The 57671-nt window shown below is 40.3% G+C and carries 62 protein-coding genes, 1 tRNA gene, 1 pseudogene and 1 other annotated feature (2 of these 65 cut by a window edge); of the genes and pseudogenes, 18 read left to right on the top strand and 46 right to left on the bottom strand.

Features of this window, described 5'->3' with window-relative positions:
* The 5 genes from AU377_RS11960 to AU377_RS11940 all read right to left on the bottom strand — a co-directional run.
* On the bottom strand, window positions 1-354 hold the 5' portion of the coding sequence (locus AU377_RS11960) for a hypothetical protein (protein WP_067407996.1). Its footprint begins 2049 nt before the window's first position; 354 of the gene's 2403 nt are visible here — the first part of the coding sequence; the start codon lies at window positions 352-354; its stop codon lies beyond the left edge, outside the window.
* A 66-nt stretch (window positions 355-420) separates the two neighbouring features.
* Window positions 421-1314: a LysR family transcriptional regulator gene (locus tag AU377_RS11955; protein WP_067407995.1), complete on the bottom strand. Its 894-nt coding sequence runs from the start codon at window positions 1312-1314 to the stop codon at window positions 421-423.
* The gene (locus tag AU377_RS11950) at window positions 1301-2740 is read right to left on the bottom strand and encodes an MDR family MFS transporter (RefSeq protein ID WP_082732053.1); all 1440 of its coding nucleotides are present in this window, start codon (window positions 2738-2740) and stop codon (window positions 1301-1303) included. Before AU377_RS11950 ends, AU377_RS11955 begins: the two co-directional genes overlap by 14 nt.
* Window positions 2741-2901: 161 nt before the next feature.
* Entirely contained in the window at window positions 2902-3342 is a 441-nt protein-coding gene (gene cbpB / locus AU377_RS11945; RefSeq protein WP_067407993.1) for a cyclic-di-AMP-binding protein CbpB, read from the bottom strand.
* Between the two features lie 105 nt (window positions 3343-3447).
* Window positions 3448-3681, bottom strand: coding sequence for a hypothetical protein (locus AU377_RS11940; protein ID WP_067407992.1), 234 nt, complete (start codon window positions 3679-3681; stop codon window positions 3448-3450).
* A gap of 147 nt (window positions 3682-3828) precedes the next feature.
* Here AU377_RS11940 and AU377_RS11935 point away from each other — a divergent pair, with 147 nt between their 5' ends.
* Entirely contained in the window at window positions 3829-4302 is a 474-nt protein-coding gene (locus AU377_RS11935; protein ID WP_082732036.1) for a YkyB family protein, read from the top strand.
* A gap of 53 nt (window positions 4303-4355) precedes the next feature.
* Here the strand turns inward: AU377_RS11935 and AU377_RS11930 are convergent, their stop codons facing one another.
* From AU377_RS11930 to AU377_RS15920, 3 genes are all read right to left on the bottom strand, one after another.
* Window positions 4356-4814: a chemotaxis protein CheW gene (locus AU377_RS11930; RefSeq protein ID WP_067407991.1), complete on the bottom strand. Its 459-nt coding sequence runs from the start codon at window positions 4812-4814 to the stop codon at window positions 4356-4358.
* A gap of 45 nt (window positions 4815-4859) precedes the next feature.
* The gene (locus tag AU377_RS11925) at window positions 4860-5735 is read right to left on the bottom strand and encodes an NAD(P)-dependent oxidoreductase (RefSeq protein WP_082732034.1); all 876 of its coding nucleotides are present in this window, start codon (window positions 5733-5735) and stop codon (window positions 4860-4862) included.
* A gap of 189 nt (window positions 5736-5924) precedes the next feature.
* Window positions 5925-6152 (bottom strand): aspartyl-phosphate phosphatase Spo0E family protein, encoded by a 228-nt coding sequence (locus AU377_RS15920; RefSeq protein WP_067407990.1) that lies wholly within the window; start codon window positions 6150-6152, stop codon window positions 5925-5927.
* Window positions 6153-6435: 283 nt separating this feature from the next.
* Between AU377_RS15920 and AU377_RS11915 the strand changes: the two are divergent.
* Window positions 6436-6609: pseudogene (locus AU377_RS11915) on the top strand (YkvS family protein); the annotation flags it as partial.
* A 78-nt stretch (window positions 6610-6687) separates the two neighbouring features.
* On the top strand, window positions 6688-7326 hold the full coding sequence (locus AU377_RS11910; protein WP_067407988.1) for a hypothetical protein: 639 nt from the start codon (window positions 6688-6690) through the stop codon (window positions 7324-7326).
* Window positions 7327-7480: 154 nt separating this feature from the next.
* On the opposite strand, the gene AU377_RS11905 is transcribed toward AU377_RS11910, so the two are convergent.
* Window positions 7481-7924 (bottom strand): MarR family winged helix-turn-helix transcriptional regulator, encoded by a 444-nt coding sequence (locus AU377_RS11905; RefSeq protein ID WP_305809687.1) that lies wholly within the window; start codon window positions 7922-7924, stop codon window positions 7481-7483.
* Window positions 7925-8025: 101 nt separating this feature from the next.
* Window positions 8026-9441 (bottom strand): ATP-binding protein, encoded by a 1416-nt coding sequence (locus tag AU377_RS11900; protein WP_067407986.1) that lies wholly within the window; start codon window positions 9439-9441, stop codon window positions 8026-8028.
* A 178-nt stretch (window positions 9442-9619) separates the two neighbouring features.
* On the opposite strand from AU377_RS11900, the gene AU377_RS11895 reads away from it, so the two are divergent.
* On the top strand, window positions 9620-11371 hold the full coding sequence (locus AU377_RS11895) for a B12-binding domain-containing radical SAM protein (protein ID WP_067407985.1): 1752 nt from the start codon (window positions 9620-9622) through the stop codon (window positions 11369-11371).
* 33 nt (window positions 11372-11404) lie between these two features.
* Here AU377_RS11895 and AU377_RS11890 read toward each other — a convergent pair whose 3' ends face one another.
* The 6 genes from AU377_RS11890 to AU377_RS15850 form a co-directional block, all read right to left on the bottom strand.
* Window positions 11405-12772: a TrkH family potassium uptake protein gene (locus tag AU377_RS11890; protein ID WP_305809686.1), complete on the bottom strand. Its 1368-nt coding sequence runs from the start codon at window positions 12770-12772 to the stop codon at window positions 11405-11407.
* 142 nt (window positions 12773-12914) lie between these two features.
* Window positions 12915-13670 carry a TerC family protein gene (locus tag AU377_RS11885; RefSeq protein WP_067407984.1) on the bottom strand — a complete coding sequence of 252 codons (756 nt, stop codon included), beginning with the start codon at window positions 13668-13670 and terminating at the stop codon, window positions 12915-12917.
* Between the two features lie 342 nt (window positions 13671-14012).
* Window positions 14013-15587, bottom strand: coding sequence for a peptide chain release factor 3 (locus AU377_RS11880; protein WP_067407983.1), 1575 nt, complete (start codon window positions 15585-15587; stop codon window positions 14013-14015).
* A gap of 345 nt (window positions 15588-15932) precedes the next feature.
* Window positions 15933-16589 carry a DinB family protein gene (locus tag AU377_RS11875; RefSeq protein ID WP_082732033.1) on the bottom strand — a complete coding sequence of 219 codons (657 nt, stop codon included), beginning with the start codon at window positions 16587-16589 and terminating at the stop codon, window positions 15933-15935.
* A 399-nt stretch (window positions 16590-16988) separates the two neighbouring features.
* Window positions 16989-17061, bottom strand: a tRNA-Val gene (locus AU377_RS11870).
* A 243-nt stretch (window positions 17062-17304) separates the two neighbouring features.
* On the bottom strand, window positions 17305-17439 hold the full coding sequence (locus AU377_RS15850) for a hypothetical protein (RefSeq protein WP_256381699.1): 135 nt from the start codon (window positions 17437-17439) through the stop codon (window positions 17305-17307).
* Window positions 17440-17557: 118 nt separating this feature from the next.
* Here AU377_RS15850 and AU377_RS11865 point away from each other — a divergent pair, with 118 nt between their 5' ends.
* The 3 genes from AU377_RS11865 to AU377_RS11855 are packed head-to-tail and all read left to right on the top strand — an operon-like array spanning window position 17558 to window position 21083.
* Window positions 17558-18499 carry a Gfo/Idh/MocA family protein gene (locus AU377_RS11865; RefSeq protein ID WP_067407982.1) on the top strand — a complete coding sequence of 314 codons (942 nt, stop codon included), beginning with the start codon at window positions 17558-17560 and terminating at the stop codon, window positions 18497-18499.
* Window positions 18500-18514: 15 nt separating this feature from the next.
* Complete coding sequence (locus AU377_RS11860) at window positions 18515-19567, top strand: M42 family metallopeptidase (RefSeq protein ID WP_067407981.1); 1053 nt, start codon at window positions 18515-18517, stop codon at window positions 19565-19567.
* Between the two features lie 13 nt (window positions 19568-19580).
* Window positions 19581-21083, top strand: a complete 1503-nt coding sequence (locus AU377_RS11855) for a UDP-N-acetylmuramoyl-L-alanyl-D-glutamate--2,6-diaminopimelate ligase (RefSeq protein WP_067407980.1) — start codon at window positions 19581-19583, stop codon at window positions 21081-21083.
* A 125-nt stretch (window positions 21084-21208) separates the two neighbouring features.
* Here the strand turns inward: AU377_RS11855 and AU377_RS11850 are convergent, their stop codons facing one another.
* The 4 genes from AU377_RS11850 to AU377_RS11835 all read right to left on the bottom strand — a co-directional run bounded on the left by AU377_RS11850 (window position 21209) and on the right by AU377_RS11835 (window position 25712).
* The gene (locus AU377_RS11850; protein ID WP_067407979.1) at window positions 21209-23248 is read right to left on the bottom strand and encodes a TRAP transporter permease; all 2040 of its coding nucleotides are present in this window, start codon (window positions 23246-23248) and stop codon (window positions 21209-21211) included.
* Window positions 23241-23756, bottom strand: coding sequence for a DUF1850 domain-containing protein (locus AU377_RS11845; protein ID WP_067407978.1), 516 nt, complete (start codon window positions 23754-23756; stop codon window positions 23241-23243). The genes AU377_RS11850 and AU377_RS11845 overlap by 8 nt, the downstream gene beginning before the upstream one ends.
* A gap of 114 nt (window positions 23757-23870) precedes the next feature.
* Window positions 23871-24881, bottom strand: coding sequence for a TAXI family TRAP transporter solute-binding subunit (locus AU377_RS11840; protein WP_067407977.1), 1011 nt, complete (start codon window positions 24879-24881; stop codon window positions 23871-23873).
* A gap of 246 nt (window positions 24882-25127) precedes the next feature.
* Window positions 25128-25712: a phosphatidylglycerophosphatase A gene (locus AU377_RS11835; RefSeq protein ID WP_067407976.1), complete on the bottom strand. Its 585-nt coding sequence runs from the start codon at window positions 25710-25712 to the stop codon at window positions 25128-25130.
* A 106-nt stretch (window positions 25713-25818) separates the two neighbouring features.
* Between AU377_RS11835 and AU377_RS11830 the strand changes: the two genes are divergently transcribed.
* The 3 genes from AU377_RS11830 (at window position 25819) to AU377_RS11820 (ending at window position 27583) form a co-directional block, all read left to right on the top strand.
* Window positions 25819-26541: an esterase family protein gene (locus AU377_RS11830; protein ID WP_067407975.1), complete on the top strand. Its 723-nt coding sequence runs from the start codon at window positions 25819-25821 to the stop codon at window positions 26539-26541.
* Between the two features lie 85 nt (window positions 26542-26626).
* Window positions 26627-27142, top strand: a complete 516-nt coding sequence (locus AU377_RS11825; protein WP_067407974.1) for a YjcG family protein — start codon at window positions 26627-26629, stop codon at window positions 27140-27142.
* Window positions 27143-27145: 3 nt separating this feature from the next.
* The gene (locus AU377_RS11820; protein WP_067407973.1) at window positions 27146-27583 is read left to right on the top strand and encodes a GNAT family N-acetyltransferase; all 438 of its coding nucleotides are present in this window, start codon (window positions 27146-27148) and stop codon (window positions 27581-27583) included.
* 78 nt (window positions 27584-27661) lie between these two features.
* On the opposite strand, the gene AU377_RS11815 is transcribed toward AU377_RS11820, so the two are convergent.
* The 7 genes from AU377_RS11815 to AU377_RS11790 all read right to left on the bottom strand — a co-directional run bounded on the left by AU377_RS11815 (window position 27662) and on the right by AU377_RS11790 (window position 30757).
* The gene (locus AU377_RS11815) at window positions 27662-27931 is read right to left on the bottom strand and encodes a hypothetical protein (protein ID WP_067407972.1); all 270 of its coding nucleotides are present in this window, start codon (window positions 27929-27931) and stop codon (window positions 27662-27664) included.
* Window positions 27932-28017: 86 nt separating this feature from the next.
* The gene (locus tag AU377_RS11810) at window positions 28018-28263 is read right to left on the bottom strand and encodes a stage VI sporulation protein F (protein ID WP_067407971.1); all 246 of its coding nucleotides are present in this window, start codon (window positions 28261-28263) and stop codon (window positions 28018-28020) included.
* A gap of 20 nt (window positions 28264-28283) precedes the next feature.
* A complete protein-coding gene (locus AU377_RS15360; protein ID WP_082732032.1) occupies window positions 28284-28421 on the bottom strand; it encodes a YjcZ family sporulation protein in 138 nt (45 codons plus the stop codon).
* A gap of 123 nt (window positions 28422-28544) precedes the next feature.
* Window positions 28545-28904: a stage V sporulation protein AE gene (gene spoVAE, locus AU377_RS11805; protein WP_067407970.1), complete on the bottom strand. Its 360-nt coding sequence runs from the start codon at window positions 28902-28904 to the stop codon at window positions 28545-28547.
* Window positions 28905-28914: 10 nt separating this feature from the next.
* Entirely contained in the window at window positions 28915-29916 is a 1002-nt protein-coding gene (locus tag AU377_RS11800; protein WP_067407969.1) for a stage V sporulation protein AD, read from the bottom strand.
* Complete coding sequence (gene spoVAC / locus AU377_RS11795; protein ID WP_067407968.1) at window positions 29910-30365, bottom strand: stage V sporulation protein AC; 456 nt, start codon at window positions 30363-30365, stop codon at window positions 29910-29912. Before spoVAC ends, AU377_RS11800 begins: the two co-directional genes overlap by 7 nt.
* On the bottom strand, window positions 30365-30757 hold the full coding sequence (locus tag AU377_RS11790; protein ID WP_067407967.1) for a YhcN/YlaJ family sporulation lipoprotein: 393 nt from the start codon (window positions 30755-30757) through the stop codon (window positions 30365-30367). Before AU377_RS11790 ends, spoVAC begins: the two co-directional genes overlap by 1 nt.
* 123 nt (window positions 30758-30880) lie before the next feature.
* Here AU377_RS11790 and AU377_RS11785 point away from each other — a divergent pair, with 123 nt between their 5' ends.
* The gene (locus AU377_RS11785; RefSeq protein ID WP_067407966.1) at window positions 30881-31390 is read left to right on the top strand and encodes a CotY/CotZ family spore coat protein; all 510 of its coding nucleotides are present in this window, start codon (window positions 30881-30883) and stop codon (window positions 31388-31390) included.
* Between the two features lie 134 nt (window positions 31391-31524).
* Here the strand turns inward: AU377_RS11785 and AU377_RS11780 are convergent, their stop codons facing one another.
* Together AU377_RS11780 and mgtE are read right to left on the bottom strand one after the other, a co-directional pair.
* Window positions 31525-31986 (bottom strand): hypothetical protein, encoded by a 462-nt coding sequence (locus AU377_RS11780; protein WP_067407965.1) that lies wholly within the window; start codon window positions 31984-31986, stop codon window positions 31525-31527.
* Between the two features lie 58 nt (window positions 31987-32044).
* On the bottom strand, window positions 32045-33418 hold the full coding sequence (mgtE, locus tag AU377_RS11775) for a magnesium transporter (protein ID WP_067407964.1): 1374 nt from the start codon (window positions 33416-33418) through the stop codon (window positions 32045-32047).
* Window positions 33419-33507: 89 nt separating this feature from the next.
* Here mgtE and prpE point away from each other — a divergent pair, with 89 nt between their 5' ends.
* The gene (prpE, locus tag AU377_RS11770) at window positions 33508-34248 is read left to right on the top strand and encodes a bis(5'-nucleosyl)-tetraphosphatase PrpE (protein WP_067407963.1); all 741 of its coding nucleotides are present in this window, start codon (window positions 33508-33510) and stop codon (window positions 34246-34248) included.
* On the opposite strand, the gene AU377_RS11765 is transcribed toward prpE, so the two are convergent.
* Genes AU377_RS11765 through AU377_RS11750 form a run of 4 tightly spaced genes read right to left on the bottom strand, consistent with a single transcriptional unit; the run spans window position 34232 to window position 37021 of the window.
* The gene (locus AU377_RS11765; protein WP_082732031.1) at window positions 34232-35176 is read right to left on the bottom strand and encodes an RluA family pseudouridine synthase; all 945 of its coding nucleotides are present in this window, start codon (window positions 35174-35176) and stop codon (window positions 34232-34234) included. The two genes, prpE and AU377_RS11765, sit on opposite strands and share 17 nt — an antisense overlap.
* Window positions 35148-35948 (bottom strand): NAD kinase, encoded by an 801-nt coding sequence (locus AU377_RS11760; protein WP_067407962.1) that lies wholly within the window; start codon window positions 35946-35948, stop codon window positions 35148-35150. The genes AU377_RS11765 and AU377_RS11760 overlap by 29 nt, the downstream gene beginning before the upstream one ends.
* A complete protein-coding gene (locus tag AU377_RS11755) occupies window positions 35945-36613 on the bottom strand; it encodes a GTP pyrophosphokinase family protein (protein ID WP_067407961.1) in 669 nt (222 codons plus the stop codon). Before AU377_RS11755 ends, AU377_RS11760 begins: the two co-directional genes overlap by 4 nt.
* 18 nt (window positions 36614-36631) lie before the next feature.
* Window positions 36632-37021, bottom strand: a complete 390-nt coding sequence (locus AU377_RS11750; protein ID WP_253724478.1) for a hypothetical protein — start codon at window positions 37019-37021, stop codon at window positions 36632-36634.
* Window positions 37022-37126: 105 nt separating this feature from the next.
* Between AU377_RS11750 and AU377_RS15880 the strand changes: the two genes are divergently transcribed.
* The 3 genes from AU377_RS15880 to AU377_RS11735 all read left to right on the top strand — a co-directional run bounded on the left by AU377_RS15880 (window position 37127) and on the right by AU377_RS11735 (window position 39272).
* The gene (locus AU377_RS15880; RefSeq protein ID WP_067407959.1) at window positions 37127-37852 is read left to right on the top strand and encodes a lytic transglycosylase domain-containing protein; all 726 of its coding nucleotides are present in this window, start codon (window positions 37127-37129) and stop codon (window positions 37850-37852) included.
* Window positions 37853-38085: 233 nt separating this feature from the next.
* A complete protein-coding gene (locus AU377_RS11740; RefSeq protein ID WP_067407958.1) occupies window positions 38086-38475 on the top strand; it encodes a globin in 390 nt (129 codons plus the stop codon).
* On the top strand, window positions 38472-39272 hold the full coding sequence (locus tag AU377_RS11735) for a DsbA family protein (protein ID WP_067407957.1): 801 nt from the start codon (window positions 38472-38474) through the stop codon (window positions 39270-39272). Before AU377_RS11740 ends, AU377_RS11735 begins: the two co-directional genes overlap by 4 nt.
* A 443-nt stretch (window positions 39273-39715) precedes the next feature.
* Here the strand turns inward: AU377_RS11735 and pepF are convergent, their stop codons facing one another.
* From pepF to AU377_RS11690, 9 genes are all read right to left on the bottom strand, one after another.
* Window positions 39716-41536, bottom strand: coding sequence for an oligoendopeptidase F (gene pepF, locus AU377_RS11730; protein ID WP_067407956.1), 1821 nt, complete (start codon window positions 41534-41536; stop codon window positions 39716-39718).
* A 51-nt stretch (window positions 41537-41587) separates the two neighbouring features.
* Window positions 41588-42880, bottom strand: a complete 1293-nt coding sequence (locus tag AU377_RS11725) for a competence protein CoiA (protein ID WP_368664431.1) — start codon at window positions 42878-42880, stop codon at window positions 41588-41590.
* Entirely contained in the window at window positions 42849-43484 is a 636-nt protein-coding gene (gene mecA, locus AU377_RS11720; RefSeq protein WP_067407954.1) for an adaptor protein MecA, read from the bottom strand. The genes AU377_RS11725 and mecA overlap by 32 nt, the downstream gene beginning before the upstream one ends.
* A gap of 249 nt (window positions 43485-43733) precedes the next feature.
* Window positions 43734-44129, bottom strand: a complete 396-nt coding sequence (spxA, locus tag AU377_RS11715; protein ID WP_172794066.1) for a transcriptional regulator SpxA — start codon at window positions 44127-44129, stop codon at window positions 43734-43736.
* 473 nt (window positions 44130-44602) lie between these two features.
* Window positions 44603-45541, bottom strand: coding sequence for an ABC transporter ATP-binding protein (locus tag AU377_RS11710; RefSeq protein ID WP_067407952.1), 939 nt, complete (start codon window positions 45539-45541; stop codon window positions 44603-44605).
* Window positions 45541-46605: an ABC transporter ATP-binding protein gene (locus AU377_RS11705; protein WP_067407951.1), complete on the bottom strand. Its 1065-nt coding sequence runs from the start codon at window positions 46603-46605 to the stop codon at window positions 45541-45543. The genes AU377_RS11710 and AU377_RS11705 overlap by 1 nt, the downstream gene beginning before the upstream one ends.
* A gap of 14 nt (window positions 46606-46619) precedes the next feature.
* Window positions 46620-47639 carry an oligopeptide ABC transporter permease gene (opp3C, locus tag AU377_RS11700; protein WP_067407950.1) on the bottom strand — a complete coding sequence of 340 codons (1020 nt, stop codon included), beginning with the start codon at window positions 47637-47639 and terminating at the stop codon, window positions 46620-46622.
* On the bottom strand, window positions 47639-48568 hold the full coding sequence (gene opp3b, locus AU377_RS11695; protein ID WP_067407949.1) for an oligopeptide ABC transporter permease: 930 nt from the start codon (window positions 48566-48568) through the stop codon (window positions 47639-47641). Before opp3b ends, opp3C begins: the two co-directional genes overlap by 1 nt.
* A gap of 162 nt (window positions 48569-48730) precedes the next feature.
* Window positions 48731-50425 (bottom strand): peptide ABC transporter substrate-binding protein, encoded by a 1695-nt coding sequence (locus AU377_RS11690; RefSeq protein WP_067407948.1) that lies wholly within the window; start codon window positions 50423-50425, stop codon window positions 48731-48733.
* A 241-nt stretch (window positions 50426-50666) separates the two neighbouring features.
* On the opposite strand from AU377_RS11690, the gene AU377_RS11685 reads away from it, so the two are divergent.
* Together AU377_RS11685 and trpS are read left to right on the top strand one after the other, a co-directional pair.
* Window positions 50667-51011 (top strand): DUF3899 domain-containing protein, encoded by a 345-nt coding sequence (locus AU377_RS11685; RefSeq protein ID WP_067407947.1) that lies wholly within the window; start codon window positions 50667-50669, stop codon window positions 51009-51011.
* A gap of 47 nt (window positions 51012-51058) precedes the next feature.
* Window positions 51059-51267, top strand: a binding site (T-box leader).
* 51 nt (window positions 51268-51318) lie between these two features.
* The gene (trpS, locus tag AU377_RS11680) at window positions 51319-52305 is read left to right on the top strand and encodes a tryptophan--tRNA ligase (RefSeq protein WP_067407946.1); all 987 of its coding nucleotides are present in this window, start codon (window positions 51319-51321) and stop codon (window positions 52303-52305) included.
* Between the two features lie 303 nt (window positions 52306-52608).
* Here the strand turns inward: trpS and fabF are convergent, their stop codons facing one another.
* Together fabF and AU377_RS11670 are read right to left on the bottom strand one after the other, a co-directional pair.
* Window positions 52609-53844, bottom strand: a complete 1236-nt coding sequence (fabF, locus tag AU377_RS11675) for a beta-ketoacyl-ACP synthase II (RefSeq protein WP_067407945.1) — start codon at window positions 53842-53844, stop codon at window positions 52609-52611.
* Window positions 53845-53923: 79 nt separating this feature from the next.
* A complete protein-coding gene (locus AU377_RS11670; protein ID WP_067407944.1) occupies window positions 53924-54859 on the bottom strand; it encodes a beta-ketoacyl-ACP synthase III in 936 nt (311 codons plus the stop codon).
* Between the two features lie 199 nt (window positions 54860-55058).
* Here AU377_RS11670 and AU377_RS11665 point away from each other — a divergent pair, with 199 nt between their 5' ends.
* On the top strand, window positions 55059-55229 hold the full coding sequence (locus AU377_RS11665; protein ID WP_368664429.1) for a DUF2929 family protein: 171 nt from the start codon (window positions 55059-55061) through the stop codon (window positions 55227-55229).
* 49 nt (window positions 55230-55278) lie between these two features.
* Here AU377_RS11665 and AU377_RS11660 read toward each other — a convergent pair whose 3' ends face one another.
* Window positions 55279-57417: an ATP-dependent Clp protease ATP-binding subunit gene (locus AU377_RS11660; RefSeq protein ID WP_082732051.1), complete on the bottom strand. Its 2139-nt coding sequence runs from the start codon at window positions 57415-57417 to the stop codon at window positions 55279-55281.
* Window positions 57418-57554: 137 nt separating this feature from the next.
* Window positions 57555-57671, bottom strand: the 3' end of a protein-coding gene (gene rraA, locus AU377_RS11655) for a ribonuclease E activity regulator RraA (protein ID WP_067407942.1). The gene runs 366 nt beyond the window's last position; 117 of the gene's 483 nt are visible here — the last part of the coding sequence; the start codon falls outside the window, past its right edge — the gene reads right to left on this strand; the stop codon is at window positions 57555-57557.

Below are 57671 nucleotides of genomic sequence, written 5' to 3'. Positions count from 1 at the left end.
GCCCTCATAGAAATAAATCGATTTGGACTGCATGCCGTAGTGGTGATCGCTAATGGATGGTACGATCACTGACAGCGTTTTCGTTTCCCCGCTATCAATCGTTAAAGGTATTGCTTCTCCATTTCCAACACGATAAGATGATGAAATGTCCAATACAAGATCCCCATTGAACGACGCCCCATTATTTTCAATCGTCAGAATAAGGTGTGCCCCTTTACCGTATTTTACTTTTCCATCTAAGCCCGTTGTAATCTTCACCTTCAAATCCGGGCCCGCCGCTTGCGCCGTTTGGAATGGCAGTAAAGCTAATAAGGTAAAAATCACTGTACACAATAAGGCGATTTTTTTCCGCATGTCCTTCCCTCCTATTGCCCACTCTTCTAATTAGTACGCATGAGAACAAACAAAGTTCCTTCTTCTTTAAAGCTTCAGACCATCTTGTAATTTTCCCGCATGTTTCTGAGCGATTTGAGTAAATGCCTCTACTTGTTTGAGCTCAAACGATGATTCATACCCAATGAGCCATGTATCTCGCGTGAGTTCAAACTCTTCCTCGTTGTTTAACAAAGGGACTTTGTTTACAATTTCATCGCCTGTCAATGTAATAGATGGTAAAATCGCATACCCAATACCGTTCAGTGCAAGCTGCTTACACGTCTCAATTTGATCGACAGTAATTTGTCTGCCTGGTTTTTTCAAAAAATGGCGTTGCCACCACTGTTGAATTTCCATGTAATAATTCGAATCACTTTTAAATTGAATAAAAGGCCGGTTTGTATCTTTCAATTCCTCGATTGTTTGGATTTCTTGATCCACTAAGTAAAGTGAATCCCTAAACAAATGCGTTTTCCTGCTTTTCCAATCAATTTGTCCCCGCACAATTCCGACGTGTGCCTCTCCATCATACAGCGCTTTTACAATTTCAGAACTCCATCCTGTCATGAGTGAAATTTTAGCATCGGGATGTTGTTCAACATAATCTTTTAGCACTTTTGGCAGCCAATTTTGTCCTACAATGGACGCGCACGCAATTTTTAATGTTCCGTGCACTTTATCCGCCATTGAAGCAATCATCTCAAATGTCTCCTCTTTTTTAGTGATTGCTTCGTTTGCATATGCAATGACCAATTCCCCTGCCGGTGTTGGCTCTAATCCTTTTTGGGAACGATTAAAAAGCAGTGTCCCCCAATCTTTTTCAATAGACTGTAATCTTTGAGAAAGCGCCGGCTGAGAAAGGAAAAGTCGTTCTGCAGCCTTTCGCATATTTCCTTCTTCAGCCAGCGCTTTAATAATTTCAAATTCAGTTGTTGTCATTATGTAAGTCCTTTCCACGTGGAATTCGTAAAATAAGTAACAAGCTTAAAACCGCGAAAAATGCGACTGTAATATAGACCCATTGCAAAGAAATCGTTAATGCTTGTTGCAGTTGATGGATTTGATTGATTGGAACAGATTGTCTAACTGACTCGGTTAACAGTAAATTGATATCATCTAAATTGTATTGCCAATTTTCTTTATGAAAAACATGTAGTAAAGAACTATTTAATACTGCACCAAAAATGGCAGCACCAATCGTGTTTCCAAAATTACGCATGAACATATTTGATGCCGTTGCTGAACCACGCCTTTCCCTTGTGACAGCACCTTGGATTGTGACAATGAACGAGGTGCTTGTTAAACCCATACCAACCCCAACGAAAAAGCTAGACATCGCTGCCCACACCGGACCTGAATTTGCACTCATCATGACGAACATTGCAGCTCCCAAAACTAAGGATATACCGCCAATGAATGAAACTGTGAATGTACCATAACGAATTAATAAATGACCCGCAACCGAAGATGCAATAGGCCAACCGATAGACATTGCCGTTAAGGTGAAGCCCGCCACAATTGCCGGCTGTTCCATAACCCCTGTTACAAAAGTTGGCAAGTACGAAGAGATGCCAATCAAAATAACACCTGTCGTTAAGGATACAAGGTTTGCATATAAGATGACCGGATTTTTCCATATAGAAAATGGCATCATCGGATCTTTAGCCTTTCTTTCTTGTAAGATAAACAATGCGAACAATACAATTCCAGCGATGATCAAGATTGCACTAGTCGCTGATAACCGCCCAAATGACTGGCCGCCTTCAAGAAGCCAATATAAAATAGTCGAGAGAGATAATGTTAACAACACTGCGCCTTGATAGTCGATCGATACAGACTGCGCGCGTTTCGGTTCGTGTAGAAAGAAGAAGAGAACAGCCATAGCCAAAATCCCTAGCGGAACATTCACCCAAAAGACGTATTTCCAGTGCCAATATTGAACAATTAACCCGCCAATGACTGGCCCAGTAACCGCAGATATCCCCCAAACACTAGACAAATACCCTTGAATTTTTGCTCGTTCCTCCGTTGTGTAAATATCCCCAACGATCGTCGTAGCAATTGGCATTACTGCGCCTGCACCAAAACCTTGAAGAAACCGAAACAAAATCAATTGTTCCATCGAGGTAGAAAAACCACAAAGGATAGAGCCTATTAAAAAGACAGTTAAACCAAAAAACAGCACAGGTTTACGGCCAAATAAGTCTGCCAATTTCCCGTAAATCAATACCGTAACAGTACTCATTAATAAATAAGATGAAAAAATCCAGCTATATCGCGCAAAACCGCCGAGATCAGAAGCTATTGCCGGCATTGCAGTGGTCACAATCGTTGCTTCTACCGCACCAATAAACATCGCAAGCATGACGGCTGCGAGCACAAGTGGCCGTCTTGTCTTTTCAGTATATTCCACGTTGAACACTTCCCCTTCCCCCAACGACAAATTGTTATATTACCAATATAACCCACCTTTAAATGCATGAATAAGAAAAGGCTCCCTTCTATTGGAGCCCAGTTGATCGCTTATTAAAAAGAAGTGTAAATATACTTCTTAAATTCTTTTAAAACTTCTCTTCTTGTCATGATTCCGGCAAACTTTCCATCTTCTTCAATTACACATAGAAATGTATGATTAATTAAAAGATCTAATGCTTTTTGAAATCGATCCGTCGTTTTAATAGTAGGAAGATCAGTTTGCATGATCGTATTGACTTTTAAGTCAGCCAGTTGCTCATATTCAATCCGCTCTAATCCTAATATAGAATCAGTAATCATACCAATACCGATCAGACCCTTTAAATGATACTTGGCGTCAAGAACCGGGATTGCCGAATAGCCCGTTTTAGTCAGCACAAGAAGTGCATGCTCGGCGTTGTTTCCAATCTGAACATGTGCCACTTTTTCTGCGGGAATTGTATAGTCCATCACCGGGGTAAATAAAAAATCCCTGTTGTTTACAAAAACCATCCAAAATCGGCTCCTTCCGTAGTCATGCACATTGACATCATGCTACTACTCTATCATATCACAATTAGAGCCTTTTAGCCTTCATTCGAATTGGAAAACCTCTTTCTAAAAAGAAGAGGCCCAATAATAAAATATGACGATAAAAGCAAACATAGTCGCTACTAACATCACCCAAATAATTGGATTTAATGTAAATGGATGGTCCTCGATTGGTTCCGGAATTTCTCCATCCCGTCCTTTTGCAAGCAACTTTGCTTTATGTCCTTTACGAACAGATAAGACACTAATCAATGTAATGATCAAAATCACAATAATAAGCGGTATTGTCCAGATGTCCATTGCACATTTCTCCTTTTAGAATAGAATGTGCAATTTAATAAAAATCAATCCAATTATTTTTATCACAATGCAACAGTTGAAAATGTACAAATCGGCTATTTCTTGTTACATTTGATATAGAACTACATACGATTAAGGAGGCTTAAATTGGAAGGCAATCACAATATACGGCAATTAGCAATTGCAATTTATACCGTCAATCGACATGCCAAAACTGCACTTGACAATCGCAGCTTATATTCACTTAAAAAAATGGCCCTCGACAAACTCATTCAAATGGGGCACGCTGAAAAAATCGGATTACATTTTGTAGACAATCCAAAATTCAGCAAACAACATTCAACCGTACTCGTCCGTTGCAGCGATTTCCTCTTTCACTCAATCCCGGATCGAAATGATTTTACAACGCTCCCCCACCTCGGAAAGCAAGATCATTCTATTCGCAATCCACATGAACGCATGAATTTAAAAATGGCCAGAGAATTACTAACTAATTTCATTCATCCAACAACCTCTATTATACCTAAGCAAAAAAGACGAATAGCTGCACCTAGAAAAGGTAAAGTACGATCCCTTCAACACACACAAAGATTCAGCTCATCTTATTTAGATGGCAAATGAATATCCTTTATATAACAAAAGACGATCAATCGCAATCGTCTTTTGTTAATCCTTTATTTCTCCACCGTTAATTGTTCTTTGATCATTTGTTCAAAGTTTACAAGCATGACCATACGATCTTCTTTCTTCACAATTCCCGAGATAGGTAAGCGTTCATTCATATACAAATCTGACGCAGCTTCAATACTCGAAGAACTGATACGTCTAATTTGCGAGACCGCTGTTACATGAAACACAACAGTTTCATGTACAAAATCAGCCACTATGTATTTCGACTCCCCTTGTTCTTCCTCTCCGCATTCAATTACACGCTTCATATCAATGACTGGTAGCACATCGCCGCGTAATTGGATAATCCCTTCAATGAATGGATGAGCGTGCGGAATGGACGTTACAGGAACGGGTTGAATAATTTCACGCACTTGGTCGATGGAAATACCAAAAGTATTTTGTCCAACTTGAAATTCGACAAATTCATAATCATCCGTATGATGGTTTGTAATTAGCGTCAAACCTTTTCCCTCCATAATAAGCTATTCATACAATCTATCGGCTTATTATGGCATTTCTTCATAGTGATGGACTAATATTTGCGTTCCTTTTTCTCCATACCCATTTGCAGCGAGTTCTGCATACATTTCCCGTGCTAGTTCAAGGCCTGGCAGCGGCAGTTCCATTGCTTCGGCTTCCGCCAACGCGATATCCATATCTTTTAAGAAATGCTTCACAAAAAAGCCAGGTTCAAAATCCCCTTTAATCATCCGAGGAACTAAATTTGATAATGACCATGACCCGGCTGCCCCTGTCGATATAGATGATAAAACTGTATCCGGATCTAAGCCGGCCCGCATAGCATAAACGAGCGCCTCGCTTACCCCGATCATATTGGTAGCAATTGCAATTTGGTTGCACATTTTCGTATGCTGACCTGCACCTGCCGCTCCCTGGTAAACAATTTGACCTCCAAAGATGGATAAGACCGGCAAAATGTCTTCAAATACTTCCTTATTTCCGCCACACATAATTGACAAATTTCCATTTTTCGCCCCAATGTCCCCTCCGGAAACAGGCGCATCAATAGATGCCATTTGCAGCGACTTGGCATGTCTCGCAATTTTTTCAGCAAGCGCTGGGCTTGAAGTCGTCATATCGACAAATATTTGTTCCTTTTTTCCATTCGCAAAAATTCCATTCACACCAAAATATACTTCTTCAACATCGGCAGGGTAGCCAACCATTGTAAAAACTAGATCTACATTTGCAACTGCTTCTCCAATGGTTTCGGCCCACTTCGCACCTTCTTCGATCAGCGCTGCTGCTTTTGACTTTGTTCGTGTAAAGACTGTCACTTCGTAGTTTGCCTGTAATAAATGGCGAACGATGCTAGCACCCATAACCCCTGTTCCGATAAAGGCAATTCTTCTCTTTCCCACTTTGTTCTCCCCCTGTCCTTTCCTTCATTATTCATGTTACCAGAATATATGGACTATTTCACCGCAAAAAAAGGAGGACAGACCCTGAACGGGGTGCTGTCCTCAAAAGGGGGAAATGAGAATGTTGCTGTGTTCAATTATAATGTCCCCACTTTTTTTCATCTTTAAACCTTTTTCCGTTATTTTTATTTATTTTATTCTTTTCGTATGGCATTCTATTTTTTCGATATCTTTCGAAGGTATTCTATTTACAATCAGATCGTTATTGGAGAACTTAAAACTATAATAACGATCAATAAGTTCATCTAATTCCCTGCTCATTAACAGTGTTGCTTCCGAAGACAGTCCTTCCTTTTTCGCAATGTCAATCATTTCTTTGCGAAGATGCTCAATTTGTCGTTCTAAACTGTACTTCACATTCAATCCCCCCAAAAGATTGATGTTAAAAAATTCAATTTATTATACACCGAAAACATTTGCAAAGCCAACAAAATTCATTACGGACATTTCACTCTCTGTTCTGAAAAAAGTTCGTTTTTTATATAATGAAACAATTAAAAATAATTGCCAATAGTGAGGCAAACAATTTTATATAAAATGAAAAAATTGAATGGTAGAAAAGACTTTACGTTCTAGTGTTTTTAAGGCAAACTAATAGGGTATTATGAATAAGGAGTTGTTAGTGATGGTAATAGCAGAAGTTGGTAATATTATCGAATTCAAGGATGGTTTGCAAGGAATTGTCGAAAAGGTGAATGAAAACTCAGTCATTGTCGACCTCACATACATGGAAAACTTTGAAAAGCTAGGGCTTGAGGAAAAAACGGTGATTAACCATAAACGCTATAAAATTATTCACGGTAGCGACAAGTAAGACTGTTTACCCATTCTCCCTATATAATGAAACTTCCTTTATAATCGTTCGTCTGATTAAAGAAAGGAGGGTAATTGCATGAAATTTAAATGGAAATTAGCTTGCATAGCATCTATCATCGCAATCTTTTTAGCGGCATGCGGAACAGATTCGGCGACTAACGATCAACCGACTGGTCAAGCGAATGATCCCGAACAATCTGTTGAGGAAAAGGAGCAACAACAGGATTCTGAATTAGAAGCTCCAGAACAACCTGAACACGAAAAACAAGATGATCAAGAAACCGCAAAAGACATGGGTGTCAAAACAAAAAGTGACACACAAAATTACACAATGTCTGTACTGCCAGGATTTACATTGACTGGAGAAGAACCTGGAAAAGATATTGTCTATTCTAACGAAAATGACATGGCATTTATGCGGATTGAAGTGATTGACAATAACGAAAGCGCGTACGATTATGCAGTAGAAAATAGTGCCGCTACACTTGAAGCAGCCAGCAACGGAAAATCTCCCGATGCTTTAACATCTGTTGATCTTCCTGCCGGAGACGGTATAGAGAATGTAAAAGCTATAACGGTTGAGACAGAAACAGGACCTGTGTCTGGTATTGTTTTTAGAAGAGGTAACGCAGTTGTCAAACTGACCATTTTTGATACACTTGAACAAACCTATTTAGAAGACTTCGTTCGTATGGGTGAAACAATTGAACCATAATCAATTACGCCCTGGCGTAATTGCGTCCGGATTTTGAATCGTGCTTAAGGCCAATAGGATGTTGGTCATGCAGGCTGAGTTCCACTATCCGGCAGAAGCTGAATAAAGATACAAAAAGCCAAGCAAATGGTGTTCCATTTGCTTGGCTTTTCATTCATGAAAGGTCTTTTACAGATAACCCTAATTTCCGTAAAAGATCGATTGCATCGTTCTGTTCGTCTTCCGAAAGACCTGACATGAGTGAAACAATATTACTTTGATGCTCCGGAAAAATTGACGTAATGAGTTCCATTCCTTTATCAGTAATGGATACATACGTAACCCGCTTATCTCTTTCGCAAAAAATCCGCTTCAATAATTCCTTCTTTTCAAGCTTATCGACAACATAAGTCATTGAACCGCTTTGCATTAAAATCTTTTGACCAATCTTTTGGATCGGCTGCTCCCCTTTATGATAAAGAAGCTCTAAAACCGCAAATTCAGTCGGGTTTAAACTATGCTTTTCTATTAACTTGTTGGCTTCTTCTAAAATCACTTTGCTAGCACGTGAAAGAACGATAAAAAGCTTTAACGCGCGCTCAGTCTTTTCATCCATAATATTTCATCCACCTTTTGCTTCCCATTTAGGCATTAATAATTATAATCCTAATAGGGACATGATGTCAAAAGGTGTACTTGCCAAGCCTAAACGGTCGATCGTTAAGCAAACATTTTATTATATTCTTGCCCTATGATTTTAGGTGATAATTGGGGGAAAACGAGCGTGAAAACGGTTCCTTTTCCCTCCTCGCTTTCTACAGCAATTTTCCCACCATGTTCTTCTACTGTTTTTTTTACAAAGGGCAACCCTAAACCTGTTCCATCCACCTTTGAAGTGAAGAACGGTGTAAAGATTCGATCGATTTGTTTAGCGCTTATTCCGGCTCCTGTATCACCTATTGTCAATACAAGTTGCTCCTTTTCATTTTCCACAAGTTCTATTGTCAATGTTCCACCGGGCGACATCGCCTCGAGCGAGTTTTTAAACAGGTTTAATAAAACTTGTTTAATTCTATCGCCATTGCCATAAATAATGGACGAGTTTCCAGTAAATTCAACTTGGTCGATCGTTAACCTGTCCTTTATCGTTTGCGGATAAAGGATTTGTATAACATTTGTTAACAATTTTTGCAAAGAAATAGGAGTCTTTTCTTTTTCGGAAGGTTTGGAAAGAACAAGCATTTCACTTAAAATTATTTCCATACGTTCAATTTCACTGTCAATGACCGATAAATACTTTTGCGCTTCATCCCTCGCTGATATTTTTAGCAATTGGACGAATCCCTTTAACGTCGTCATTGGATTCCGAATTTCATGCGCAATGCTTGCCGCAAGCTGTCCGACTGTAGACAATGTACCTAAGTGCGCCAACTGTTGTTCCATATTAATCATTTCAGTACAATCGCATATCCTCACGTAATACATGGCTGTTTCTTTGTCATAATAGGTAAACATATGGTAATATCTTACTTCGCCGGGAGGTATTTCAATTCTGTGTATGCGTTCGTCATAGCCGTTTAAACTAATTTGAGTTTTATATGAATTATCATGTTGGTAAAATTCGGCCAGCACTTCATACGATTGACCAACAAAAAACTCTCTTGGTTTGTTAAAATATTGTAGGTGCTTATTATTGATGTCGCGAATAATTCCTTCTTCATCAACGATCATCACAAAAAAGTCAGCGAAATAAGTGACATTTTCATACGATTTAACGGGTACGTTTTTTAAATTACCGGGATTGTCGAATAAAATATTCACTTTTTGCTTTTCTTCGCTATAAAACAAAATCCCGTTCACACGTTTTTTTTCATGATGATGTAACGTTAAAGTAAATGATACTTCATCAAATGTGTTGCATTTCATGTCAATCGCTTTTTGTATAAAACTTTTTACTTTTTTGTATGATGCATCATCTAAAAGTTCTTCTACATTGTGTAACTGGTCGTTACCAAATGCTATGAGAAACGGGTTATTCGCACATGCTATTGTCCCGTCAAGTTCCAAAACTGCACCCGGACGAATGGTGTCATTCATGACATAAGAAAATTCTTCTTTAAACTTTTCGAACTTCACACGTAATCCTCCTGACCACTATTCAATATGGTACGAAACAATATCTCATGCGGAAAGGTCAAACTTATGCAAATATATGCCTTATTCAAATTATTTCACGTTGACTAGTTTATTTATATAGGTAATTAGCCTTATTTGATGCCAATTGTTTAATGAAAAGAAAAAAAGGAGTTATTCAATGAACATTTTACTAGCTACATTAAATGCGAAGTATATTCATACAAATCTTGCCATTCGCTATTTAAAAGCCTATGCACTGCCTGAATTCACGGCAGAAATTGCTGAATATACCATTAAAGATCCAACCATTAATATTGTCTCTGATATCTATCAAAAAAATCCCGATGTTGTTGGTTTTAGTGTCTATATTTGGAATATCGAAGAAACGATTAAAGTGATTAAAACATTAAAAAAAGTAAAACCAAATACAAAAATAATTGTTGGAGGCCCTGAAGTTACATATGACTACGATTATTGGCTTGACAGGGAACCTGGCATCGATATCGTTGCGATCGGTGAAGGCGAGCGAACGTTTAAACAAATACTTGAAGCGTATGCAGGAATGAGAGACTTTTCAACTATTCAAGGCATCGCCTATAGGGAGCAAGGTCAACTAAAAATAAATGCACCGGGACCGAAATTAGAATTAAAGAATTTGCCTTCTCCATTTCGTTTTGCGGAAGATTTACCCGAATTAGGCAAAAGAGTAACCTATATTGAAACAAGCCGCGGTTGCCCTTTCTCCTGTCAATTTTGTTTATCATCCATCGAAGTTGGCGTCCGTTACTTTAACCGTGAAGCGATTAAAGACGACATTCGTTATTTAATGTCAAATGGCGCTAAAACGCTAAAGTTCGTAGATCGAACATTCAATATTAGCCGAAGCTATGCGATGGAAATGTTTCAATTTTTAATCGACGAGCATCTTCCCGGCACCGTATTTCAATTCGAAATCACCGGGGACATTATGCGGCCTGAAGTCATTCAGTTCCTAAATGAAAATGCACCAGCAGGTCTATTCCGATTCGAAATCGGTGTCCAATCGACCAATGACCTGACGAATGAACTGATCAAACGACGACAAAACTTTGATAAGCTAAGCCGTACAATTACGATGGTCAAAGAAGGCGGAAAAATCGTTCAGCACTTAGACTTAATTGCTGGACTTCCCGAAGAAGATTACGACTCATTCAGAAAAACTTTTAATGATGTTTTTGCGATGCGACCCGAAGAATTGCAGCTCGGATTTTTGAAGTTATTACGGGGCACTGGTTTACGTATTCAGGCCGAACAGTATGGGTATGCCTATATCGACGAGGCGCCGTATGAAATCTTTTCTAATAACGTCCTTTCATTTGATGATTTACTCCGTATTAAACAAACAGAGGACGTATTGGAAAAGTATTGGAATGATAACCGCACGCCAAGAACGATAGAATACCTCGTGTCCGAAGTATTTGAAACACCATTTGATTTTTTCCAACAATTTGGGACGTACTGGGAAAGCCGCGGCTGGTCAAGAATTGGACATCAGCTTGAAGATTTATTCACCCGCCTCCTTGCGTTTTTAAGTGCTGAAAGTCAAGCGGATCTAGATCTCATTCAAAGTCTCATGAAAATTGACTTTTTGGCCCATCAAACATTTAGACCTCGAAAAATTTGGTGGAATGACGAAGTTCCAGTCGAGACATTAGGTGCATTAGAACAGCACTTACTCGACAATCCCAGTCTTTTCGATAGTACAACCTATGTCTTCAATTCACGAAATATACGTAAAAAAACAATCATTACGCCGATCTACGTGAATCCTGACAAATTGAATAAGGAGATTGTCGAAAGAGAAGAAGGTTACTTAGTGACGCTTTATGAACAAGGCCAACAACCGTACTTTTTATTTCTTGAACAAAATGTTCCGGCAACAAACAAGTGACAAAAAAGGGAGCTCCAAATGGAACTCCTTTTTTTATCCAATAATAACCCGTTCTTTCGGAAAATGATAATGTGGTTTATTTGTTTTCCCCCCCAAAGTAAAGAGGAAAGATATTAACCCGACACGCCCGATGAACATCAGGATCATAATAATAACCTTCCCGATTCCAGATAGTTCACTTGTCGCACCAAGGGACATACCACAAGTACCAAAAGCTGAAGTGATCTCAAATAACAAGGCCACAACGGGAATGGAGGGCTCTGTAATGATCATGATAAGTAAGGCGGTCATGACCATGATGCCAGCAAGCAGTATGACGGCGTATGAGCGGAACACATCAATTAGCTTTATTTCCCGATTGAATATTTGAATGACTTCTTTGCCACGTGCAAAGTTGATTAAAAACAAAATCGCAATCGCAAAGGTTGTTGTTCGAATCCCGCCGCCTACAGAACTAGGAGACGCCCCGATGAACATTAATGAACTAATAACAATATCCGTTGCCTCACTAAATTCTGTAACATCATACGTCGTTAACCCTGCCGAACGTGAAGATACAGAATGAAACAAAGCCGTAAAGATTTTTTCATGCCAAGCCATTCCTTTAAACGAATGCATAAATTCTAGTAAATAAATTAGAATGGTACCTAATAAGAGCAACGCACCAAAAGTAATCGTCGTGATTTTCGTGAAAAGTGAAAATCGAAAATGAGGCGTTTTTTTGGAGAAATAACTTTTCACTTCGATCAGCACTGGAAAACCAATTGCTCCAAGGATGATTAAAATCATCGTCACACTTTGAATAAAATAATCATTAAAATAAGGCTGTAAGGAAGCACCGGTAATGTCAAACCCAGCATTCGTCGTCGCCGATACCGCCATAAACATACCATTCAATAACGCTTCACTAAATGTCTCGTAAAAACGCATAATATAAAACGTCAAAAGTAAGCCGCCAAGCAGTTCAATTAAAAATATAAGTTGAACAATCTGTCGGATTAAGTGTACGAGCCCTGCCAGCGTATTTTGGTTGTGATCCACCATAATGAGCTGCCGTTCCCGCAAACCGATTCGTTTTTTAACGAGCAACCAGAAATATGTCCCAATCGACATAATGCCGATTCCGCCAATTTGTAAAACGATCATCAACATAATGAGACCAAAAACAGTATAGGTTTCTCCAAGATCAATTGGGGTTAAGCCCGTTACACTTACGGCACTCACCGCAGTGAATAGACTGTCGATAAATCGCACTTCGACACCCGATTGATACACCCCAGGCAAGTTTAATAATAAGAAGGAAAATGCAATCGCAAGAAAATAATAAAAGACAATAACTTGCGCGGGTGTAAAATTATAAATCTGTTCCCGTGTCAGTCGGAATCGTTTCATTCGTTTCATCTGGCCTCTATCCTTTCGCAATACGAAGGTGTAGTCCTATTGTAGAGAATTCGATCTGAAAATGAAAGAAATTACCGTATGGATGAAAAAAATTTGCGAATAACCCGGATTGACGTAAAAAATGAGCCGTGCTAAGCACGGCTCATTTTTTACGATTCTTTCTAGCACCTGTTAAGTATCCGTTCAACGCGATTGCAACAAGGACAACCCAGAAAGTCGTTTTCCATAATGTAGAATGCGGGAAATCCGGATTGATAATTTGTAAAGTTGGATGCGCCAAAGTTAAGACAAGAAGCTTCACACCAACCCAACCAACGATCAAGAAAGCAGCTGTTTCCAAACTAGGATATTTTTCTAAAAGGGTAACAAATTGGCGCGCTGCAAAACGCATAATAACGAGACCAATAATTCCCCCTAATAGCATGACCGTGAATTGTCCCCCGTTTATACCCCCAACGTGGAAATCTCCTAATTCTGGCAACGTAACAGCTAGCGCCACCGCTGCGAGCATGGAGTCGAGTGCAAAAGCAATATCCGCCAATTCAACTTTCAATACGGTCATCCAAAAACCTGATTGCTTCTTATTTTTCGCCTCATGAGAGTCTTCATGCCCTTGTTTCCGCTGATCCCAAATATTTTTTATAGAAATGAATAATAGATAAGCGGCACCAAGTGCTTGGATTTGCCAAATATTCACTAAAAAAGTAATCATAAACAAAGCGATAAAGCGGAATACAAACGCTCCAAATAATCCGTAAAAAAGTGCTTTCTTTTGCTGCGGTTTAGGCAAATGTTTGACCATAACAGCCATAACAACCGCATTATCTGCCGCTAGCAATCCTTCTAATACAATAAGTACAACAAGTACCCATGCATATTCCAACAAAATTGTTTCCAAAAAAAGATTCCTCCTCATATGTGCAAATTAAAAGACCCTCACCTAATAAAAGGCAAAGGTCTCGCTAAGTCGGAATTTTCATTGAAAAGTCCAGCTATCATAACCGATGGCAATGCCATGTATTGACGACTATGAAATAGGTTTCCCTATAGCTACTCCCCTTTGACAACTGTCAAAAGTTATTAAGTTTTGGGTACTTACGGTTTTTATTATAACACGCTGGGAGAGTTTGTAAAATAATTGACTTTTTTAACAACCCCAACGTAATCCAATACCCAAAAGTGATAGCGAAAGACGAGCCTACCACTACTATAAGCTTTATGTTGGACAATTATGCATGCATTATAAAAGACTATATAATTGGATTTCCGGATGCTTATCGTGAAACCAACGCATCGCAAAATCATTTTCAAACAAGAAAACAAAATTGTCATATCGATCTTTTACTAACATGGCGCGCTGGCCTGCCATTGACTCTTTCACATTTTGCTCATTTTCAATCCAACGAGCTACTTTAGAACCGATGTGCTCCATACGCACTTCTACGTTATATTCGTTTTTCATACGATGCTCAAAAACTTCAAATTGTAGCTGCCCTACCGCTCCAAGCAGAACTTCTTCTGTATGAAGTGTGCGGTAGTATTGAATAGCCCCTTCCTGCACGAGCTGCAAAATTCCTTTATGGAAATGCTTGGATTTCATCACGTTCTTTGCAGTAACACGAACGAAAAGTTCCGGCGTAAATTGCGGCAAAGCGTCAAATTGGAAAGAAGATTTCCCGCCAATGACAGTATCACCGATTTGGTAGTTCCCTGTATCATGTAATCCGATAATGTCACCAGCAACTGCCTCATTCACCGTTTCACGATCGTCTGCTAAAAACTGTGTCGTTTGCGTAAGCTTAAACGTTTTTGAAATTCGTGGAACAGTGACAGTCATTCCACGTTCAAAAGCACCGGACACGATCCGAACAAATGCAATTCTGTCCCGATGCATCGGATTCATATTCGCTTGGATTTTAAAGATAAAACCGGAAAATTCATCTGAATATGGGCTGACCGCCTCTTCCTCTTTCGTTGAACGCGGTTGCGGTGGCGGCGCGAATTGTAAGAAAGTTTCTAAAAAAGTTTGAACACCGAAGTTCGTTAATGCACTGCCAAAAAAGACGGGTGTTAATTCACCTTTGGCAACACGTTCCTCGTCAAATTCATTTCCTGCTTCGTTTAATAAAAGAACATCTTCTAACGCCTGCTCATAATAAGAGGTTTCGGTCATTGCATGCGGATGTTTTAATTCGCCTTCCTCATCCAACTCCAAAAATCGTTCTTCCGCGTCGTAGCGCGCTTGTTCAATTCGATGATTAAAGCGGTCATAGACACCTAGAAACTCTTTCCCCATACCAATCGGCCAGTTCATCGCATACGATTCGATGCCAAGCACTTCCTCTAGCTCTTCCATCAATTCCAAAGGTTCCTTCCCTTGGCGATCCATTTTGTTCATAAACGTGAAGATTGGAATCCCGCGCATACGACATACTTTAAATAATTTAATCGTTTGCGGTTCGATCCCTTTCCCGGAGTCGACCATCATCACAGCAGCGTCTACTGCCATTAACGTCCGATACGTGTCCTCACTAAAATCTTCGTGTCCAGGTGTATCTAAAATATTTACACGTTTGCCGTCATAATCAAATTGCATAACCGAAGAGGTAACTGAAATTCCGCGTTGCTTTTCGATTTCCATCCAGTCAGATGTCGCAAATTTTCCTGTTTTCTTCCCTTTAACAGTTCCAGCATCTCTAATCGCACCACCGAAATAAAGAAGCTTTTCTGTCATTGTTGTCTTTCCCGCGTCAGGGTGAGAAATAATTGCGAATGTTCGTCTTGAAGCGATTTCTTCCTGTATCGATTTATCCATATTCAAAATCTCCTTCTTTTAGCTTTTTTTATCATAGATAGAAGCGCGGATGATTTCAACATTTTTCATTGAAAAAGGCAAAAAAATAAACCTACTCGTCTGATTACTGTTAGGTTTGGTGCATAGAATTTGCCCTATACTTTATAAATTGAAAAAACACTAAAATTGCTTCGGCGAAATCGACATAAAGAAATCCCCCACCTAATCAGGTGAGGGAGTATCTAAATTCTAAATAGGTTTAAACATTGTTTAAAGGGAACTTCCACAAGCAGCTCGATTCGACAGTATTCTTTTCTAAATATACTGTTCCTCAATACCATCCTAATAACTACTGGATTGGCCAATTTAACTAACCTTTCCAAGTGCATCAATAACACCCGCATGGACACCTTCATGCCAAGCAATGAATTGAACGATATCATCTATGTTACCGATCGTCATGATATCGTCCCCAATAACTAATGGTTCTGCCGCATCTCCTACCATTTTACCCTCTAAAAAATTCGGGATTCTATTGAGTTGGTCACGAATTGCCGCTAGTAACACATCGCTTGTCGGCGCATCATCTCCCCAGTCCCCTGGGCTCGTTCCATCTATAAAGAACGGAATCCATTCAGGGTGTACAACTTCATACGATGGTAAAGCTTGTTGGATAAGAGTTTCCATCGTTACGTAAATATGGCCTACATGCCATCGAATATTATTATTAAATTCTCCAGGTAGAACATCCCACTTGGCATCTTCAATCCGTTTAACTCGCCCTATCGTATGCATACGTGCTAGTCTTAGTTGTTGTATAGTTGCGATTAGAATCCTCTCCTCTTGATTTAAGTACGCTATCCCTCGTGACACGAAATTACTCATTCGTAGCACGATGAGCCAAAAAAATATAAGTATAACGCCTGCTAAAACACAGTCCTCAGCAATAGACGTATCCAATGACCTATCATAGATTGTTTTAATCAGAATTGCAATAATTACACCGCACAATAATAATTTCAAAATAAGTCCTACTATTGAAAGTACTGAGGCGATTCGTTTGTCTTATTTTGTCTGATTGAATGGTCAGAAAATGCTACTCCACCTGCACAAATCGATCGTCATGATTGAAGTCTTGTAGAACATGGAACATGCATCGCTTAGGGCGAAGGAAATCCTTGTTATTAAATATGCGCAACTTGTTTAAAATAGAACACATTACATTTCACCCAAATTCCAACAAAGCAGAGATTTTCCACGATATAATTCAACGGCATCCGGGTAATAAGAACGAATAGATGCGGACAACTTAGTGACATTGGTTCGAAACACAAAAAAACAGTCCCTAGGCATCCGGCCTAATAGGACTGTTTTGGAGAAAAACCGTTGTTCCGACGGTCTTTCCAAGGGTTTGGCACCCAATGATTCCGACTGGGCTCGAACCAGCGACCTCCACCCTGTCAAGGTGGCGCTCTCCCAGCTGAGCTACGGAATCGGGAGAAATTTTAACGTTGCGCTCTCTTAAGCACAAATCTTATTATAGCTTGTTTAAAATAGAAGTCAATACATTTTCATATTTTTTTAGTTATGAAATAAGAAATGCTTTCACCCGTCACAAAATGGTCACTTTTTTAAGTGATGCCGTCCTTTACCCGTGGCATAGTATTGAATGAATTGATAAAAGAACAGCTAATTCACGATGCATTAGCTGTTCTTTTATCAAATACTATTTATTGTGTCACTCAAAACTTTCATCGTTATCATCAAAATAAAGGAAATGTTCTTCTTCAAGTTCCGTAAGTCGCTCTTTATTGATCCCGTGCGCTAAGTCCCCTTCAAAAATTGCTTCCCACCAAGTTTCTGTTGTTGTCATGTCCATTCCCTCCTTGGATTCTTTGTTGTATATGCTCTTACTTCCCCTTAGATGGTATAATATGAAACGTAAAAACGTGAAAAGGATTCATAAGACCTACCAGTAAAGGAGCTTGTGCATGAAAAAGATTTCTTTGGCAATTGTCGGAACCGGAATTATTGGCGAAAAAATCATTAACCAATTACAACACCATGAGCAGGTAGAGATTATTGCACTGTTCGATCAAAATAACGAACGACTGTTAGAAATTGCGAATACATATCAATTATTTGCGGCATCCTCCTATGAAGAAGTTTTACAGTTAAAACCAGACTGGGTTTACATTGGCACGCCACCGATTACACATGCTTCACTTAGCCTCCAAGCAATTGCCGAAGGACTAAATGTTTTATGTGAAAAACCATTAGCACATGATGTAGAAGATAGTGAACATATGGTAAAAGCGGCGACAAAGAGCGGAGCTTTAAATGCGATGCATTTTCCGCTTATGTACAGTCCAACTGTTCGACACTTCATGAAGCTCATCGAAAAAAAGACGATTGGTGAGCCGATTCGAATCGAACTTCAGGCATATTTTACAGATTGGCCCCGTGCCTGGCAGCAAAATTCATGGATCGCTTCCAGAGAGCAAGGTGGCTTTATCCGAGAAGTTTTCCCGCATTTTTTACAACTTATGTATAGAATGTTCGGGCGACTTACGATCCGGCAACATCAGACGATTTTTCCCGATGATGAAACCCTTGCAGAAACAAGTGTCATGGCACTTGGCGAAACAGTAACTAATATTCCTTTCCTTTTGAATGGTTTAGCTGGCATTGGACAGCAAGAAGATCTGTCTCTGATAGTATATGGAACCGAAGGCGTTCTAAAACTGTGTAATTGGTCGGAACTTAGCATGGCTCAAAAAAACAGTCCTTTTGAAATATTGACTTCTTTCGATCCAGTCCCTTCAATTATTGACGAATGTATCCTAGCGCTTTCTCATCAAGAGGCAATGCTCGTTCATTTTGAAGAAGGGTTGGAAGTACAAAGGTTAATTAACCAACTTTTACATAATTAGCGAGGCGGTATGAATATGAAAAAATTATTTGATGAAAAACGTACGATTGATTTAATGAAGAAACTTGTTGAGATCCCAAGTCCATCCGGATATACCGAAAAAGTGATGAAGTATATCGGCGATCTATTGGATGAATTCGGTGTTTCTTATAGAAATACAAACAAAGGTGCGATCATCGCAACGATTGCCGGCAACGATCAGACACGACATCGACTGCTCACGGCACATGTAGACACACTTGGCGCCATGGTGAAAGAAATTAAGCAAGATGGGCGATTGAAGCTGACGATGGTGGGAGGCTATAATTGGGATTCTGTTGAAGGTGAATATTGCACCATCCATACAGCATGTGGTAAAGAAGTCCGCGGAACGATTTTGATGCACCAAACTTCTGTCCATGTTTATAAAAATGCCGGAAAAGCAGAGCGTAATGAAAAAAATATTGAAGTCCGTCTAGATGCTAAAGTGAAAAGCGAAGCAGAAACGCGTAAATTCGGCATTGAGATTGGTGATTTCGTTTCCTTTGATCCGCGATTTGAAGTAACGGATACAGGATTTATCAAATCCCGACACTTAGATGATAAAGCAAGCACAGCTTTACTATTAGAACTCATCCGCTCTTTAACCGAAGGACAAACGGTTTTGCCATACACAACACATTTTTATATATCCAATAATGAGGAAATTGGCTTTGGCGGGAATTCCAATATCCCTGAAGAAACAGTAGAATATATTGCGGTTGATATGGGAGCACTTGGAGATGGACAGGCGTCGGATGAATATACAGTATCTATTTGCGCCAAAGATTCAAGTGGACCTTACCATTACAGGTTGACCCATCATTTAAAAAATCTTTGTGTAGAAGAAAACATCCCTTTTAAATTGGACATTTATCCGTATTACGGCTCCGATGCTTCCGCTGCAATCCGCGCCGGATTTGACGTTAAGCATGCATTATTCGGTCCCGGCATTGAGTCATCCCACGCTTTAGAGCGTACGCATCTTGATTCTTTACAAGCAACGTCCCATCTATTATGGGCTTATGTTACATCAGCCATGACAGATTAAATGGAGGAAACTTATGGAAACCAAACAACTATTGGCAGTATTGCCTGTAAAAAAAATATACGGTACACTCCCCACGGTGGTAACAGATATTGCTGTTGATTCACGAGCGGTAAACGCCGGTGGTGCTTTTGTCTGTATTGAAGGATACACGGTTGATGGACATCAATTTGTTGGAAAGGCAATTGAAAATGGTGCACGTGTCATTGTTGCCTCAAAGCCTGTTGACGTAGATGAAGAAAGAGTCGCTGTCATACTTGTTCCCGATACATCACGGGCAATTGGACAATTAGCGGCAAAATTTTATCAGTATCCAGCCAAAAAAATGACGATGATCGGTGTTACAGGTACAAATGGAAAAACGAGCGTCAGCGGGATCATCCATGCCATCTTGCGTCAATCTGGTGAGCGTTCCGCTTTAACCGGTACTATTGGCTTTGATTTGGATGGTACCTTCTATGAAACAGAGAATACAACAGCCGATGTATTAACGACTCAACAAATGATTGCAAGAGCAGTTAATGAAGATTGCACCACAATGACAATGGAAGTATCTTCTCATGGTTTAGTTGAAGGAAGACTTGCTGGTACAGAATTTGATATTGCCGTTTTCACCAATCTATCCCATGATCATCTTGACTTTCACGGAACAATGGAAAATTACGGACACGCGAAAGGACTTCTATTTGCCCAACTGGGACAAGATTTAAGTCAAAGTAAGTTTGCCGTTATGAATGCAGATGACAAATGGTGCGACCATTTCATGCACATGACAGCTTATCCGATCCTCACTTACGGTATTCATAGCGAGGCAATGTTTCAAGCATCGGAAATTGAGCTGAAACCAGACGGTACATCGTATACACTTGACTGTCCAGATGGAATCTTTTCAGTGTCAATGGATCTGATTGGAGAATTTAGTGTTTATAATTCACTTGCTGCGATTGCGGCACTCTATGCAAAGGGGATGAGTGTTGAAACGGCGATTGGTCACTTGGAAAAAATCCCCGCAATCAAAGGAAGAATGGAAAAAATACCTACCGTTTTACCGATTACATTGTATGTAGACTACGCACATTCTCCGGATGCGATCGAAAAAGCCATTGGTGCGGTGCTTCCATACAAAAAACCCGATCAAAAATTAATCTTTTTAATCGGAACAGGCGGCAATCGTGATCGGAAGAAACGCCCTATCATGGCAGAAAAAGCTTCGATCGCCGATTATGTCATCTTAACAACGGATGACCCAAGAGATGAGCCATATGAATCGATTCTTTCCGAGTTGGCTGCAGGCATGAAGCATAAAGCGTATGCCTGTATTGAGGATCGCGCCGAAGCCGTTCGACACGCTATTTCGATTGCGAGCGAAAACGATCTCATTATATTTGCCGGCAAAGGACATGAAGATTTTCAAATTATCGGCAATGTCAAATACCCGCATTCAGATGCTGCAATTGCATTAGAAGAAGCCGAAAAAAAATTTGGCAGTGGCCTTGTTGAAAAACCATTAAATAATTAAATACGAGCAGTTCTGTCATTTAGATCCGACAGAACTGCTTTTTTCGTTTTATCTTTGATAATTTCGTAAACCTAATATTCATAAAAAAATCCCTTCGCAATTAACGAAGGGATTGCGTCATGTTATTAGGAAATGACCGCTGATTTTTCATTGTTATTGTCTTTATTTCTTGCAAGCCATTGAATGGTGAAGAGTACTGCAAACGAAAGAAGACCGACAATATCCGTAATCGTTTCTGGAATAATTAACAACAGTCCCGTCGCAACGATAATTGGTCTTTCAAACCAATTACATTTACGGTACCAATAGCCGATCATCCCTGCGCCAATGGCTACCATCCCGATAACTGCTGTGATGACAACCCAAATGATCTCTAGAATGGATGCATCGATCATTAGCATCGCCGGATTGAAAATGAACATATATGGAATGATAAATGCCGCAATCGCAAGTTTGGAAGAAGTGACACCGGTTTTAATCGGATCTCCACCTGAAATCCCGGAAGCAGCAAACGCCGCAAGGGCAACGGGCGGTGTAATGTCCGCAATAATTCCAAAGTAGAACACGAATAAGTGTGCAGATATTGCAACTACGATCGGAACCGTTGCATCCGGCGGGCTATCCAACATTAACAGTGTAATAATTGCCGGAGCAGCAATTGTTGAGGTGATGACATAGTTTGCAGTTGTCGGTGAACCCATTCCAAGAACGAGTGCCGCCAACATCGTAAACATTAATGTCAGTAAAATATTGCCGCCAGCTGCTGTTACTAAACCCGTTGCAAGACTTAACCCTAAACCTGTCTTCACGACGACACCAACGATAATTCCTGCACATGCAGTAGCAGCCGCAACAGCAAGCGCTGTGCGCGCACCGTCAACAAGTGCTTCAATCATATCCTTAATACCAAGTCGTGTTGACTTATCAAACGAACTAACGATGATGGTTAAGACAATTCCATATAACGCGGCTCTCATTGTTGGGATACCAATTAGTAAAAAGATAATAATTCCTAAAATCGGAAGCAATAAATAAATTTTCTTCAATGTTGCCTTCCGATCCGGAATTTGATCTTCTGTCATCCCTTTTAGGCCAACACGTTTTGCTTCAAAGTGTGTCATAATCCAAATACCTGTAAAGTAAAGAATAGCTGGAATGGTAGCTGCTTTCGCAATCGTCCAGTAGTCAATTCCGCCGATAAATTCAACCATTAAAAATGCAGCAGCTCCCATAATTGGCGGCATAATTTGACCGCCCGTTGAAGCAGCCGCTTCAACGCCGCCAGCAAACTCTTTGCGATAACCAAGCTTTTTCATCATCGGAATCGTATACGAACCAGATCCAACAACGTTCGCCACCGAGCTGCCTGAAATAGTCCCCTGCAGTGCACTGGAGAAAATGGCTACTTTTGCAGGTCCGCCGACTAAACGTCCCGCTAAAACAACCGCAAGATCATTAAAGTATGAGCCGACACCTGTTTTCACAAGAAATGCACCAAAAAGCAAAAAGACAAAAATGAACGTTGCAGATACACTAATCGGTGTTCCCAAAATACCATCCGTCGTAAAAAACATGAGTTGAACGACACTTTTTAAATCTTGCCCGCGGTGCGCAAGAAATCCTGGGAAATATGGGCCGTAAAATGCATAAACTAAAAATGCACTTGAAATAATAACGATTGGAATTCCAACCGCACGTCTAGTCGCTTCCAATGTAAGCAAAATTGCAATAATACCTACCGTTAGATCAAGCGGCGTCATTCTGCCAACCCGCAAGACAAGCTGATCGATTAAGATCGGCCAATAAAGCCCGACACCTACTGCCAGCAGAGCCAAAATCATGTCATAGATTGGCACCTTGTCTCTTCTCTTCTTAATTCTTCTACTTGCCGGGAACAAAAGAAAAATAAGTGCCAACGCAAATCCTAAGTGAATTGATCTTTGAATATAGGCCGTAAATTGCGTGCCTATGGATGTGTATAATTGAAAAATTGAGAACGCAAGTAAACCAAAAAAGACAATTTTCTTAAAGATACCGCTTACATTTCTTGTGTTGGATTCGGGATCATACTTTTGAAGAATTTCTAGCTGCTCTTCCTCCGAAAGCATTCGAAATTCCTCATCATGAATCTGGGCATCCATTTTTTGCTTTTCATCCTTAGCCATTCAAGTTAACTCCCTTCAGCATTTGATAAAAAGAAAGTCTTTGAATATGAAACTTGTAAGATTTTCCCCTTATTAAATGTTGCTTTAAATCTATTTCATCCCCAAGATAACGGAAAGCCAATTCCGCATCGATATCCCCGATAAAAAGGACAAATGAATCGATCATATTTTCATCATATGTGAGCGTATAAAGACCATTTTCTATTGTAAGCGTCTCGCCCTCTTCTGCGTAACTTGGTAAACCGATTGCAACATCTTCATACTGCATCGATAACAGCCCAATTTGAAGATCTTCCATTACTTCGTATGTCTCAATAACATCCGTCAAATGGATCGAATGTACGTATCGAATTTGAAACGTCTGCTCCTTAGATATTGGAACAAAATAACGCATTGGATTTTCTGACCGTTGTTCCGTAAAAATAAATGCCTTTTTCCAAGGTATGTAAAAAGTTACTGCGAGAAAACTCACTAAAAGAATAAGCGGTATTATTTTTTTCCTTCTCATCCGCTTCTTCCTTTCCACACGAATTGAACAAAGGTTACATCAAAATGACTTATAGAATGAAAGAATGGGACGGCAAAAGCCTTTCGCTTTCCCGCCCCGACTTAACAATGTTACTTATTGAACTTCGTCAAAATATTTTTGTGCACCTGGGTGTACTGGAATTCCAACACCGTCTAGACCTGTCTCAGCTTTGATAAGTTTTCCTTTAGCATGTTGAATTTTGGAAGCATTGTCATAAATAGCTTTTGTAATTTCATATGCTAAATCTTCCGGAATGTCGTTTTGAATAACAAGCATTGCACCTACAGAAACAGCTGGTGTATCTTCAGCCAAGCCATACGTGCCTGCTGGAATCATTTCTTTTGCGTAGTAAGGATATTTCGCAATCAGTTCATCTGCTTTCTCATCCACAACAGGAACAACGAAAACTTTATGTGTTGCGTTAAGCCCTTCAACAGCACCAGTTGGCGTTCCAGCAGTAATGAAAGCGGCATCAATTTGCCCTGACTGCAAGCTTTCTTGAGATTCACCAAAGTCTAGATTTTGCGGTTTAATATCGTCCATTGTTAAGCCATGAATTTCAAGTAACTGCTCTGCGTTGGCATACGTACCTGATCCTGGTGCACCAACTGACACTTTTTTACCTTTTAAATCTTCAAAACTTTTAATACCACTTTTATCAAGTGTTACTAATTGAACCGTTTCAGGATAGAGTGCACCCAGCGCTGAAACATCGTCAATTACCTCTCCATCAAACATCAATTCCCCTTTTGATGCATAATAAGCGATATCAGTTTGTACGAAAGCGATTTCAGCCTCGCCGTCTTTTAGTGCCGTCATATTAGCAGCAGATGCTTGTGATACTTCTGCTGTCGTTTTAACACCCGTTTCATCAGTGATGAAATCTGCAAACGAGCCGCCAAGTGGGTAATAAGTTCCTTGCGTCCCACCCGTTAAAATACTTAAAAATTTATAGTCGTGCGCTTGTTTCTCTTCAGCGTTTGAATCTGTGTCTGTTTCATCATTGCTTCCGTTTGTACTACCGCCGCCTGAATTACATGCGGACAGAACAAGGACTGCAATGAGCGCGATGAAAGCAAGAAATTGAAACTTCTTTTTCTTCATAAAAACGCCTCCCTTTTACTATTTACTTTGAGAAAATACCAAACTCTCTTTCATTCTATCATGAACATTCAGTACTTTGTCAATACACAGTGTAACATGAATCACTTGAAAATTAGTGAGTTTGTCCTAAAAAACCTTTATGTACATGGCACTAACATAGAAAAAGAGTAGTCGAAAATTACTTCAACTACTCTTTCATCAATGACTATTCATTTCTGCACAAACCCTCCCTTAATTTACATGCAATTAAGTTTGAGCACCTTTCACATTCGTTTCTGGCATTGTTTCGTCGGGGGCAATATCATCGAAAGTTTCTCCCGCCTCCTCAAGGTCCCGAGTTCTATGCGCAATTCGTGATGAGGCACATGCAGCGACACTTGCAACTAAATCATCGAGGAACGTATGAACACCATTCCCTTTTTTCGTATCAAGGTCATTGATGATGCCAATTTTATTTTTATCTAAATGGCCAAAAGTTGTGACCGCTATGGAACCATATGTAAAAACAGCTCCAAGCGCAATTGTTTCATCTACCCCAAAAAGTCCTTCATCCGCCACAACAATTTGTTGTAACGGTTCGGAGAGCATCCCTTTTTCCGCCAATTCATCTAGTTCAATACCGACGAGGATGGCATGCTGCAGTTCTCGCTTTTTTAATACACCTTTGACGGATTCTAAACAATGGGCCATTTTAAGCCCTTCATTGTATGGTAATTGCATTTCATAAACAATTTTCGCAATACTTTCAAGTGTCACACCCCGGCGCAATAATGCTTCATGCGTTGCTTGTGCAACATCTTTAGAATGAACAACCTTTCTCTTGTTAAACAATTTCTCAACCCCTTTTGTCTTCTCACTCTGATGTAATCTTATTATACCTATTTTAGTGCGCTATGATACAATTTCAATACATGAACTTCTTAGGGAGGATTTATAAATGAACTACGGAAAAATCGAAGATATTTCTCTTTATAGTAAAGAGCTTCAAGAAGAAATGCAGCTATTAATTCATTTACCGCATAATTACTCTCCACTTTATAAATATTCCGTACTGATTGCGTCCGATGGTAAGGATTATTTTCAATTTGGCCGCATCGGTCGCGTTGTTGATGAACTTTTGCATGAAGAAAAAATTGAAAATGTCATTGTCGTTGGTGTTCCTTATAAAAGTGTGAAAGAGCGCAGACAAATGTATCACCCCGACAGTGAAAGACACGAAGCATACATGCGGTTCCTGGCACATGAGCTCGTGCCGTATATTGATCAGAACTACCCAACCTATCAAATTGGCGCAGGCAGAGCATTAATTGGTGATTCATTGGCGGCAACGATTTCACTTCTCACAGCATTAAAATACCCTAATATATTCGGAAAAGCACTTTTACATTCCCCATATGTAAATGAGAATGTACTTTCTTCCGTAGAAGCCGCAAATGATCCTTCCCTTTTTTCAATTTATCACGTGATCGGTACTGGAGAAACAGAAGTGAATACACAACTAGATGGTATCCAAGACTTTTTAACGCCAAACCGTTCATTAAAGGATTTGATTAAAAGAAAAGGTTTTTTATACTTTTATGAAGAATTTGAGGGTGACCATACGTGGAAACATTGGCAGCCTGATGTCCGTCGTGCCATTGAATTAGTTTACGGTCACTAATCCAGTCGAAACAGACATTTCAGTCAAATATTCTGGTATAATTGAAAATAGTTAGTCTATTTAAATTCCAAGGAGGTCTTTCAACATGAAATATGGCATTGTAGCGTTCCCATCCAAAAAGCTTCAAGATCTTGCAAATGCGTATCGTAAACGTTATGACCCGCATTATGCACTAATTACTCCCCATATGACGATTAAAGGTGCTTTTGAGGCAAATGATCAGGAAATTGAAGAAGTAGCAAAAGCAATTTACGAGGTGACAAAGAAACACAAACCTTTTGAATTAAAAGTTTCAAAAGTGAGTACATTTGCACCTATTACGAATGCAATTTACTTTAAAGCTGTACCGAACGAGGAACTCATTTCATTGCATAAAGATCTAAACCATAATTTCTTTGGGAATGAACCCGATTTTTCTTTTGTTCCCCATATTACAGTTGCTCAAAAACTATCCTCTGGGGAACATGACGATATTATCGGACAGTTAAAAATGACGGGTGTAGATCATAGCGAAATGATTGATCGTTTACATCTTCTCTATCAACTTGAAGACGGTTCCTGGACAGTGTATGAAACATTCCGACTAGGCGGAGACAGCTAAACAATGAACTTTACGATTCGAATTGTTGCAAATGATGTAGAGCGCGAAGATGCTTTTAGTGTGCGAAGAAAAGTTTTTGTAGAAGAACAACGGGTACCACATCATTTGGAGTTGGACGAATACGATGATTTAGCGATACATTTTGTCGTCTATTCCGATCAAACGCCAATCGGGGCAGGTAGACTCCGTGAAACGAGCAATGGGATTGGCAAAGTAGAGCGCGTATGCATTTTAAAAGAATTTCGCGGAAATCGACTTGGTAATCTAGTCATGGATGCATTAGAAAAGCATGCGAAAATGTCAAACTATGAGAAAATCGTTCTAAATGCGCAAGTAAGTGCAATTCCTTTCTATGAAAAACTTGGTTACACGATTACTTCCCCGGAATTTATGGATGCCGATATTCCACACCGTGCAATGGAAAAAAAATTAACTGATTAAGAAAAGGTCCACTTTGCTTAGCATCGCAGAGTGGACCTTTTCTATTTTCAAAATTGCATTGCCAGTGGTCAACGCGTATCACGTGGGGCGATTGTTCGATAACACATTGCGGGCGTGTTTAGCTATTTCTGATGAAAGGTGGGCCGGATTTGGAAAGATCAGTCCTTTTTTCGCCATTGGCATTTTAACAAAAACAGGATGATCTTGCTTTGTTGAATCCTGATATAAATGGGAAGCCGTTTTTACGTTAGAAACTTTTTCAATATCCGCGTACTCATGCCTCTTTATAAGCATTACGTTTGCATAGTGCTCATATCGATAAGATCGAACAGGTAGTACATACCCCATTTTTCCCACCTCCAGAAAAAACCTCTCTACATCTATACCCTTTATCCTATGATACTAAACTAGCTTTCAGATTTATTCAACTAGTTTTACAACATATCTTGAATATCTTTAATATTCACTGCTTTACCATCCGCAAGAATGGAACGGATTAGTTCATCTTCCGTTTGTTGAGGTACTTCTTTTTTAGCAAGCTTTCCTACCTTACGGATAATTTTCCGTAATTGTCGCTCGTCACTGAAATCCGCAAATTGAATAGCGTTCGCCAGGGCGAATACTTCTTCCATCGGGACACCCGTTTTTGATTCGATTTTCCGGAAAAATGAATCATTCATCTATGATCGATCCCCCCTTCTTAGACACAAAAGCTACGTCCTACAATAATAAGCAAGATAAAGAGAACAACGATTAGGACGAATGTAGAACCACCATAATTAGCTCCTCTTTCTGGACCAACTCCGTAACCACCACAAGGATTGCACCATCCGTACATAAAAACCCCTCCTTTCCTTTTCCCCATATACTATGCGGGCGTTTCAAAAAAGGATGGGGCAAATGCACATTTTTTTCTGCCCACACAAAAACGGCTCCCGCTTAGAAGCCGTCCGTCCTTCTATTATGCTTTTCCTTCTGATTTAAAAATTAATGAAGCGATAAAACCAAATAAAATCGCAGCACTAATTCCAGAGCTTGTCACTTCGAACATCCCAGTCAACACGCCAATAATTCCATGTTTTTCCGCCTCTGCCATCGCTCCATGTGTTAATGCATTACCAAATGACGTAATTGGAATGGTCGCACCAGCTCCTGCGAAATCAATTAACGGTTCATACATTCCGAATCCATCTAATATGGAGCCGATGACGACTAACGTACATAGCGTATGTGCCGGCGTTAATTTTGCAACGTCGAACATTAGTTGTCCGACCACACAAATAAGTCCACCGACGATAAATGCAGTGATAAAAATGGACATATTTAAACACTCATTTCATTGATAACTCAACCGCATGTGCAATACACGGAATCGTATCTTTTTGTTGGAATGACAATGGAGATAATAATGCCCCGGTCGCAATGAGTAGTACTCTTTTATAGTTGCCTGCCATCATTTTTCCAAACACATCCGAAAAATAGACGGCTGAAGAACATCCCGCACCGCTAGCGCCAGCTAAAAAGGTTGGATCTTCGCCGTAAAACTCTACGCCGGCATCACGAAAGCTGTCATTTGCTTGAAACCCTTTATTTTCGATTAATGTTTTATATAATGTAAACCCTGTTTTTCCAAGGTCTCCTGTCATAATACAATCATAATCTTCAATTTTCGTTTGAAAGCCTTGTAAATGCCGTACAAAAGTATCCGCTGCAGCTGGTGCCATTGCCGCGCCCATATTCAACGGATCTGTCATGCCTAAATCATTGACAATTCCAATTGTCGCCTTTTCAATGGATGGATACCCTTGCTGATATGGCGTTACCGCCGCTGCACCGGCTGCTGTGACAGTCCATTGTGCGGTTTCCGGTTTTTGTGCACCATATTCAACTGGATTTCGAAATTGCCTTTCAACAGACATATGTTGGCTTGCTGCACCGGCGATGGCACAGTTAGACATCCCAACTTCCGTCAAAAGTGCCGCTGTGATAAGTGATGATATGGATGTTGCACATGCTGAAAAAAGGCCGATATACGGAATGCCTAGTGCAGAAGCTGTAAAATTAGACGGTGTCATTTGATTGACCAAATCGCCGATTAGGAGAAAATCTGCTTTTGATGGATTACTGTCAAGTTTGTTTAAAGCAATTTTACATGCATCATCCATCATTTTAGCATTCGCATGTTCATTTGTACCGAGACCGCATCGTTCATCATCATACACTTTATCAAACTGATCGAAGAAAGGACTTTTCTTTTCAAGTGGTCCTACTGTTACACCGGTCGCCATAATCGATGGAGTTGTCTTAAAAGTTAAAAGGCCGCGTCCTACCATGAGATAACCCCAAATTTGACAAGAATTGTTTTAATAAGTGCCACGACAAATGCAGAAAACACCCCGAATAAAATAACGGACCCAGCTAATTTGAACATATTACTGCCGACACCAAGCACATAGCCTTCGGATCGATGTTCGATCGCCGCTGAAACAACGGCGTTGCCAAATCCGGTGATCGGAACTGCACTCCCTGCACCGCCAAATTGTCCAATTTTCTTGTATTGGCCAAATCCAGTTAATAACATGGCAATGAAAATCAGCGTTGCCACTGTTGGATTGCTTGACGTCCGTTCCGTGAAATCAAAATAAGTCATATAAAAGAGCGACACAAATTGTCCAATTAAACAAATTGTTCCACCCGTGATAAAGGCGGTCACGATATTCCGTAAATACGGTGTTTTCGGAGAAGTTTGTTGCTCCAACTTTGCGTACTTGTTTTCATTCATTACGTCTCTTCCTTTAATAAAGATTTCAACTGGTCAATTTTTTTACCCATGTCTTTTTCATTTTTTCGAATTAACTTGTCCAATACGATGGTCATTTTCCTGTCTGCTGAAACAGTTACGGTTAAATCCGGATAACTTTTTTCTAGTTTCTTTTTGATTTCCTTTTCTATTTTTTTCTTATGGAACCTTGAAAAAGTATCGACATCAATCCCGACAAGCAAATCTTTTTCATGAAATAGAATTACCGCAGAAGTCAGTCGTTGATCTTTCTTAAGTATTTCTTCTGCCTTGGAAGCATCCGCTGAATCGTTATGGATCCGGATTCCATGATTGGAACAGCCGGAAAGCAAAACAAGCATGAGCAGTAATAATAGTACCTTCCGGATAAGCATCCCCTCCATTTTTCTAAGTATGTCTTTCTCGTATAAACTTTATTCATCCTTAGTCCGTGTGCCCTTACATATTAGACGCCTTTGCATACTGTATTAGAGATATAAAAAAAGGAGGTGGTATGTATGGGATGTTGTCGAAATGAACATGAACACGATTCCCGTCATCACGGTAACTGTATTTGTGAAGTTTTGCGCGCCATCAAACGTATTCAAGACGTTCGGGATGATTTCGACTGCGACGATTGTAATAATGACTGTTTCCTAGCGCCAATCGGTTCAGTAAGACCAACGCAAAACCGAGCTAACACACGTGTATTTATGCTGTTGGATAAAGAAGGAAATCCGTTTAAAGCATTTTTCAGACGCAGACTTGGCGGCGCAGAGATTTGTGGCTTCTCAGTCTTTTTCAGGGTTCAAAAAGTATTCGATAATTGCTGCGCAACACTAGAAGTGCTTGCACCATTTGATGGTGATACACTTGTAGACCTTTTCCCGGATAATGTGCTCGATATGGATGCATTATGCGATGTTAATCGATTTGTTCAAACAAGAAATTGTATTACAGTTGACTTAAAATGCTTCTGTGGCGTCCAATGTATCCGAGATGTCCATCTTCGATGCGAAGAAGACTAAAAACTAGAAACTGCAATGCTGCAATTAGGGGTCGTCTTAAATCGTTTTAAACGACAAAAGACGCCCCTTTTTATAATGGGCGTCCATCATGCCAATCATTCGTTTTCCCTGACTGAATGGTTTTATCTTATAATTTAATCCCCTTCAAACGGTGTACCGCGCCAAAAAATTTCTTCAATTGTACCAATGTCTATTGCTACAAGTTCTTGCTCTTCTCCCTCTAACAAAATGAATAATGTCTCTTCTTCCATTTTTTCAATTGTACCTATTAATTTTTCCTCATCCAGCACGAATTCCAACGGCCGATAAACTTGCCGTGAAAAAGGTGTAGACAAAGTGTGGATTTTCCGGATCAGATCGGGGTTCACCACACCATTTTTTAGTTGTGGCTTCTCTTTTTCCTCTTCCAGTTCCTCAAATTGCATTTCAGTTACAACTTCTTCCCCCTCTTCTAAAGAGGATTCCTGCACTCTGCCGGAAAATGTAAAAACTGACGTGCTTTCTTCATCTTTAACGGTTAGTTTCATATAGACCGGCGGCGTTTTAACAAACAGTAACGGTTCATGACGTAAAATGATGAGCACATCCTTTTTCATTTAGTATATGCGCCCAATTTCTTTCATGTTCCGTAGAAAAGAAAAACAGCTTTCATCGTTATAAACTACCGATGAAAGCCGTCGCTAATCCTAAATAGATAATGATACTAATAACATCATTTAATGTTGTAATGAAAGGTCCTGACGCAACCGCAGGGTCAATTTTTATTTTATGCATAAACAAAGGAATAAATGATCCGGAAAGCGTTGCGACAAAAATACTAACGAGAATTGCAGCACCAACGAGAAGTCCTATGATGAATTCATGCTTCCAAACAGAAATGAGCAGAACAACAAAAATAGCACAAATAAGGCCTGTAATAATCCCTGTACCCGCTTCGCGAAGTAGCAATTTAAACTTACTTTCATCTTCAATATCGCGCGTTGCAATTCCACGAACTGCAACAGCGAGTGCCTGTGTGCCGCTATTCCCCGCAGTTCCTGCAATAAGCGGGATAAATGCCGCAAGCAAGGCAACTTGAGATATTGTTTCGGTAAATAAATCAATTAAGTTTGCAGTTAACATCCCGAGTATGAGAAGGATAATCAACCAAGGCAAACGTTTTTTTGCTGCCGACAAGGAATTTTTGTCGAATGTATCCATATTGGCAACAGCTGCAAGCTTGGAATAGTCATCAGACGCTTCTTCGTCTAGAACATCTATAATATCATCAACCGTAATAATTCCTAGAATATGCTGTTGGAAATCCACAACTGGTACCGCTAGAAAATTATAGTCTTTAATAGTTCTTGCAACTTCTTCTTGATCTTCGGAGACTAAAACGCTGACCACTCGCTCACTCATAATTTCGCTAATGATTGTATCCTCATGCGCAATAATGAGGTCCCGAAGTGAAACGACCCCCGATAGACGATTATCATCATCTACAACGAAAATATAGTAAATGGTCTCTGCACTAGGTGCCTCATTTCGCAGAATCGTCATGGCGGAACGAACAGTCGAGTTTTCAGGGACAGTTACATACTCTGTCGTCATGATCGAACCGGCAGTATATTCCTCGTAATGCAAAAGAGCCCGGATTTCAGCGGCAGACTCTTTGTTCATAAGCGTTAAATAACTCACAACTTGTGATTTATCAAGTTCGTTCAGGACATCTACCGCGTTATCCACAAACATATGAGAAATCATGTCTGCGGCATAGGTCGTGTCCATCTCCTGAAGGAACTGTTTGTACTCGTCATCACCAATTTCACTTGTCTCAAAAATTTCCGCTAATTCTTTGGGTGACAAATAGTGGTAAATGAACTTCCGCAGTTGCGGTTCAACTTTTTCATAAAAAATTGCACGATCATATGGGTGCAGCATCAAGTATTCGTTTCGAAATGCAATCATATCTTGGCTGAGAAGAGCTTCTGTCAGTTTCTCCTCGTCATAGATGACTTCATCTTTGTTTTCTTCTCTATAATCCATGGCTACACCTTCCTTTCCATTTCTCACATGCATTGAACCTGCCGGTAAAGGATACTCTATAGATAAGACTGCATAGGGGGTTGCGATTAGTGAAATATGATATCATCGGCGATATTCATGGTTGTTATACCGAATTGATGAACCTGATTGAAAAACTAGGCTATTCCATGAAAAATGGAATTCCTGTTCATCCAGATGATCGGCGGCTTGCATTTGTCGGTGATGCGATGGATCGTGGTCCTCATTCGTTAAAAACATTGGACATTCTTTTCAACATGCAAGATGCAGGCTTGCTTATCTATTCCCCTGGAAATCATTGCAATAAACTATATCGTTATGCAAAAGGGAATAAGGTGCAAGAAACGCACGGCCTCGAAACGACTGTCGCTGAAATGAATGATTTAAATAAGGAAGCACGCAGCCGCTTTCTAGAAAGATACAAAAATTTTTACGAAGCTTTACCATTATACCATTCCCTTTTAAATGGACAACTGATCATTGCCCATGCCGGAATTAGAGAAAATATGATCGGTTTACCTTCTTCTGAAAAAATTCGTGTGTTCGTACTATATGGCGATATTACGGGTGAACGATTGCCGGATGGACGACCCGTTCGTCTTGATTGGGCGAAGCATTACAATGGGAATGCTTTTATCGTATATGGGCATACACCGGTTAAGCAGGCACGTTTTGTTAAAAATACTGTTAACATCGACACCGGATGCGTTTTTGGCGGCTCTTTAACGGCATTCCGGTTTCCTGAAAAAGAAATTGTGTCCGTGCCCTCCCTACAACCGATGATTTCGGAGAAATTCACAAGTTTTGACTAAGCATTTTCTGCATATCCAATGGCATATTCGATTGGAAATCCAATGATTCTCCCGTCAAAGGATGGCTGAATTGAATTTCCGTACAATGCAGTGCCTGACGTTGAATATGTTCATGCGTACCACCATAAAGATCATCTCCTGCTAACGGATGACCACTCCATTGCATATGAACACGAATTTGATGCGTTCTTCCCGTATGAAGATGAAGTGCCACTTGCGTATATTGCTGTCCGTCTTTTTGAAACCGTTTCAGTACAGTCACATCAGTGCGCGCATACTGACCATCTTGCCGAACAATTCTTTCAATAATACTGCCATCTTTTCTGCCGATGGGCGCCTCGATTGTCCATTCTTCTTGAACGACAGTTCCATGAACAATTGCAATATATTGCCTCCGGAACCCTGAATTCCTTATTTGTTCACTAAGTAAATGGTGGATGTGCCGATTTTTGGCAATACAAATAAGCCCCGACGTATCCCGATCGAGCCGAGTTGCTACATGAACGGTTGCAGGTATCCCTTCCCTTTTAAACTTTCCCGCTACAAAGTTCGCAACCGTTCCAGCGGGATGATCACGAGAAGGAATGGTACTTTGTCCCGAGGGCTTATCCAGCACAAGAAGCGCTTCATCTTCGTAGATCTTCGTTAATGGACCGGTTTCCGGAAGTAAGCCAGCACTTGGCACCTCCTGTGGTAATGTGACACCGACTTCATCTCCTTGACGAAGCATATAACGGACATTTTGAACAACGCTGTTGACCGTAATCTCACCGCCTGCATACTTAATCGCTGTTAACGTTCGTTTAGAAATACCTTTTGAATGCAAAAATTCACGCAACAATAGATTCCCAGTTTCTACGCGGTAAGTAATATGAAAGCGCCGTTCTTTTTGTTTATCTTCACCCATTGTCATCAATGAACGAATCATGAACTCGTTTCCAAAATGGGAATGATCTAAACCTGGCAAAACGCACTTTTTCGGCAGCCACTTTATATTCGATCGATTTTACGTCTTTATGCAGTAGTTGTAAATGATCGATTGTCACCATAAAGTCTGGCCCTTTAACGGGGGTCAACAAAATATTATGGTGTTCCGGCAAAACAAGCGGTGATCCTACTGTTCGAAAAACGCGATTATTAATGGAGGCCATTTCTGTTAACTGCATCGATGAAAGTGACGGATGAATAATTGCCCCTCCAAGTGCTTTATTGTACGCGGTTGAACCTGACGGCGTAGAAACGCATAGGCCATCGCCGCGGAAGCGCTCAAAATGCTCTCCATTCAATTCTACATCCATTACAAGTGTAACTTCAGGCGATTTCACAGTTGATTCGTTCATCGCGAGATAAGTAGCACTATCGCCGGAATGACGATATTGAATCGTTACTTCAAGCAGCGGATATTCGATCACATTAAATTCTTTTCGCGCTAATGAGATGACTAGCTTTTCTAACTCTTTCGGCTTCCAATCGGCATAAAACCCAAGATGCCCTGTATGGATGCCGACAAAAGCTGTATCTTCTAATCGATGTTTATATTTATGAAAGCCGTGCAGCATCGTTCCGTCACCGCCAATGGACACAACGATGTTAGGTTCTTCTTCATCAAAAACAAGACCAAAGTCTGTCAAATATCCTTTCGCTGCTTCCATGAGCTGATTGGATAATGAATCATTTCGGGACTGGATCGAAAACTTCATTCCTTATGCCCTCCGCTCTGATTATAATTTCTTTTGGACGTTTCTTTATGGGCACTAAAATATTGTTGTGCATCTTGTATTTCGTTACGAATGAGCGACATTTCTTCATCCAGTCGAAAAGCTGCCTCCGCAGCACGGATTAGGCGATGATGGATCTCCTCCGGCAACGCACCTTTATATTTATAATTTAAGGAGTGTTCAATAGACGCCCAAAAATTCATCGCTAATGTCCGTATTTGAATTTCCGCCAAAATGGTTTTTTCTCCGTGGATCGTCTGAACTGGATACTTAATAATCATATGGTATGAACGGTATCCGCTAGGCTTTGTATTGGCAATATAATTGCGTTCTTCTACCACTTCAATATCTTTGCGCTGCCTCAATGTTTCAACAACCGTCTCAATATCATCTACAAATTGACACATCATCCGAAGTCCGGCAATGTCTGGCAGTTCCGCTGCTAATTCAGCAGAAGGCTCAAATGGAATTCCTTTTTCAAGTGTTTTGTCGTAAATACTCGCTAGCGGCTTTACTCTTCCCGTCACAAATTCGACAGGCCTATGTACATCTTCTAAATCGTACTGCGCCCGAAGCCCCTTTAGCTTTACTTTCAACTCATCAACAGCTTGTTTATATGGCTCTAAAAAACAATCCCATTGCCGCATCGCTAACACTCCTCGCCTTTATTCTGCACTTTGAAGGATCACGCTAAATGCCTCCTCAACTGCAGACGTAAATTCCTCTCCATAGTTCCCATTACCTTCAATATTATAAATAAGCATTTGCAATTCATCTAAAAAGCCTTTCAAGGGTACAGCTTTATCCTGCCATACAAGCATCGGTTCAGCTTTTTCCTGTAATGCTTTGACCATCAAAGGCCAAACTGCTTGTGTAAAATGAATGGGTTCATAGATGTCTTGATCCTCAAAAAGGTATACGAAAGATACTTCGTCTGAATCTGTGATCATTTTTCCTGACGGAACCCCTTTGGGTCCATTCATTTCTTCACTCAATAAAAATTGTATTTCCTGTCCATTTTGAATGCCATTATTTACGTATTTTTTACTGTCCACCATTTCTACTTCCCTTCACAAGTGCTACATTTAGTCTATCATATGAAGGCTCGACTTGCAGTTGTCGTATGCGTTTTTTCCAATGAATTGTTATACTAATGGTGATTGAATTTTTTAGATTATCACCGCTTTAAGCAGGAAGGAAAGATCTCCATCAATACGAAAATATTTGGTACGTTGTTTGAGCTCACGGCCATGCAATCGTTTGGAACGATTCAAACACTTACCGAACAATCCCGATCGACCTCAACACTTTTTCAACAGTTACTCGGAGAAATGGTCGATTCTCAAGCAAATACACCCGTTAAAATGAACACATTGTCTTCATCATCCATATATAATTTGTACTATCAAGGTTTCAACCCTGCTTTCATGCCATCAACTGCTATGCAAAAGCCGGTAATAGCCCCATCACAAGTTATTTCTCCGTCTAGCTTATCAAATGATGGCAGTTCTTATTCAGACATTATTAAACAAGCTGCAAAACAATATAATGTGCCGGAAAAACTCATTTCTGCTGTAATTAAGCAAGAATCTAATTTTCAAAACAACACGACAAGCCGGGCAGGTGCACAAGGCCTCATGCAACTTATGCCTGGAACCGCTAAGTTTCTGGGCGTAACGGATCGTTTGAATCCTTCAGAAAACATTATGGGCGGTACAAAATATTTGCGGATGATGCTAGACCAGTTCGACAATAATTTAGAACTTGCTTTGGCTGCTTACAATGCGGGGCCAGGTAATGTAAAAAAATATAGTGGCATTCCGCCTTTTAAAGAGACCGAGCAGTATGTTAAAAAAGTACTTTCTACATTTAGTCAGATCATTTAATCAGATCTAATGAAATACAATATAAAACGGCAGATGATTCTGCTGTTTTATAATTTTATACCTTTAAGGCTTGTTCCGTCAGTTTTTGAAAGTCAATAATTGGCAAGCACAGATGAACAAATTCCGTTTATACTAATGGTGTTAAATAGCTTTGGGAATGCAGTTTATTTGAGATATGATCTGTGGGTTGGTAGAATGACAATACAGTCAGAACAAAGGAGATTGACATAAAAATGCGAAAACCTTTGATCCCTTATGAGGAGATCGGTGCAGAAAAATTGTCGGAGCTTATCGATCTGTTTTATGAAAAAGTGGCCGTACACCCGGACCTATACCCGATTTTCCCAAATGACTTTTCAGAAGTAGCAAGGAAACAAAAACAATTTCAAACCCAATATTTAGGTGGACCCAATTTATATACTGAAGAACATGGACATCCAATGATGAAAGCACGCCACATGCCATTCCCTATCACACCAGCTAGGGCTGAGGCTTGGCTGTCATGTATGTCTGAAGCAATGGACGAGGTTGGATTAGCTGGTCCTGTTCGCGATGTCTATTTTAAGCGCCTCGTTTTAACTGCTAATCATATGGTGAATAGAAGCGGAGAGGATCCTTCGTGAACAATCGTTCTTTAATGGAAAACTCGATGAATGTTGCAATCACAACGAGACCGATCGAATTGTATGTGTTCCTTGATCCATTTTGCGATGATTGCTGGTCCCTTCAGACGCTGTTGCGCAGATTGCAAATCGAATATGAACGGTATTTCACAATGCGCATCGCACTGCTTACATCTTTACCAACATTAAATTTACAATGTATTCGAAATTCTGAAGACGTCTCTGCCTGTGGTAAAATACATGCCTCTTTTCCAAGTACCGCAGTTAAAGCTGCTGAATTCCAAGGTAAGCGGGCTGGTTTTAGATTTTTATCAAAGATGTTCGAATATTCCTACTTAAAATCTAGAAATGTAACGTCTTTTTCAGTGCTTGTTGAAATCGCCGAAAAAACCAAGCTGGATGTTGAAGAGTTTAAACGTGATTTCTCTTCTAAGCATGTATTACGTTCGCTACAAATCGATTTATACATGGCAAAGGAAATGGAAGTCACGAAAGCACCTACTTTTGTTTTCTTCAATGAAAATATTGAAGATGAAGGTTTGAAAGTCGACGGAATCCACCGCTATGAAGTGTATGAACAAATATTGGAAGAGCTCGTCGGTACACCAATTTATCCAGAGGAGCCACCAGTATTAGAAGATCTTTTTCAACGCTATGACACATTGTCTACAAAAGAAATTGCCGACATTTATAGACTCTCACATAAAGAAACCGAGCGTGGGTTAAAAAAACTTCTGCTTCAACAAGAAGTTGAACGCTTGACAGTGCAGGATACGACCTTGTGGCGTAAAAAATAATCGCTCGCTCCTATAGAATAGTCTCTTTTAATGATTTAACATCATTCAAGAGGCTATTTTTTTATGTAGAATTTAATTACGTGGAAATTTTGGCGTTTGTCATGCCACTTTTCCTGCTTTTAGGCAATAGAAAAGAGCATCGCTTCTGGGGGGAAGTCGATGCTCTTTTACAAAGGGAATGGGAGAAATGTTCACGTTCAAACAAAAGGGGTGTATGTTTGGTATGTGATTTATTTCACGTCTTTAATTTAACATATACAAAACGAGATAGCAATAATCTACGACGAATTTCACATGAATGTCACATTTTCCGACATAGAAATTGCTCAAAAACCGTCTGAAACTCCTATTTAATCGCAAACTTCGACAAATCGCTTTAATTGCATCCAAAACAGCCCTACCCGTTGAAAATTCAAGACGGATAGAGCCGTATGTTATCGTATTCACTTTTTTAATAAAAGTGACTCCAATTCATTCAGTCTTTCTTCAAAAACGCGGCAAGCCTCTTCAATTGGCTTGGCACTTGTCATGTCGACGCCAGCTTTTTTAAGCACTTCAATCGGATAGTCGGATGAGCCTGCTTTTAGAAAGTTGTTAATATATCTTTCTACCGCCGGCTCACCTTCTGTAAGGATTTGGTTGCTTAAGGCAACAGCTGCACTATAGCCCGTTGAGTATTGATACACATAGTAATTATAATAAAAATGGGGAATTCTTGCCCATTCCAACCCTATTTCCTCATCTACTACAAGATCATCACCGAAATATTTTTTATTTAATGCATAATATTCTTCGGTGAGCTTATCGGCCGTCAATGCAATTCCTTGTTGATCGAGCTGATGCATCAAATGCTCAAATTCCGCAAACATTGTTTGACGGAAGACGGTGCCACGGAAGCCTTCAAGCCAATGGTTTAGTAAATAAATGCGCTTATCCTCGTCAGTAATTGTTTTCAATAAATGATCATTTAAGAGTGCTTCATTCACTGTTGAAGCTACTTCTGCCACAAAAATCGAATACCCGCTGTAAATGAAAGGCTGTGTCTTACGGGAATAATAACTGTGTACACTATGGCCAAACTCGTGCGCTAGTGTAAATAAATTATTCACATTGTCTTGCCAGTTCATTAAAATATATGGATTTGTTCCGTAAGAACCTGATGAATAGGCACCCGAACGCTTTCCTTTATTTTCCCGAACGTCTACCCATCGGTTTTCAAGCCCTTCTCTCACGATGGATACGTAATCGTCACCAAGTGGATGGAAACTTTCGAGCATCGTCTGTTTCGCTTCTTCATACGTCATTTCCATTTTGGTGTCTTTAACGAGCGGTGCATATAAATCCCACATATGAAGTTCATCTAGACCAAAGACTTTTTTGCGCAGCGCGACGTATCGTTGAAGCAAGTGAACATTTTTATTGATCGTTAAGACAAGGTTTTCATAAACTTGTTCCGGAATGCTATTATTGGACATCGCTGCATCCCGCGCAGATTTGTACTTTCGAATACGCGCGTTGACATTATCCCTTTTAATCGTTCCGGATAATGTTGAGGCAAAAGTATTTTTAAACTCGCCGTATTTCGAGTACATCGCTTTAAATCCATCCTCCCGCACTCTTCGGTCATCACTTTCTAGGAAACGGATATAGCGGCCCTGCGTCAATTCAATCTCTTCCCCGTTTTCATCTTTTACCATCGGAAAAGTTAAATCTGCATTGTTTAACATACCAAAAGTTTCAGACGCATTGCCCGTCACTTCTGATAATTGGGCAATGAGCGCTTCCTGTTCTGCTGGCAATACATGCGGACGTTGGGCATTCAGTTCTTCAAACTCTTGTTTATATAGGCGTAAATTTTCATTTTCCTCAACGATTTGATTTAATTCGGATTCTTCAATCGAAAGAAGCTCTGGCAAGAAAAATGACATGGCAGTCGACACTTTTACATAAAGCGTTTTAACACGGCTGTCCATTGCCTGATAAAAGCTATTTGTTGTGTCCTGATCTGTCTTCAGATGCGCATAGGTGTAAAGACGATTCAACCTCTCAGAAAGCGTATCCCGGTACTGGAGTGCCTCGTAAAGTGCCTCCGGTCCATTATGAAGTGTACCTTTGTACGATTCTGCCTTATCCGAAAGTGCATCAATTTCTGCATATTCTTTTTCCCACGCCTCGTCTGTTTCGAAAATATCTTCAAGCCGCCACGTCTCTTCTACTTTTACCTCATCGCGTGTTAAGACTTTGTTTTTACTTTCGTTTGCCATCAAGCATCCCCTTTCTCCCATTTCTTCGGGAATCGAATCAAAACTATTTTCTCAATTTTCATATCTCTTTGCAAGGAATCTTTCTGCAAGTAAATGAAAAACAGCCCGTTTACTTTCATCTTCACCATTTTGGCTACTATTCATGCGGACCACATTCAAAACATCCTGATAAGCGATACAAGCTTGTATTTGGCGTCTGGAGCCATCGCCATACATGACGGTAAACTTCTTTGCCAGTGACTCGGAAAGCCCTTCAATACCTACGTGCTGTCGCCGTAAATACCGGTTCAATGCCAGTTGCCACTCGCAATCATGTTGTTTGAAATAATGCTGATCAGAAACAGGTAGTCCAATCCAATGCGGCAGCTTTGTCGGATGCAACCGCATTTCATAGCAATCCCTAAGAAATCGATGATTCACACCTTTTTTGTTCCATAGGATGCATGTTTGTAAAAATTTCTTTCTCTTATCCATGTAGATGTCGACGTATCGGTGAATTTCCTGAACTGTCGGCGGCTTTGGGCGTGCAAAAGGAAATACTTGGTTTTCCAAGGATAATGTGCGATGAATACCGATATACCGTTTTCCACTTATATGGATCAGGCTGCTAAAATAATGAAATTTCATCGTGTTGGGGTTATAAGTGAGGAAGACAATGCCTTCTGGGGATTGTTTAGTAAAGAAGCTCTCTTGAAATTTGGAAAATGTAAAAACACCTAAACCTTCCGCAAATGCTGCTAAGTTTACGGGTGTGCGTAAAATCCAGATCGGTTGCATCCCATTTCCTTCATAGCCTGCTGTTCGTTCTTCTTTTTGTAAAATTGGGATTGCGCTACATTGAAACTCAATTGGAATTCTTTTTTCTTGATCGAACACTAAAAGATCTGGTCTTTGCGCTAACAAAGTTAAGTAAGGTTCCAAATGCACTTGTTCTGTACGTTGTTGAAAAAATGAATACAGCTGTTGTTTTCCTCGTAAATGATCTTGTGTTTCTCCTTCCGAAAAAGTTGTTTCACAGGCATCATCTTTAAGGTGAGCAAAATGCGGAATGATGATTTCTCCAACTTTTAATTGGACTGGCTGGTCACATTGCGGACAAAAGAACTGCTCGGTTTTTCGCCATTTCCGCAATTGCTCTTTTTTCATTCCCTCTGACAAAATGACGAACAGTCCATTTTTCATTTTGGCTGTTAGTATAGGACCCCCTCCCTTTAACGTAATTCTACAAACATTCTGACGAAAGAGCAATCTATATTTTTCAAAAAATAAAAAAGCCACCAAAAGTAGGCGGCCAAATTGTGCATGAAGCTGTTCAAAAGTATTGTTTAATCGTTTCGAAGACATCTGATTCCATAACAATAGTTCCATATTCTTCAAGTCTGTGTATGGTCATATTGGAAGTCGTTCCGAATTCGGATATAACGCTGAAGATATCTGTTTTTTGGGCGTCATCCATCTTGTCGGTATCATAAATTACCTGCAAATAGAATTTGTCTTCAAAAGAATAAAGAGATGTTTGTACCTCAGACTCTGCAACACGATTTGCTAATTGAATAAGGTTTTCGAATTCTTCGAAAACAAACATATTTTCATCCCATTCAAAAGATTGATCATTTAATAAATCATCTGAACTTTCTCCGACTTGTTGGAAAAACTTTTTAGGGTCATCCAAATCAAATGGAGATTCCATCGCTTCTCCATCGGCAGGCAGCTGGGCACGCGTGACAGTTACTTCGATCCCACCGCTCATTGCATGAACTTGAATCCAAAGAGGCCCTTCGATTTCAAATTCTGTTTCGTCATTAATTTCGTCCATCATTTCCCAAAACAACTCTTCGCTTTTATCGCGGTTATACCAGACTTCTTCCCGTGTAAAGCCGCGCTCTTCAATGTCCATATATGAAAGAAAAAACTTTACGGTATTTTCGTTGATGCGTTCTATTTCCATCCCTTTCTCTCCCTTCCTACGAAATAGGTGTGACCTATTTCTTTTCGCTAACTAAAAATGATCTGCAATGCTTATATTTACTATATGACCGACTGGCGAGTTTTGAAAGGGTTCCGCCGTGGGACATACAAGATTATTATAATTTTATTAATAGTACTAGCATTGTAGAGAACATTTGCCGGGAAAGCAAGGGAAAAACAAAAAGCCAATAGGTTTAAGACGAAAAACCTATCAGCTTGTTATTTATTTTCAGTTCACCATGCGTCGCGCTTCTAGGAGCTGATAGGCCCTTACTTTCCTTGGCAGGAATCGACGAATCTCGTCCTCATTATACCCTACCTGCAGCCTTTTCTCATCCAATATGATTGGTCTACGCAATAGTCCAGGGTGTTCCTGAATTAGTTCATATAATCGTTGAAGTGGGAGACTTTCCACATCAATATTCAACTTTTGGAAAATTTTTGAACGCGTTGAAATAATTTCATCTGTTCCATCCTCAGTCATTCGAAGGATTTGTTTAATCTCATCAATATTCAATGGTTCGGAAAAAATATTTCTTTCTGTATATGAAATTTCATGTTCCTCTAACCATGCTTTTGCTTTTCTACATGAGGTACAGCTAGGAGATGTAAATAATGTTACCATCATACACTGACACTTCCTTTCAGTTGACTCAGTCCTAAATTATATTTTAAACTAAATTAGAATGATTTCAATCTAATAGATGCTAATTCTTATTATACACATATTTGTATATCATGAATACACTTTTTTGAATAAATTGCAAAAAACGCTAATTCAATGTCACAATTCCGCAATAATAGTGGTTTTCTAATTCAATCAGCACCAATAATACGATCGTCTTTACTGTTATACCCGAATGAGGAATAAATTAAACATCAAATTTGTCAAATCATAAACTTTCTCATTTAGAATGTATAGAATGAAAAAGATCATTTGACAATTACTGCCTTCAGAATTTTATGATCTACGGGTGATTTTTCCCTTTTCTCCACTATGTAATACGAACCTAAAAAGAAAAGGTTTCACTTAATTTGCTCAATTTATGTAGGTGCATAGAAAAAGAATCCGTTTTCTATTTGAAAACGGACTCTTTCTTACACAGTCGTGCTATTTTTCTTCATTTGTTCAAACTCACGTTCAGAACAAAGGACAAAATGGCCGGGTGTCACTTCTCGCATGATCACTTCATCATCATCTCGATAATTATGAGATTTTGGATCATAGCCAATTCTCACCCGATTTCGTTCATAGTTAGGATCTGGCAGCGGGATCGCCGATAATAAAGATTGCGTATATGGGTGCAACGGCTTTGAATACAAGACTTCCGCTGGTCCTAGTTCAACCAATTTCCCAAAATACATAACGCCGATTCGATCAGAAATATATTTTACCATCGATAAGTCGTGCGCAATGAATAAATACGTCAATCCTTTTTCTTCTTGCAGCTCTTTTAATAAGTTGACGACTTGCGCTTGAATCGATACGTCTAACGCGGAGATTGGTTCATCCGCGATGATGAACTCCGGTTCAACAGCCAGTGCACGGGCAATTCCAAGACGTTGGCGCTGTCCACCCGAGAACTCATGCGGATAACGGTTCGCATGCTCTGGATTGAGTCCAACTGTTTCCAAAAGCTCATGCACACGTTTCGTCCGTTCGGCCGGACTTTTCACGAGCCCATGAATATCCAAACCTTCTGCAATAATATCCAATACTTTCATACGAGGGTTTAACGAAGCATATGGATCTTGGAAAATCATTTGCATTTTTTGATTAAATGCTTTCAGCTCTTTTTTCGACTTTTTCGCATGAACATTTACGCCATCATAAATGACTTCACCGTCTGTCGCATCGTACAGTCGTATGATCGTTCTTCCAGTTGTCGACTTTCCGCAACCTGACTCACCTACAAGCCCCAATGTTTCCCCCTGATAAATATCAAAAGAAATCCCATCAACCGCCCGTACTTCATTCTTTTTTCCGACGTTAAAATGTTGCTTTAGATTTTTAATCTCAAGTAGTTTTTTGGCCATTATCGCCCACCTCCTGCACTGCCTTCATAGTAGCGGCTGCCCGGAAATTTTTTCATTCGCTCAACAATCGCTGCTGGCGGATCAACTTTCGGTGCATCTGGATGCAGAAGCCAAGTGGCCGCATAATGCGTGTCACTTACTTTAAACAAAGGCGGCTTTTCTTCCATATCGATTTTCATTGCATATTCACTGCGCAACGCAAATGCATCTCCTTTTGGAGGATCAAGCAAATCTGGCGGTGAACCCGGGATGGCATATAATTTTTCTTCTGTCGTATCTAATGACGGCATAGAACTTAGCAGTCCCCACGTATACGGATGCTGTGGATTATAGAAAATCTCATCTACTGTCCCAAACTCAACGATCTGGCCCCCGTACATAACCGCAACACGATCAGCCACATTTGCAACAACACCAAGGTCATGCGTAATGAAAATAATCGACGTTTCAATTTTCTTCTGCAAATCTTTCATTAGCTCTAGAATTTGCGCTTGAATCGTTACGTCAAGTGCAGTTGTCGGTTCGTCAGCAATTAATAACTTTGGATTACATGCTAGTGCAACTGCAATGACAATCCGCTGACGCTGTCCACCTGAAAATTGATGCGGATATTGTTTCATGCGCTGTTCAGGCTGCGGCATACCAACGAGCGATAACAGTTCGATCGATTTTCTCCGTGCTTCTTCTTTACTTAGCTTTTGATGCTTTAAGAGCGGCTCCATAATTTGTTTACCAATTGGCATCGTCGGGTTCAATGACGTCATTGGATCTTGGAAGATCATGGAGATTTCTTTCCCCCGCACTTTTTGCATGTCTTTATCACTCGTTTTCAGGAGGTCTTTCCCATCAAACAAAATTTGTCCATTTTTAAATTCGGTACTTGATTCTGGCAACAGCCGCATAATTGCTTTCGTTGTTACAGACTTCCCTGAACCTGATTCTCCAACAATTGCGAGCGTTTCGCCTTTGAATACTTCAAAGTTAACACCTCGGATTGCTTTCACTTCACCAGCAAATGTATGGAAGGAAAGCTCCAAGTCTTTTACTTCTATTATTTTCTCCATTGTGCTTTCCTCCTTTAATCTTTCATTTTCGGATCGAGTGCATCACGTAATCCATCCCCAATTAAGTTGAAGGCAATCATCAGCAGGCTCAAGATAAACGCTGGGAAAAACAAAATATGCGGTTGGTATTGGATAAATTTGTATCCATCGTTAATGAGCGTTCCTAGTGATGCATGCGGTGCCTGTAATCCTAGTCCAATAAAGCTTAAAAAAGCCTCAAAGAAAATAGCAGTTGGAATTGTGAACATGATATTAATAATCACGATTGCCATAATATTCGGCAACAAATGCTTGCCTATAATACGGCTGTCGCTTGCCCCTAGCGTTTTGGCAGCAAGGACGAATTCCTGATTTTTAAATTTCAATACTTGTCCCCTGACGATACGCGACATACCAATCCATCCCGTAATCGTAATCGCAATGATAATCGACCAAATACCAGGCTCCATAATCATAATCATCAATATGACAATGACGAGCGTCGGAATCCCGATAAGTACTTCTACAACACGCTGCATAATATCATCGACACGGCCTCCGTAATAACCGGAAATACCACCATAGATCACGCCGATAATCATATCAATGATCGCCGCAACGAATGCAATGTAAAGAGATACTTGGGTTCCTTTCCACAAACGCGAAAACAAGTCACGTCCGAGACTGTCGGTACCAAACCAATAGTACTCTTCTACTTTTTTCAATTCATATAAGTTAACCGTTTTTGAACCTAGTTTTCCTTCACCGTCAAAGATCCCTAATTTCTCAAGCCCTGGTACTTTCGGCGGCAAATTCGCATGTGATACCCGAACGTTTTCAGGATCATGTGGAACCATATAAGGCCCGACAAAAGCCATAACGACTAGAAAAATTAAAATAAACATACTGACAATTGCGCCCTTGTTTTTCCGAATACGCAACCAAGCATCTTGCCAAAAGTTTAAACTTGGCTTCGATATTTTTTCCGCATGTTTACCATCAACTGTAATCCGATCGAATGCATCTTTCGGGAAGTTTTTTACATCGTTCGACATTATTTGCCACCTCCAGACAGACGTATACGCGGATCAATAATTCCATAAAGAATATCCACAATTAAAATAATGACAATGAGGAAGACCGAGAAGAACATCGTTGTCCCCATAATAACAGCAAAGTCATTCGAGTTAATAGACTTAACGAATTGTTCCCCGATACCAGGAATCGCAAAGATCTGTTCAACTACTAATGATCCCGTCAGCAAACCTGCTGCAACAGGTCCAAGTACTGTAATTAACGGGATTAACGCGTTTCGAAACGCATGTTTGAAAGCGATTTCAAGCCAAGAGGCTCCCTTAGCTTTTGCCAGCATAATATAATCCGAACTTAAAACTTCAATCATTTCTGTACGGATAAATCGTGCTGCGATTGCAATCGGTCCCATGGCCAATGCGATCGATGGCAGTACGCTCGATTTCCAACTATTCCATAGACCGACATCAAAGAACTCCCAGTGTACTGCAAATACGTATTGTAACATGACTGCGAACACAAATGAGGGAATCGATACACCGAGTATAGCGATCACTGTACTCCCATAATCCCATATTGTATTTTGCTTCAATGCTGCAATCATTCCAAGCACGATACCGACTATTGTTCCAAAAACTAATGCTTGTGCACCTAAAATCATTGAATATTTTAGTTTCGACACAATCAGCGTTGTTACGTCAGCTTTTTTAAATTGGAAAGATACACCAAAGTCACCTTTCGCAAGATTCCCCATATAACGGACGTATTGGACAGGTATTGGATCGTTCAATCCATATTTTTCATAGATAACTTCCCTTTGCTCAACAGACAGTTTTTCTGCAGATGCTAACGGAGAACCTGGAAGTAATTTCATTAAAACAAATGTAAATGAAGCGATTAAAAATAAAGAGATAAACATGTAAGCAACACGTTTAATAATATACTTGGCCACTTTTGCACCTCCTGCAATTCATTCATATATCAAAAGAAGTCTCTTATATTTTCGATTTTGAATACAAAAAATTTTAAGACATTTTCTTCTCAGTGAAAAAGAGAGTACATGGTCAATAATTCACCATATACTCTCTTCGCCTATGTGACTTTAATCTCTAGATTACTCTTTACCTTCGATATACATCCACTTGTAGCTATAATCAGCGCCGAATGGATGTGTTACAATACCTTTCACGTAAGGTTTCATAAGTACCATTCTACCGCGTTGGTACGTAGGTACAATCGCTTGGTCATCTTCAAGAAGGATCTTTTCAGCTTTAGCGAAAGCTTCGAAGCGTGCTTCTGGATCATTAGCAAGTGTTGTTTTTGTTTCTTCTACAAGTTTGTCGTACTCAGGATTGGAATAGCCCATTCCATTTTGCGGGCTGCCCGTGATGAACAACTCGATGAATGAAATTGGGTCTTGGAAGTCAGCACCCCATCCAGCGGACTGGATATCGTAATCGCTAGAATTATCAAGCTCAAGACGAACGTTGAAAGGTACTTCTTTCAAGTTGATCGTTAAGCCTTCAAGATTTCTTTCAAGCTCAGATTTGAACCATTCTTGTTGCTTCTTCGCGTTTTCAGTGTCACCGCCAAGAATTTCGATTGTTACTTTGTCCGTGCCAAGCTCTTCAAGTGCTTTTGCCCAATATTCTTGTGCTTCTTCAACATTGTAAAGTGCAAACTCATCGCTATAGTCACGGAAATCTTTCCCGCTCGGATCAAATGTGAAATCTTTTGGCACTAGGAAGTTTGCAGCAATCGATCCGTTCGCAAGGATTGCGTCAGCAAGTTCCTCTTTATTGAACGCACGAGCAATCGCTTTACGGACATTTTCATTAGCAAGTGGTGTTGCTTTTCCGTTACGTTCTTGGTTCATTTTGAAATAGAACAATGCTGTTTCAATTTCATTCACGATTTCCGGATTATCCGCATATTGCATTGCATATTCGGCACTTAGAATCACACGGTCAATCTGTCCTTTTTCATAAAGGTTAACACCTGTTGAACCTTCTTTAACAACGTTAACGTTGATTTCGTCAAGTTTAACTGTATCTGCATCCCAATAGTTTTCGTTTTTCACATATTTCCAAGAGTTGCCTGTCCCATCCCACTCTGTCAGTTGGAATGGTCCGTTATAGATCATTGTATCAGAGTTAGATGCGTACTTATCGCCTTGCTCTGTTACGAATTCTTCATTTAATGGATAGAATGTCCCGAAAGACATAAGTGATAAGAAATATGGAACCGGACGTACTAGTTCTACAACTAGTGTTTTGTCGTCTTCAGCTTTAATTCCAAGATCAGCAAGTTCTGCTTTTCCTTCCCCGATTTCAGCAGCATTTTTAACCATGCCAGCCATTAAATATGGACCGTATGGTGAAGCTGTATCTGGGTTCACCGCACGCTGCCATGCAAATACGAAGTCATGTGCAGTTACAGGCGTACCATTTGACCACTGTGCATCACGGATTTTAAACGTATATGTCAATCCGTCTTCACTAATCTCAGGCTCACCTTCTGCCATTGCTGGTACCGGGAGGCTGTCTTGATCCAAACGGTAAAGACCTTCCATAATGTTATTCAAAACGTTGAAACCAACCGCATCTTCCGCAATTGATGAATCGACAGATGGAATTTCTGCTGTTTCAATCAAATTTAGAACTTGTGCTTCGTTTGCTTCTCCTGTTGTGCCTTTATCTTCGCCCTTGTCTGCTGGTGCAGCGTCGTCTTTTTTACCGCCACATGCCGCCAAGAACACGCTAAGCACAAGCAAGAAGCTCATCAAAACCATCAATTTACGGCTTTTCAAATAAAAGACCTCCTTTTAAATTGTCTGAAAAATACTCACAGACTCATTATACATTTTCCTTACAGGTTGTACAGGTCTTTTTCATGAATTTCCAGTCTTTATTACATTTGTGTTACAAGTAAGCCGATGAAATCAACGTTTGTAAAGTTATATTAAAATATTCCGACTACTGGAAAGGGTGAGGTATATTGATTTTTGATAGCGTTTACTTTACTATGTTAACGGATTGGAGTGAAAAATGATGAATGCCTTTTGGCGAAATTTTATTATTGAGAATATACTAATCATCGGTTTACTATTTTTTTACTTTAAACAAGTGACCTTACTTTCCTACATCAATGCCTCGTTTGTTGTCGGTGGCCTTGTCGTATTTGCCGGTCTCATATCCTACATATTTTCAACAGGTTTTTTTGATGTATTTACAGTGAGTATGCGAAAAGTCATTACACCAAAACACATGATGGAGCAGGTCAAGTCAATGCGTACGCCATCAGAAATTTTTTCGGGCTCTGTTGCTAGTTTTCTTGGCAGCGGTCTAGCAGTTTTAGCAATGACCGGCATTGCGCTAATCCTTTTCTATCTATAATCATTGCAATGCCGTACATTTCATATTATAATTTTGACAATCGAAATCTAATGGCGTTGACGGAAAAAGTACTCTCGTATGGATCATTCAGAGAGCCTGTGGATAGTGCGAACAGGTTGATTGTATAAGAGGAATGGGTTCCTGAGCCTGATAAGTGAAAGAAGTAGCTTATCACGCTGCCCGCGTTATCGGGTTTGAAGTGGCCTTTCGGCAAATTCGGGTGGTACCGCGGTTGATAGCATCAGTCGTCCCTATTTAGGGATGATCGGTGTTTTTTTTATTTTCATAAACTTAGGAGGCGTTACACATGAAGAAAATCTTTTCAGGGGTACAGCCGACCGGTATTATTACGCTCGGCAACTATATCGGGGCATTTAGACAATTTACAGAATTACAGCATGACTACGAGTGTGTATTTTGCATTGTAGATCAGCATGCCATTACGGTTCAGCAAGATCCAGCAGAGTTGTCCAAAGCGATTCGCTCACTTGCCGCTATGTACATTGCTTGCGGGATTGATCCAGAAAAAGCGATTCTCTTTATTCAGTCAGAAGTTCCCGCACATGCTCAAGCAGGATGGATTATGCAATGTATCGCATATATAGGTGAACTTGAAAGAATGACGCAGTTTAAAGATAAGTCAGATGGGACAGAAGGCGTTTCTTCCGCATTACTAACGTATCCCCCTTTAATGGCTGCTGATATATTGCTGTACAACACGGACATTGTTCCAGTCGGCGATGACCAAAAACAGCATTTAGAACTCACACGTGATTTAGCGGAGCGTTTTAATAGTAGATACGGCAAAGTTTTAACTGTGCCGGAAGTTCGGATTCCTAAAAATGGTGCGCGCATTAAATCACTGCAAGATCCACTGAAGAAAATGAGTAAATCCGATCCAAATAAACGTGCGACGATTACACTTTTAGACACGCCAAAAGAAATTGAGAAAAAAGTAAAGAGCGCTGTAACAGATTCTGACGGTGTTGTACGATTTGATACTGAAAACAAACCGGGTGTATCCAACTTGCTGACAATAGAGGCATCGCTAACGAATGCTTCTATAGAAGATGTCGCTGCAAAATACGATGGGCTTGGCTATGGTGCATTTAAAACCGGTGTTGCCGAAGCGATTATCGGACACTTAGCCCCTATTCAAGAAAATTACCATACACTGTTAGAATCGCCGACGCTTGATCAGATTCTTGACCAGGGCAGGGACCAGGCAAATACAATCGCTTCTGCTACTCTTCGTAAAATGGAAGACGCGATGGGACTCGGACGAAGACGGTAAGCAGCAGTGTGATGACGGAAAAGCTAAAAAGAATAAAATCTCCCGTCGTCAAAATGAATACAAATATTTGCTTCCATGAATAACCGAGCGTTATATAATTGAAGTAAAAGATCATATTTGAAACGGTGATGACGATTAAACCGTAGCTTATGAGAAATAGAAATAAACGAGTCATTGGACACCGCCCGTCTTTTTTTACACTATATGAATGTTCTACTCCTATTTAGACGAGACCTCGACCCAGTATGTCATACTAGTTTATCCAAATAAAGAAGACGCCCACAACGGAGCGTCTTCTTTTCATTAGATTTTTTTAAATACAAGGGAAGCGTTGTGTCCGCCGAATCCGAGTGAGTTGCTCATTGCATATTGGATATCAGCTTTACGCGCTCCGTTTGTGACGTAGTCCAAATCACATTCTGGGTCTGGCGTTTCATAATTCGTTGTCGGCGGTAAAATACCTTCTTGTAAAGCTTTTACAGTGAAGATTGCTTCTAACCCACCTGCTGCACCGAGTAAGTGACCTGTCATCGATTTTGTGGAACTCATTGCTAATTTATAGGCATGTTCACCAAATACTGTTTTGGCTGCCATCGTTTCGAAAGAATCATTGTACGGCGTACTTGTTCCGTGAGCATTAATATAGTCAATTTGGTTTGGCTCAATGCCTGCTTCTTCAATTGCTTGCATCATTGCGCGAGCACCGCCTTCTCCTGCTGGTGCTGGGGCCGTAATATGGTGTGCATCGCCTGTTGAGCCGTAGCCAACGATTTCCGCATAGATTTTTGCACCGCGAGCGATCGCGTGCTCATACTCTTCCAAAATGAGTATCCCCGCACCTTCCCCGATGACAAAACCGTCACGGTTCGCATCAAATGGTCTTGATGCTGTTGCTGGATCAGGGTTTAGAGATAATGCCGTATTTGCACAAAATCCTGCAACTGACATTGTCGTAATGGGTGCTTCCGCGCCGCCTGTAATCATTACATCTGCATCACCGCGTTTGATAACCTCAAACGCATCTCCCATCGAGTTTGTCCCTGATGCACATGCTGTTACGGAACAAGAGTTAATCCCTTTCGCACCGAAATGAATGGAAACTTGACCAGATGCCATGTCTGGAATCATCATTGGAACGAAGAACGGACTGACACGGCGGTAACCTCTTTCCATGAAAGTTTTAAACTGTTGCTCATGTGTTTCCATACCGCCGATCCCGGAACCGATCCATACGCCTGTGCGAAGAGCGAGTTCTTCGTCTAGCTCAAGGTTCGCATCTTTCATTGCCATGATCGATGCGGCAAGTGCATAATGTGTAAACCGATCCATTTTACGCGCTTCTTTACGCGGAATATATTCCTCAATATCAAAGTCCTTTACTTCGGCTGCTACTTTAACAGGAAACTGTTCCTGATCAAGTCTTGTCAGTGGACCAATACCAGACTTTCCTTCTAAAACTGCTTTCCACGAGGCTTCAGCAGAATTTCCAACGGGTGAAACTGCCCCGATTCCCGTTACAACTACACGTCGTTTCTCCATAGTTGAAAACTTCCTTTCTTATATGACTTCGATTGCAGTACAGTTTATATACGGATTATAGCGTGTATGGGAAATTTTATCATCTACCCCATTTGATACATAATGCGCCCCATGTAAGACCCGCACCGAAACCTACGAGCACAATGACGTCATCGTCTTTTACTTTTCCTTCTGCCAAATCATCAAAAAGAGAAATTGGAATAGAAGCTGACGATGTATTGCCGTATTTATGAATGGTTTTTGACATTTTTTCTTTCGGTAATTTTAATCGCTCACGAGAAGCTTCCATAATACGGATGTTCGCTTGATGGGGGATGAGGTAATCTACATCTTCCGTCGTAAGGCCGGCCTTTTCTGTAACGTTGATCGCTGATTCTCCCATTTGACGAACTGCAAATTTAAATACTTCACGTCCATTCATTTGCAGATATCTGCCTTCCTGGGATAAATGCTTGCCTCCGCTGCCATCTGAACCAAGTTCGAAAGATAAGATCCCGCGTCCTTCACTCACTTTTCCAATGACCGCAGCGCCCGCACCATCTCCAAATAGAACAGCTGTATTTCGATCTTCCCAGTTTGTTATTTTAGAGAGCTTTTCTACCCCAACGACAAGTACATAATCATAGGAACCCGATTCAACGAATTGTTTAGCCGTAATGACGCCATACATAAATCCTGCACATGCGGCCGAAATATCCATGGATGCTGCATTCTTCGCGCCTAGACGATTTTGCAGAATATTCGACACAGTCGGGAATGGCTGATCCGGGGTAACTGTTGCCACAATAATAAGTCCAATTTCTTCAGGTTTGATCCCTGCATCCTCTATTGCAGTAACAGCTGCCTCGTAAGCCATATCTGATGTATCCATTGAATCATCGGCGATTCGTCTTTCCTCAATTCCAGTCATCGTGCGAATCCATTCGTCTGATGTATCTAAACGTTGTTCAAGATCTGTATTTGTAAGCACCTGAGATGGGGCAAACTTTCCAACACCAATAAGACCAGCGTTCATTTCACATCCCCCGTTTCTTTATCATCTAATATTAGTAGCTGGTAATAATCATAAAAGAATAAGCAGCATTTTTCAACCCACTGACACTTTTTCGCCAAAAATAGTGGGAATTTGCAATGAAATTTGTTTCCCCTTTTTGAACGCTATGATATGATGGGAAAAGAATTTTGATATTGAGGTGATATGGATGCAATATATTATGACATTTGTTTGGTCATTTTTCTTAATTACCATGCTTAACTATGTAGTAAGTTCTATTAATAGCGTTCCATTTGAATTTGTTACAGGACTTATCGTTTCAGCGATCATCTCTGTGGTTATCATCCTTTTAGGAGAAGCACTCCCGAATGAGCCTGTAAAAGATTATTAATCGTAAAGAAAGAGACCGCCGTTTTCGGGTGGTCTCTTTCTTTTTGAATTTAAGGTGATTTTGTCACTGTCAGCTTTCCATGAACCATTGCTAATTGAATCGTATTACCTGGCCGCAGTTCACCTTTAATCACCTCTTTTGCCACTGCGGTTTCAATATGACGCTGGATGAACCGTTTCAAAGGACGTGCCCCAAAGTCAGCATCTGTTCCTTCCTTTACAATCCACTCGAGTACATCGTCACCAAATGCCAATCGAACTTCTTGCTCATTCAATCTTCCACTTAAATCTTCCAATAGTTTTTTAGCAATTAAACGGAACGAATTTCCTGTTAATGAATGGAAAATAATAATGTCGTCCATTCGATTTAACAGTTCTGGTTTAAAATGGCGCCGGAGCTCCGCCATGACCACATCTTCCACAGCATGATTTTCTGTATCTGCCAATCCTTGCAACAAATAAGCCGAACCAATATTTGAAGTCATAATGATCACTGTATTTGTAAAGTTAACAAGTCTTCCTTGGCTATCGGTAATTCTTCCGTCATCCAATACTTGCAGTAAAATATTCGCCACGTCAGGATGTGCTTTTTCGATTTCATCGAGCAGCACGACTGCGTATGGATTTCTTCTAACTGCCTCCGTCAATTGGCCACCTTCTTCATAGCCAATGTATCCTGGAGGTGCACCGACAAGCCGTGAAACGCTATGTTTCTCCATATATTCAGACATGTCAATGCGAATGAAATGTTCCTCCGAGTCAAACAACGTTGCTGCTAGTGTCTTGGCCAGCTCTGTTTTTCCAACACCGGTTGGTCCTAAAAAGAGAAACGAACCGATTGGCTTATTTGGATCTTTAATACCTGCTCTTGCCCGCCATACCGCTTCCGTTACAAGCTGTACAGCATCTTCCTGTCCAATGACACGCTCCTCTAATGTTTCACGCAGACGTAATAATTTTTCGCGTTCTCCTTCAACGAGCTTGGTCACAGGAATACCCGTCCAGCGCGCAACAATCGCTGCAATTTCCTCTTCGGTTACTTCTTCACGCAAAATCCGACTTTCCTGCCCAACTGCAAGTTGTTCTTCCAATTGATGCAGTTCTTGTTCAAGTGCAGGGATTTTCCCGTATTGGAGCTCTGCTGCTTTGTTTAAGTCAAAGCGATTTTGTGCATCTTCTAATTCACGGCGATAGCGATCGATGTTTTCTCTTTTTACTTGAATTTTTTGCAGGGACTTTTTCTCTTCATCCCATTGATCCCGCATATCTCTTGAAGAATCTTTTAATTCTTTCAACTCCATCTGTAAAGATTCAAGCCGCGCTTTACTTGCCGCGTCTGTTTCTTTTCGCAATGCCTGCTCTTCAATTTCCAATTGCATCATCCGCCGCGTAACGGTGTCCAATTCTTGCGGCATAGAGTCAATTTCCGTTCGGATCATCGCACTTGCTTCATCAATTAAATCGATTGCTTTATCTGGCAAAAAACGATCCGTTAAATAACGATCGGATAAGGCTGCCGCCGCAACGATTGCGCGGTCGTGAATTCGAACCCCATGATGGAGCTCGAACCGCTCTTTTAATCCGCGTAAAATAGAAACCGTATCTTCAACAGATGGTTCCCTGACAAGTACTTGCTGAAAACGTCTTTCCAGTGCCGGGTCTTTTTCGATATACATCCGGTACTCATCCAGTGTTGTAGCGCCAATGCAAAATAGTTCGCCGCGTGCAAGCATTGGCTTCAGCATATTTCCCGCATCCATCGCACCTTCCGTTTTACCGGCACCGACAATCGTATGAATCTCATCGATAAATAAAATAATTTGACCATCGCTTTCTTTAACTTGCTTCAAAACGCCCTTTAAACGCTCTTCAAATTCTCCGCGGTATTTAGCCCCAGCGATCAACGCACTCATATCGAGCTCGTAAATTTGACGATCCTTTAATCCTTCCGGGACATCGCCTTTGACGATTCTTTGGGCAAGTCCTTCCACAATCGCCGTTTTTCCGACCCCCGGTTCCCCAATGAGCACTGGATTGTTTTTCGTTTTTCTGGATAAAATACGAATGACATTTCTTATTTCTTCATCCCGTCCAATGACCGGGTCCATTTTGCCTGCTTTTACTTCATCAATGAGATTGCGTCCAAACTGTTCAAGCGGTTGACGCTGCTCTTCTTGCTGTCCATTCATTCTCATCACACTTCACCTCTTTGACTTTGACTATCTTTGACTATAATTATAATAGTTGATCCACTTGAAGTAAAGGAACAAGCGCTAGTCTTTTCAATTGAAAAAACTTCGGAAAGGCATCTTCCCGAAGTTCTGGATCATTCCACTAGTTGCCGTGAAGAGATGACAACGCCATCTTCGTCTGCGTAAACGTAATGGCCCGGAATCCACTCCACATCCCCAAACTCCAAATGTATGTTTTGCTGACCTTTGCC

Origin of the sequence: Sporosarcina sp. HYO08, assembly GCF_001563475.1 — a bacterium.
Classification (GTDB): Bacteria; Bacillota; Bacilli; order Bacillales_A; family Planococcaceae; genus Sporosarcina.
The sequence above is the reverse complement of the archived record's forward strand: the minus strand, read 5'-3'. Positions and strand labels throughout refer to the sequence as shown.

Excerpts from the sequence above, each read along its gene's own strand:
- pepF (WP_067407956.1), bottom strand. The coding sequence starts at position 41,536 with ATGGCAAACGAAAGTAAAAACAAAGTCTTAACACGCGATGAGGTAAAA.
- AU377_RS11940 (WP_067407992.1), bottom strand. The coding sequence starts at position 3,681 with ATGGACATCTGGACAATACCGCTTATTATTGTGATTTTGATCATTACA.
- AU377_RS11830 (WP_067407975.1), top strand. The coding sequence starts at position 25,819 with ATGAACTACGGAAAAATCGAAGATATTTCTCTTTATAGTAAAGAGCTT.
- AU377_RS11725 (WP_368664431.1), bottom strand. The coding sequence starts at position 42,880 with ATGTCTTCGAAACGATTAAACAATACTTTTGAACAGCTTCATGCACAA.
- AU377_RS11760 (WP_067407962.1), bottom strand. The coding sequence starts at position 35,948 with ATGAAGTTTTCGATCCAGTCCCGAAATGATTCATTATCCAATCAGCTC.
- AU377_RS11810 (WP_067407971.1), bottom strand. The coding sequence starts at position 28,263 with ATGAATGATTCATTTTTCCGGAAAATCGAATCAAAAACGGGTGTCCCG.
- spxA (WP_172794066.1), bottom strand. The coding sequence starts at position 44,129 with ATGGTAACATTATTTACATCTCCTAGCTGTACCTCATGTAGAAAAGCA.
- AU377_RS11910 (WP_067407988.1), top strand. The coding sequence starts at position 6,688 with ATGAAATTTAAATGGAAATTAGCTTGCATAGCATCTATCATCGCAATC.
- AU377_RS11845 (WP_067407978.1), bottom strand. The coding sequence starts at position 23,756 with ATGAGAAGGAAAAAAATAATACCGCTTATTCTTTTAGTGAGTTTTCTC.
- AU377_RS11895 (WP_067407985.1), top strand. The coding sequence starts at position 9,620 with ATGAACATTTTACTAGCTACATTAAATGCGAAGTATATTCATACAAAT.
- AU377_RS11790 (WP_067407967.1), bottom strand. The coding sequence starts at position 30,757 with ATGCTTATCCGGAAGGTACTATTATTACTGCTCATGCTTGTTTTGCTT.
- fabF (WP_067407945.1), bottom strand. The coding sequence starts at position 53,844 with ATGGAGAAACGACGTGTAGTTGTAACGGGAATCGGGGCAGTTTCACCC.
- AU377_RS11825 (WP_067407974.1), top strand. The coding sequence starts at position 26,627 with ATGAAATATGGCATTGTAGCGTTCCCATCCAAAAAGCTTCAAGATCTT.
- AU377_RS11880 (WP_067407983.1), bottom strand. The coding sequence starts at position 15,587 with ATGGATAAATCGATACAGGAAGAAATCGCTTCAAGACGAACATTCGCA.
- AU377_RS11755 (WP_067407961.1), bottom strand. The coding sequence starts at position 36,613 with ATGCGGCAATGGGATTGTTTTTTAGAGCCATATAAACAAGCTGTTGAT.
- AU377_RS11860 (WP_067407981.1), top strand. The coding sequence starts at position 18,515 with ATGAAAAAATTATTTGATGAAAAACGTACGATTGATTTAATGAAGAAA.
- AU377_RS11865 (WP_067407982.1), top strand. The coding sequence starts at position 17,558 with ATGAAAAAGATTTCTTTGGCAATTGTCGGAACCGGAATTATTGGCGAA.
- AU377_RS11950 (WP_082732053.1), bottom strand. The coding sequence starts at position 2,740 with ATGCTTGCGATGTTTATTGGTGCGGTAGAAGCAACGATTGTGACCACT.
- AU377_RS11785 (WP_067407966.1), top strand. The coding sequence starts at position 30,881 with ATGGGATGTTGTCGAAATGAACATGAACACGATTCCCGTCATCACGGT.
- AU377_RS15360 (WP_082732032.1), bottom strand. The coding sequence starts at position 28,421 with ATGTACGGATGGTGCAATCCTTGTGGTGGTTACGGAGTTGGTCCAGAA.
- AU377_RS11855 (WP_067407980.1), top strand. The coding sequence starts at position 19,581 with ATGGAAACCAAACAACTATTGGCAGTATTGCCTGTAAAAAAAATATAC.
- AU377_RS11765 (WP_082732031.1), bottom strand. The coding sequence starts at position 35,176 with ATGATTCGTTCATTGATGACAATGGGTGAAGATAAACAAAAAGAACGG.
- AU377_RS11840 (WP_067407977.1), bottom strand. The coding sequence starts at position 24,881 with ATGAAGAAAAAGAAGTTTCAATTTCTTGCTTTCATCGCGCTCATTGCA.
- spoVAC (WP_067407968.1), bottom strand. The coding sequence starts at position 30,365 with ATGAATGAAAACAAGTACGCAAAGTTGGAGCAACAAACTTCTCCGAAA.
- AU377_RS11670 (WP_067407944.1), bottom strand. The coding sequence starts at position 54,859 with ATGAACGCTGGTCTTATTGGTGTTGGAAAGTTTGCCCCATCTCAGGTG.
- AU377_RS11665 (WP_368664429.1), top strand. The coding sequence starts at position 55,059 with ATGACATTTGTTTGGTCATTTTTCTTAATTACCATGCTTAACTATGTA.
- AU377_RS11955 (WP_067407995.1), bottom strand. The coding sequence starts at position 1,314 with ATGACAACAACTGAATTTGAAATTATTAAAGCGCTGGCTGAAGAAGGA.
- trpS (WP_067407946.1), top strand. The coding sequence starts at position 51,319 with ATGAAGAAAATCTTTTCAGGGGTACAGCCGACCGGTATTATTACGCTC.
- AU377_RS11705 (WP_067407951.1), bottom strand. The coding sequence starts at position 46,605 with ATGGAGAAAATAATAGAAGTAAAAGACTTGGAGCTTTCCTTCCATACA.
- AU377_RS11800 (WP_067407969.1), bottom strand. The coding sequence starts at position 29,916 with ATGGTAGGACGCGGCCTTTTAACTTTTAAGACAACTCCATCGATTATG.
- mecA (WP_067407954.1), bottom strand. The coding sequence starts at position 43,484 with ATGGAAATAGAACGCATCAACGAAAATACCGTAAAGTTTTTTCTTTCA.
- mgtE (WP_067407964.1), bottom strand. The coding sequence starts at position 33,418 with ATGGATTATAGAGAAGAAAACAAAGATGAAGTCATCTATGACGAGGAG.
- AU377_RS11685 (WP_067407947.1), top strand. The coding sequence starts at position 50,667 with ATGAATGCCTTTTGGCGAAATTTTATTATTGAGAATATACTAATCATC.
- AU377_RS11890 (WP_305809686.1), bottom strand. The coding sequence starts at position 12,772 with ATGAAACGAATGAAACGATTCCGACTGACACGGGAACAGATTTATAAT.
- AU377_RS11660 (WP_082732051.1), bottom strand. The coding sequence starts at position 57,417 with ATGAATGGACAGCAAGAAGAGCAGCGTCAACCGCTTGAACAGTTTGGA.
- AU377_RS11740 (WP_067407958.1), top strand. The coding sequence starts at position 38,086 with ATGCGAAAACCTTTGATCCCTTATGAGGAGATCGGTGCAGAAAAATTG.
- spoVAE (WP_067407970.1), bottom strand. The coding sequence starts at position 28,904 with ATGTCCATTTTTATCACTGCATTTATCGTCGGTGGACTTATTTGTGTG.
- cbpB (WP_067407993.1), bottom strand. The coding sequence starts at position 3,342 with ATGGTTTTTGTAAACAACAGGGATTTTTTATTTACCCCGGTGATGGAC.
- AU377_RS11710 (WP_067407952.1), bottom strand. The coding sequence starts at position 45,541 with ATGGCCAAAAAACTACTTGAGATTAAAAATCTAAAGCAACATTTTAAC.
- opp3C (WP_067407950.1), bottom strand. The coding sequence starts at position 47,639 with ATGTCGAACGATGTAAAAAACTTCCCGAAAGATGCATTCGATCGGATT.
- AU377_RS11780 (WP_067407965.1), bottom strand. The coding sequence starts at position 31,986 with ATGAAAAAGGATGTGCTCATCATTTTACGTCATGAACCGTTACTGTTT.
- AU377_RS11815 (WP_067407972.1), bottom strand. The coding sequence starts at position 27,931 with ATGGGGTATGTACTACCTGTTCGATCTTATCGATATGAGCACTATGCA.
- AU377_RS15850 (WP_256381699.1), bottom strand. The coding sequence starts at position 17,439 with ATGACAACAACAGAAACTTGGTGGGAAGCAATTTTTGAAGGGGACTTA.
- AU377_RS11820 (WP_067407973.1), top strand. The coding sequence starts at position 27,146 with ATGAACTTTACGATTCGAATTGTTGCAAATGATGTAGAGCGCGAAGAT.
- AU377_RS11850 (WP_067407979.1), bottom strand. The coding sequence starts at position 23,248 with ATGGCTAAGGATGAAAAGCAAAAAATGGATGCCCAGATTCATGATGAG.